This window comes from Roseovarius marisflavi, assembly GCF_900142625.1.
In the GTDB taxonomy this organism is placed as follows: domain Bacteria; phylum Pseudomonadota; class Alphaproteobacteria; order Rhodobacterales; family Rhodobacteraceae; genus Roseovarius; species Roseovarius marisflavi.
Genome location: NZ_FRBN01000002.1, coordinates 1 through 55,485, shown reverse-complemented (window position 1 = coordinate 55,485; position 55,485 = coordinate 1). Strand labels below are relative to the sequence as shown.

Here is a 55,485-nt window from a genome sequence, read left to right as displayed (position 1 = left end):
AAGCGTTCTGCCGCTCAACGTGCTCAACGATCTGGTGCGCAGCTATACCACCCAGGCCACAAGCGTCGTGCCCGAATTTCTGGCTGCCAGCTTTGAGATGCTGCGCGATGGTCAATCCAAGATTTTGGACAACATGACCAAGGCAAGCCCGATTGGCGCCATGCCAGGAATGGAGGCCATGCGCGCCCAGCAAGAGGCCTTTATGAAGGCCATGACCGGTGGCATCACAGGCCTTGGAAAAATGCCCGGCCAATCCGCGTCCAGGGATGACGAGCCGGAAGACGACAACCTTGGCGACATCAAGAAACAGCTGGCCGAATTACAGGAAAAGCTGTCGAAGCTTGGCAAGTAACCACGGATGGTTGAAAGCCCCGGTCGGATAACCCTTTGGGGGATCGAGGTGTTCATGGCCGCAGCCGATGAACGCTCGATTTCCGCCGCGGCGCGCCGCCTTGGGGCAAGCCCCTCGGCCGTCAGCCAGCAGCTCACCAATCTTGAAGGCGCGGTCGGGGCCACGTTGCTGCAACGCAATGCCCGCCCGATCAGGCTTACCCCTGCGGGCGAAATCATGCATCGCCGCGCGCAGGCGATCTTGAACGAGGCCGCACAGGCGCGCGCGGAGCTTGCGATGTCGCAGCTCTCGACCCTGACCCGCTTTCGTCTTGGCATGATCGAAGACCTTGAGGCCGATGTCACGCCCCAGCTTCTGACCCATATGGCCGGTGAATTGACCCGCTGTCAGTTCCTGTTGGAAACCGGCGCCAGTCATCACCTTTATGACCAGCTTGACGCGCGCGCCCTTGATATGATCGTCGCCGCCGAATTTGGCGCCGAAACCGATTGGGTCGAGGTTCACCCGATCCTGCGCGAAGGTTTTGCCGTGGCCGCGCCCAAAGGGGTGATCGACAAGGACGGCGACGTCTTGCGACAGCTCAAGCGCCTGCCGCTGATCCAATATACACAGCGACATTACATGGGGCGGCTAATCTCGTCGCATCTGGCGCGCCAAAACCTGACGCTGCCGCACCGGTTCGAACTTGATAGCTATCACGCCATTCTGGCGCTGGTCGGGCAGGGCACCGGCTGGAGCATCATGACGCCGCTGGCCCTGATGCGCGCGCGCCGCTTTGCCGATCAGATCGACGTTCTGGAATTGCCGATGGCACCGCTGACCCGCACCATCAGCGTGACCGCCCGCAAGGGGATATTACAGGATATGCCAGCAACCCTGGCCGAGACATTAAAGCCGATCCTGCGTCAGGCAGTGGTTGATCCGGCGATTGCGCGCCACCCGTTTCTGGCGGATGCGCTGACGATCCTCTAGCACTCAGGCGTGCGCCGCTCCTGAAAAAAGGCTTTCAGCATCTCTTCCGCCTCGCGCGCGGCAATCCCGTCATAAACCTCTGGCACATGGTGACATTGCGGATGGGTGAACACACGCGCGCCCTGCGCGACACCGCCGGATTTCGGATCACTCGCCCCATAATACAGCCGCGCAATCCGCGCCCCGGCAATCGCGCTGGCGCACATCGCGCAGGGCTCCAGCGTGACATAAAGATCATGCCCCACCAGCCGCTCGCTGCCCTTGGCCGCGCAGGCGGCGCGCAGCGCGAGGATCTCGGCATGGGCCGTGGGGTCGTTCAGTTCGCGCGTGCGATTGCCCGCCTTTGCCACGACCTGACCGTTTGGGTCAACCACCACGGCCCCCACCGGCACCTCGCCGCGCAGGGCCGCGGCGCGCGCCTCCTCCAGCGCAGTCATCATATGGCTTTTGAACGTCATGGGGCGTCTTTGCCCCGCCATCACCACTTTCGCAAGTCCCGCGAATAGGCTAAGCGATGACACATGAGCACCAAACCCCCAGAAGGCGACCGGATCGCCAAGGTCATCGCGCGCGCCGGCATCGCCAGCCGCCGCGAGGCCGAGCGCCTGATCGAGGCCGGCCGCGTGACCGTCAATGGCGTCAAGATCACCCGCGCCGCATTGAATGTGACCCCCGCCGACAAGGTCGTGGTGGATGGCCGCGCATTGGATGCGCCCGAACCGGCGCGGCTCTGGCTTTATCACAAGCCCACCGGTCTTGTGACCACCAACCGCGACGAACAGGGGCGCGCGACGATCTATGATGATCTGCCCGAAGACCTGCCTCGGGTGATGAGCGTCGGACGGCTTGACCTGAATTCCGAAGGGCTGCTTTTGCTGACCAATGACGGCGGCCTCAAGCGCAAACTCGAACTGCCCTCAACCGGCTGGCTGCGCCGCTACCGCGTGCGCGTCAATGGCCGTCCGACCGATGCCACGTTTGAGCCGCTGCGCAAGGGCCTCACGGTCGATGGCGAACGGTTTCAGGGCATGATGGTGACGCTGGATCGCCAGCAGGGCGCCAATGCCTGGATCACGGTGTCGATCCGCGAAGGCAAGAACCGCGAAATCCGCCGCGCGATGGAGGCGGTCGGCCTCTCGGTGAACCGGCTGATCCGGGTGTCTTACGGGCCGTTTCAACTGGGTCAGCTCAAACCCGGCGAAGTCGAGGAAATCCGCCCGCGCGTGCTGCGCGATCAGCTTGGCATGCCTCAAGAGCCCGAGGTAGAAAAACCCAGCAAACCCGCAAGCCCGCAACGCCCCAAACCACAGCGCCGCCGTCGCACCACCTGATCCTTTTCATTTTTCCAGAAATACGCCGGGGGGCCCAAGAAAATTCGCCGAATTTTCCTGGGCGGGGGCAGCGCCCCCATGCCCCGATTGCCGCACTGTCAGAGCGTGATCGGCTCCATCACCTGCGGCTCGATCACATCGACGCCGGGCAGAGCCGTGACCAACTCTTCGGCCGATTGCTCTAAAATCGGGAAGGTGCGGTAATGGCAGGGGATCACGGTTTTGAAGTCAAAGAACTTTTTCGCCGCATAGCCCGCGCGCCGCATATCCATGGTGAAATGCCCGCCCGCGCACAGGATTCCGACATCGGGCTGGTGCAGGTCGTGAAACACGCCCATGTCGGCCATCACATCGGTGTCGCCAGAGACATAGATCACGTGACCCTCGCCCGCGATCATGTAACCACATTCGGTGCCGGGCACCTGCGGACCGGCATCCGTGCCAAAGCTGGTTGAATGGGTGGCATGTACCATCGTCACCTTGACCCCGCCAAGATCGACCGTGCCGCCCTTGTTGAACCCGATAACCTCGATCTTTTCCTGCGCCTCCCAATGCGCCATCAGGTCATATTGCCCGACCACGGTCAGGCCCTGTTTGCGCGCCAGTGGCAGAACATCGGCGACGTGATCGAAATGCGCGTGGGTCAACAGGATATGAGTTGCGCCTTCGGTCGCGGCGTCGTGGCTGTCCTCGGGCAACATCGGGTTGCCGTTGAGCCAGGGATCGACCAACAAAATCAGTTCTGCGATCTCGATCCGAAACGATGAATGCCCAAGCCATGTGATCTTCATTCTGCCACTCCCTTTTTCCAGTTTTGCAAAGACTAGCAAGACTTGCGCCATAGGAAAGGGCCAAGCGGCGTATTTCTGGGCGATCCTTATCCGCGAGCGGGGTTTTGGCGCGCTCAGATGCTTGCGCCCAATGGTCTCGGGCGCTAAACGCTTGGGCAACAGGATTACCGGAGAGACCCATGTCGATCGACCGAGAGACCGCCGCCAAAGTGGCCAAGCTGGCCCGCATCCGTGTGACTGAGGACGCGCTGCCCGCGCTTGCCGAGGAGTTCAACACCATCCTTGGTTTCATTGAACAGCTCAACGAAGTCGACGTGGAGGGCATCGAGCCGATGACCAGCGTCACGCCGATGCGCCTGAAACGCCGCGAGGATGTGGTTACAGATGGCAATCAACAAGCCAAGATTCTGTCGAACGCGCCCGATGCGCGCGAGGGCTTTTTTGCGGTGCCGAAGGTGGTGGAATAATGGCTGATCTGAACACACTCACGATTGCAGAGGCCCGCGATGCCCTGCGCAAGGGCGATGTCACCGCGCTTGAGCTGACCGAGGCCTGCCTGAGCCAGATCGAAGGCGCCGGGGCGCTCAATGCCTTTGTGCATCACACCCCTGATATCGCCCGCGAACAGGCGCGCGCCGCCGATACCCGGATCAAGGCGGGCGATGCCCCGGCGATGTGCGGTATCCCGCTCGGGATCAAGGACCTGTTTTGCACCAAGGGCGTGCCAAGCCAGGCCGCCAGCCGCATCCTTGAAGGCTTCAAGCCGGAATACGAATCGACCGTCACCCAGAACCTGTTCGATGCGGGCGCGATTATGCTGGGCAAGCTCAACATGGACGAATTCGCCATGGGCTCGTCCAATGAAACATCGGTTTATGGCAATGCCGTTAACCCCTGGCGGCGCGGAAATGATGACGCGGCTTTGACTCCCGGCGGCTCGTCTGGCGGATCGGCTTCGGCCGTTGCGGCGGATCTTTGCCTTGCCGCGACCGGCACCGACACCGGCGGCTCGATCCGCCAGCCGGCCGCCTTTACCGGCATCACCGGGATCAAGCCGACCTATGGGCGCTGTTCCCGCTGGGGCGTGGTGGCCTTTGCTTCCTCGCTCGATCAGGCCGGGCCGATGACCAAATCGGTGCGCGATGCGGCGATCATGCTAAGCGCCATGTGCAGCCACGACCCCAAGGATTCGACCAGTGCCGATTTCCCGGTGCCCGACTTCGAGGCCGCCTTGACCGGTGATATCAAAGGCAAAGTGATCGGCATTCCGAAAGAATACCGGATGGAGGGCATGCCCGCCGAGATCGAACAGCTTTGGGCCGATGGTACTGCGATGCTCAAGGCCGCAGGCGCCGAAATCCGTGATATCAGCCTGCCGCATACCAAATACGCGCTGCCGGCCTATTACGTGATTGCCCCGGCCGAGGCGTCAAGCAATCTCGCGCGCTATGACGGGGTGCGCTATGGCCACCGCGCCAAGCTGGCGCAGGGCGATGGCATCACCGAGATGTACGAGAAAACCCGCGCCGAGGGCTTTGGTCACGAGGTTCAGCGCCGCGTGATGGTGGGCACCTATGTTCTCTCGGCGGGCTTTTACGACGCCTATTACAACCGCGCCCGCAGGGTGCGCGCGCTGATCAAGCGCGACTTTGATCAGGCCTTTGACGCAGGCGTCGATGCGATCCTGACCCCGGCCACGCCAAGCGCGGCCTTTGGCCTTGGCGAGATGAAAGACGCCGATCCGGTGCAGATGTATCTCAACGATGTCTTTACCGTCACCGTCAACCTTGCCGGTCTGCCGGGCATTTCCGTGCCCGCCGGGATCGACACGCAGGGGCTGCCGCTTGGGTTGCAACTGATCGGGCGGCCCTGGGAAGAAGGTGATCTGCTCAACACCGCCTATGCGTTGGAAACTGCGGCGGGATTTGTGGCCAAACCCGGAAAATGGTGGTAAAACGGCCCGCAAAACAGCTTATGGCAGGAAATAGCAGATGCGTTTGATCCTTGGCTCGGTCGCCCTTGCGGCCCTAACGGCCTGTGCGCCCGCCGTACCCGATAGCGGGGCGGGTGTCGGTTTTCAGGACTATAGCCAATACCAGCGTGAAAAGGCCGCGCGTGACGCCGCCTTGGCGGGCAATGCCCTGCCGGCCCCCAACGCGGTCTCATCGGAGCCTCTGGGCGCCATCCCGCCCGGTGCCACCTCGGCACAGCCGGGCGCGGATGTTGCCGCCGATGCGCGCGCCGCGCTTGAGGCCACCGCCGCCAATTCCGGTCAGCCGATCCTTCAGGCGAGCCCGTCCAATCCGGCACCGGAGGGCGTGATGAATTCAGCCGGGATTTCGCGTGAGAACAGTTTCGAGGCCGTCGGCGAGCAGCGCTCGATCGAAGATGATGCCTCGCGGATCGCGCAAAACCGTGCGCAATATCAGGTGGTTGCCCCCGAGGCCGTCGGTAATCGTCCCGGCGATGTGGGCCCCAATATCGTGGCCTATGCGCTTGCCACCAAGCATCCCGTAGGCACGTTGGTCTATCGCCGTGTTGGTCTCAACAAGACCGGCAAGTTCGAGCGCAACTGCGCCGAATATGCCTCGCCCGATCTGGCGCAGGTCGAGTTTCTCAAGCGCGGCGGCCCCGAGCGTGACCGCCTTGGGCTTGACCCGGATGGTGATGGCTATGCCTGTGGCTGGAACCCGGTCCCCTTCCGCAAGGCGGTTGGCAGGTAAAGGGGCGCGGCGTGGGTTTCACCCACCCTACATGTGCTTGGCAGGTCTCGCCCAATTTCGGCGCGCGGCGCTTAGGTGCGCTGCCCGATATGATCGTGCTGCATTACACCGCGATGCAAAGCGCCGAGGCGGCGCTCGCGCGGTTGTGTGACCCGGGCGCAGAGGTTTCGGCGCATTACCTGATCTCGGAGCGCGGCGAAATCTGGCAGATGGTCGAGGAAGAACAGCGCGCCTGGCATGCCGGTGCGGGGCAATGGGGCGCGGTTGTGGACGTCAATTCACGCTCGATCGGGATCGAGTTGGCCAATACCGGCGCGCATCCGTTCCCCGAGCCGCAGATGCATGCGCTTGAGGGGCTAATGAGCGCGATCATGACCCGCTGGCCCATCCCGCCCGAGCGGGTGATTGCCCATTCCGACATGGCCCCGGCGCGCAAGTTTGACCCCGGCGCGCGGTTTGACTGGCGCCGCTTGGCGCGTGCTGGCCTGTCGGTCTGGCCCGAGCCGGGCAGGGCGGACACCGGTCCTGAAACCGGGGCAGGGGCGTTTCTCGCGGCGGCCGAACGATTTGGCTATCCTTCAAGCGGCGCGGAGGATCTCGAGACCATTCTTGCCGCTTTTCGCCTGCGCTTTCGCCCCAGTGCCAGGGGACCGCTTGAGGCGGCTGATTGCGCCGCCCTTCAGGACCTTGCCGCACGCTTCCCGGTTGACCGCGCCCGTCCGAGCGCCTAAGTCAATCTCGCGCGGAGGGCCGGATGGCCGCGGGACCTGCAAGGGTTTCGAGGAAAGTCCGGACTCCACAAGACAACGGTGCCGGGTAACGCCCGGCTGGGGTAACCCAAGGGAAAGCGCCACAGAAATGAAACCGCCCGTCGCACCTGCGGTTCGCCAAGGGAGACTGCGTACGGGTAAGGGTGAAACGGTGGGGTAAGAGCCCACCGCGGGACGGGCAACCGAACCGGCACGGCAAGCCCCACCGGGAGCAATGCCAAATAGGGACCGCGCGCGCGGCAGGTCGGGCAACCGATACCGCCCGCAGGCACGTCTTGGCCCAGTGGTCCGGGTTGGCAGCTAGAGGGGCGTTGGCAACAGCGTCTCAAGATGAATGGTCATCCAAGGGGGGCAACCCCCGGGACAAAATCCGGCTTACAGGCCCTCCGCGCAAATTGTGATTTTGGTGGTTTTCAGGAATTGAGCGCCTGCGGCGCGCTTGTTTTTTTGGATGAGGGGCTTTGCGCCTCAAACTCCCCAGAATATTTTAGGCAAGAAGAAAACGGGGTTAGGCCTGATCCGGCGAAATGGCGCCACAGGGTTTGCCAAGGTGTCTGACGGATTGCGCAGTCATTGCACACGCCCTCTTTTCAAACGCGACGCATGGGCTAGAAACAAGGCATGCCTTATGAATGGACATCATCGCAGGACGACCCACAGACCCGGCTGACGCTTTGGCCGCACCGGTCCTTGCCGCGGCGTGGCTTTGCGGCCTTTGTGCTGGCGACCTTCACGCTGATCACCGTGCCGCTTTATCCGCTGCTTGGCACGGTCGTGCTCTGGGGGCTGTTGCCGTTTCTGATGTTGGCGCTGGCCGGGGTCTGGTGGGGGCTTGAGCATTCGTATCGCAGCGCCAATATCACCGAGGTGCTCGAAATCGGGCCAGAGATGATCCATCTGGTGCGCACCAATCCGCGCGGCGATGTGCAGGACTGGGAGTGTAACCGCTATTGGGCCAAGGCGAGCCTGCACCCCACCGGCGGGCCGGTCGCGCATTACATCACGCTCAAGGGCAAGGGCCGCGAGGTCGAGATCGGGGCGTTTTTGTCCGAGGGCGAGCGCAGGGTGCTTTACGGCGAGTTGACCGATGCCCTGCGCCCGCCGACGCCAATGGCGGGTTAAGACGCGAGGCGGTCCTTGACCTGCGGGCCGACGGTGCCGAAATCCATCTGACCGGCGTGGCGCTCCTTGAGCTTGCCCATGATCTTGCCCATGTCGCGGATCGTGGTGGCACCAACGTCGCTTATGGCCTTGTCGATGGCGGCGGCGACTTCGTCGTCGTCAAGCTGGCGCGGCAGGAATTCCTCGATCACGGTGATCTCGCTCAGTTCGCGTTCGGCCAGATCAAGGCGGCCGCCTTCTTCGTAGGCACGCGCGCTTTCGTTGCGCTGTTTGGTCATTTTGGCCAGAATCGCCATGATTTCAGGGTCGCCGACACAGGGCGCCCCATCGACGCCACGCCCGGCGATTTCCTGATCCTTGATTGCCGCGCTGATCAGCCGCAGCGTTGCAAGGCGCGCCGCGTCCTTGTCTTTCATCGCCTGTTTAAGGGCCTGAGTGATGCGGTCCCGCAATTCCATTTCGTTCCATCCCAATGGTTTGTCACAAGTGCCGGAGACTATCCAAATCACGCGGAAGAGGCAACTGTTGTCGGGCGGTCGCGGGGGGCTGGTATTCGCCTGCAAACTGGGCCATCTAGTGCCTTGACCCGGCCCGGACCCCCCCTTAGGTTCGCGCCAATTTGCACAGATCCGGAGAATCCCTGCCATGGCCCACGCGCCCCAGACCCGCCCGACCGCCTGCCTGGCCCTTGCGGATGGGACGCTGTTTTACGGCCATGGGTTTGGCGCCACTGGCGACACCACGGCAGAGCTGTGTTTCAACACCGCCATGACCGGCTATCAGGAGATCATGACCGACCCGTCCTATGCCGGGCAGATCGTGACCTTTACCTTTCCTCATATCGGCAATACCGGGGTGACCCCCGAGGATGACGAAACCGCCGATCCGGTGGCCGAGGGCATGGTCGTGAAGTGGGACCCGACCCAGCCCAGCAACTGGCGCGCGCAAGAGCATCTGGCCGAGTGGCTGGCGCGGCGCGGGCGCATCGCCATCGGCGGGATTGATACCCGGCGCCTGACACGTGCGATCCGCCAGCAGGGTGCGCCGCATGCCGCCCTTGCACATGATCCCGAGGGCAATTTCGACACCGCCGCTCTGGTCGCGAAAGCACGGGCCTTTGCCGGGCTGGAGGGCATGGACCTTGCCAAGACGGTTACCTGTGCACAGTCTTACCGCTGGGATGAAATGCGGTGGGCCTGGCCCGAAGGGTACAAGCGTCAGACCGATGCCCGCCACAAGGTTGTGGCGATTGATTACGGCGCCAAGCGCAATATCCTGCGCTGTCTGGCAAGTGCCGGTTGTGAGGTGACGGTCATGCCCGCCACCGTCACCGCCGAAGAAGTTCTGGCGCATGGTCCCGATGGCGTGTTCCTGTCCAACGGCCCCGGTGATCCGGCGGCCACGGGGGCCTATGCGGTGCCGATGATCCGCGGCGTTCTTGACTCTGGCCTGCCGGTGTTCGGGATCTGCCTTGGGCATCAGATGCTTGCGCTCGCACTCGGGGCGCAGACCGTCAAGATGAACCACGGCCATCACGGCGCCAACCATCCGGTCAAGGATATTGAGACCGGCAAGGTCGAGATCACCTCGATGAACCACGGCTTTGCCGTCGATAGCCAGACCTTGCCCGCCGGGGTGCTTGAGACACATGTGTCGCTGTTTGACGGCTCCAACTGCGGTATCCGCATGCAGGATCGTCCGGTATTCTCGGTGCAGCATCACCCGGAAGCGAGTCCCGGACCGCAAGACAGCTTTTACCTGTTCGAGCGATTTGCGGCGTCAATGGCCGGTTAATTACTGTTTAGAAACAGTTCATTTTAACCCGTTGTTAACCTGTTATTAAAGCCTCGTTAACCATCCGTGCGCTAGCGTCATCCCCAGAAGACGGGGAAGGACACAGGCATGGGTATCTCAGAATTGAGGCACGTCAATGTGCAGGGCTGGGCAAGCCCGGCGCGGATGAATCCTCTGTCACGCGAATTGGTGCGCGCCGGTAAACTTACCAAATCGGACGCGGCCCTTGCAGAAATGGTCGGTCGGCACTGCGATACCTCGATGGCGCGCATTCTTGAGGCCGAAGGGCTGGCCTGTGAAGACGACCTGTTGCGCGCGCATGCCCGGCGCCTTTCCACACAGCGCCTGTCGGCGGATGAGGTTACCCGGGCCAAGGCGATCGAAACCGGGCTTGACCCACGGGTCTTGCTGAAACATGGCGCGATGGTTCTTGAGGGGCAAGGCGCCAAGCCGGTCATGGCCTCCGGCTCTCCGGACAGCCTTGAGGCGCTGCGCCAGATCATGCCGAACGGGTTGCGCCGGGCGCATGCGGTCGTTGCGCCGCGCCGCGCGCTGCAGGACCGGGTCGCGAACGAGCATCGTGACCATCTGCGCCTGATGGCGGAAACCCGCGTACCCGAGACCGAAAGCTGTCGTACATGGGGCGGCAGCATTGGTCGGCGTCTGCGGTTCACGCTGGCGATGATCGCGACCGTCGCGGCCCTTGCCCTTGCCTTTCCGGTGGCGGTGTTCGGGGTGTTTGCCCTTTGGGCCTGTTTCACGCTTCTGGTCTCGGCGGGGATGAAAACGGCCGCCTTTGTCGCCCATATGGCCCATGACACCGACCGAGAGGAGGTGCCGCAAAACCCCAAGGCGCCACTGCCCAAGGTGTCGATCCTTGTGCCGCTGTTCCGTGAGACCGAAATCGCCCATGCCCTGATTGCGCGGCTGAGCCGCCTGACATACCCCAAATGCCTGTTGGATGTCATTCTGGTGCTGGAAGAAGAGGACGAGCTGACGCAACAAATGCTGGCAGAGATCGATCTTCCGCCCTGGGTGCGGCCGGTGGTCGTGCCCGATGGCAAACCCCGCACCAAACCGCGCGCGATGAACTATGCGCTGGATTTCTGCGAAGGCGACATCATCGGTATTTTCGACGCCGAAGATGCCCCCGACCCTGATCAGATCACGGTGGTGGCCCGCAAATTTCAACAGGTGCCAGACGATGTGGCCTGCCTTCAGGGGGTGCTGGATTACTATAACCCGCGGCAAAACTGGCTGGCGCGGTGTTTTACCATCGAATACGCCACCTGGTTTCGGGTAATGCTTCCGGGCATGGCGCGGCTTGGTCTGGCCATCCCGCTTGGCGGAACGACGCTCTATTTCCGGCGCAACGTGCTTGAGAGTATCGGCGGCTGGGATGCTCATAACGTGACCGAGGACGCCGATCTTGGCTTTCGCCTTGCGCGCCATGGCTATCGCACGGAAATGGTGAATACGGTGACCGAAGAAGAGGCCAACTGTCGCCCCTGGCCCTGGATCAAACAGCGGTCTCGCTGGCTCAAGGGCTATATGACCACTTATCTGGTCCATATGCGCCGACCAAGGCTGCTTTACCGGCAATTGGGCCCTCGGAAATTCTGGGGGTTTCAGGCGCATTTTGTCTCGGCGCTCTCGCAATTCGTGCTGGCCCCGTTTCTATGGTCGTTCTGGCTTGTGCTCTTGGGCCTGCCGCATCCGCTTGATCCGGTGTTGAGCCGGGCCACTCTTGGCGCAATCGGCAGCCTGTTCCTGATGGTCGAGGCGCTCAACATCACGGTGCATATGATTGCGGTGTCGGGACGCAAGCACAGACATCTCATGGCCTGGGCGCCGAGCATGCATTTCTATGCGCCGTTCGGGGCGATTGCCGCCTATAAGGCGCTCTACGAACTGGTGTTCAAGCCGTTCTACTGGGACAAGACGACCCATGGCCTCTCGATCACCGCGGGCGGCAAACGCACCTCAGACGGTGGATTTGACCTCGCCGGAGTCAAGCTTGAGCCGAGTCACGAAGGCCTTTGAAATATGGGCGCGCAGGGCCTCGCTTGCGGCCTCGCCGTCGCGTGCCTCGATGGCGCTGACGATCGCATCATGCTCTTTCAACGCATCCTCGTCGCGCCCCTCGGCGGCAAGCGAGGTGGTTGCCAGCAAGGCCATGGAGCGGTGCACAAGATCCAGTTGCTGCACAAGAAAGCGGTTGTGCGATGACAGGTGAATCTGCTTGTGAAACCGCCGGTTGGCGCGGGCCAGCTCTGACGGCTTACCCAGAAGGGCGCGATCATCTTCGACCATGTCGCGCAGAACGCGTACCTCTTCAGCACTTGCATGGCGCGCCGCAAGACTGGCCGCCAGCCCCTCAAGTTCGGCGCGCACGACGTAAAGCTCTGCAAGCTGGTTATAATCCAGCGATGACACGATAAGGCTGCGCCCGTCACGTGTCAGCATGGATTGCGTTTCCAGCCGTTGCAGCGCCTCGCGGATCGGCGTGCGCGATACCCCGAAGCGGTCGGCCAGATCGCTTTCTACAAGCCGGTCGCCGGGCTTGAAAATGCCCACATCGATCGCCTCTAAAATAAGCGAATAGGCATCGGTCGGCTGGGGTTTCATCGGCATGTCCGTTTCGGTCTGTTGTGTGGTGTGAAACCTTACGCGCGCTTTACCCGCAGGATCAAGCCTTGGCAGATTGCGCCCTTTGTCGCGCCACCCTATGGTGCGCCCATGCCAAAGCCGCTTTTCAGTCATGTCACCACTTGGGTCTTTGATCTCGACAACACCCTTTATCCGCCCGCCGCGCGTCTGTTTGACCAGATCGAGGCGCGGATGACCCAATATGTGATGGACACCCTGCGCGTGCCCCGCGCCGAGGCCGACCATCTGCGCCATCAGTATTGGCGCGATCATGGCACCACTCTGGCCGGGCTCATGCGGCTGCATGATATCGATCCGGGGCCTTATCTTGAACAGGTGCACGATATATCGCTCGATCACCTTGATCCTGACGCCGATCTTGCGGCCTGCATTCGCGCGCTTCCGGGGCGCAAGATCGTCTATACCAATGGCTGCGGCCCCTACGCCGAGCGGGTGATTGACCGGCGCGGGCTAAGCGGGGTGTTTGATGCGGTTTACGGCGTCGAGCATGCCGGATTTCGCCCCAAACCCGAGGCCGAGGCCTTTACCGCCATTTTCGCGCTTGATGGGGTCGTGCCCGAAACCGCCGCCATGTTCGAGGATGAAGAGCGCAACCTTGCTGCGCCCCATGCCATGGGGATGCGCACCGTCCATGTCGCCCCCGCCCCCCACGCGGCGGCGCATATTCACCATCATACCGATGACCTTGGCGGCTTTCTTGCGCGTCTGATCTAGGCGGGCTTGCTGCGGCGAAATGTGCCTTTGCCATCTGTGACCTGCGCCATATCTGCATATGGAATATGATGCGCAAAGGACGGATATGACCCAAACTTCAAAACCCACCGCCGGTGGAACCCCGCGTGATTCCGATGCCGCCCTGGTGGTGCCGATCCTTCTGGGCGTGGTGGTTTTTCTCGCCCTTTGGGGCACCAGCATTGCGCTTTGGGGCGTTCCGGGTCTTTATATCCCGGCGGTGATCATGGTGCCGGTGATCTGGGTCGGCTTGCTGCTGATTTCACGCGGCTAGGACCGGCGGCCACCAAGGAAAGGGCGCGCAGATGCAAGAGGTTGATATCGTCGTTTCGGGCGGGGGCGTGGCGGGGCTGACGGCTGCGGCTGTCTTTGGAAACGCCGGGTTTTCGGTGCTTTGCGTTGATCCCAGCCCGCCGGTTACCGCGCGCGAAGCCCCCGGCTCTGATCTGCGCACCACCGCCTTTTTGCAACCCGCTCAGGCGCTGTTGGAGCGCGCAGGGTTGTGGGCACGGCTTGCTCCCTTCGCCTCGGAGCTTGAGGTGATGCGGATCGTCGATGCCGGCGGCGAGACGCCGGAACCGCGCATCACCAAGGAATTCAACGCTTCCGATATCTCGGATCAGCCGTTTGGCTGGAACCTGCCCAACTGGCTTTTGCGGCGCGAGATGGTGGCGCATCTGACAAGCCTCGCAAACGTCACCTTTCGCCCCGGCACCGGCACAACGACGCTGTTCACCCGAGAGGCCGAGGCGCGCGTTGGCCTGAGCGACGGCAGCCGCGTGCGCGCCCGGCTTGTGATCGCCGCCGACGGGCGCAATTCACCCATTCGCCAGGCCTCGGGGATTGACGTGAAAACAACGCGTTACGGGCAGAAAGCACTGGCCTTTGCGGTGACGCATCCGATTCCGCATGGCAATGTGTCGACCGAAATCCACCGCTCGGGCGGGCCGTTCACCCTGGTGCCCTTGCCCGATCACGAGGGGCGGCCGTCCTCGGCCGTGGTGTGGATGGAAGAGGGGCCCGAGGTGGCGCGCCTTGCCGCCTTGCCCGAGGCCGAATTCGAGGCCGCGATGAACACCCGGTCCTGCCACCTTTTCGGGCCTCTGACGTTGGCGTCGCGGCGCACGGTCTGGCCGATCATCAGCCAGATCGCCGAGCGGCTTTACGGCGAGCGGGTGGCGCTTGTGGCCGAGGCGGCGCATGTGGTGCCGCCCATCGGCGCGCAGGGGCTTAACATGTCGCTGGGGGATATGCGGGTGCTGCTCGAGCTGGCGGAGGCCGCGCCAGAGCGGCTTGGGGATCGGGCGATGCTCGAGACCTATCACCGCCGTCGTCACATGGAGATCAAGGCACGGGTGACGGGGATCGACCTTTTGAACCGTGCCTCGATGATGCGCGCCCGTCCCCTGCGGGACGCGCGCGCCATGGGGCTGAACGCGATCTATTCGCTGGCCCCGGTGCGCAAGTCGCTGATGCAACTTGGTCTTGGCGCGCGCGGTTAAAGCACCTTGTCCATGACGGTTTGCAAGCGCCCAAGCGCTGCGGGCACATCGTAAAGCTTATCAAGCCCGAACAGGCCAAGGCGGAAGGTTCTGAAGCCCTCGGGCTCGTTGCACTGAAGCGGCACCCCGGCGGCGATCTGCATGCCCTCGGCGGCGAATTTCTTGCCGTTCTGAATGTCGGGGTCGTCGGTATAGCTCACGACCACGCCCGGCGCGCCAAAGCCTTCGGCGGCGACCGATTTCACGCCCTTGTCGGCCAGCATCGCGCGCACGCCATTGCCAAGCTCCCATTGCGCGGCGCGCAGTTTTTCAAAGCCATACTCGCGGGTTTCCAGCATGGTGTCGCGGAACGCGCGCAGTGCATCGGTCGGCATGGTGGCGTGATAGGCGTGACCGCCATTCTCATAGGCCTGCATGATGACATGCCATTTCTTGAGATCGAGTGCAAAGCTGTCTGATGTCGTATCTGCCATCCGCTCGACCGCGCGCTCCGACATCATCACAAGACCAGCCGACGGCGAGGCCGACCAGCCCTTTTGCGGCGCCGAGATCAGCACATCAACGCCGGTCGCCTTCATATCCACCCATGCGCAACCGCTGGCGATGCAATCAAGCACCAAAAGCGCGCCAACCTCATGTGCGGCACTGGCGAGCGCAGTGATATAATCCTCCGGAAGGATCACCCCGGCCGAGGTTTCCACATGCGGCGCAAACACCACATCGGGCCTGGCCTTGCGGATTTTCGCGGTGACCTCGTCAATCGGGGCGGGGGCAAAGGGGGCGACGGCGCCATTGCCGGTCTGGCGCGCCATGCACACGGTGGTGTCGGCGGCAAAACCGCCCGCGTCGAAAATCTGGGTCCAGCGAAACGAGAACCAGCCATTGCGCACGATCAAAGCATGCGCATCACGACCAAACTGGCGGGCCACAGATTCCATCCCGTAAGAGCCGCCACCGGGCACAAGCGCCACCGCATCGGCGTTGTACACCTCTTTGAGCATGGATGAGATATCGCGCATTACATGCTGAAAAGACGCGGACATATGGTTGAGGGAGCGATCCGTGAAGACCACGGAATATTCCAAAAGGCCATCGGGATCGATCGTGTCGAGTAGGGCGGTCATCAAGGTATCTCCTGTTCGTTCGGCTAAGGGCTAACCTGCCTCCTTGGGTTGGGCAAGTCTACTCTATCCTGAGCGAGAGGCGGCCTTATTTGCGCCACATTTCCGCCTTATTGAGGAAAGGCAGATTGTAAAATTTGAATAAATTCGGGCGCAAGACCTGAATACTTGAGGCAGATAAGGGTAGATATGGCCGATACAACGCTGTTGTTGAACGGTTTCAGCATCATTGGCGACCCACAGACCAACACGAACGCCAGCAATGGCGGCGAGTTGATGATCCATGACGGCACGGCCGTGTTTGACGGGGATGACATCATTGTCTTTCACGTCGAAGGTGCAACCGCGGATGGTGTTTTGACCGGGGATTCTGTGATTGTCGGGGTGACCGTCTATGATACGGCCTCTGATTATTTCAATGATATTTCAAAATATGAATATACAGCGCCGCCGGGAGGCGGAGCCAATATCGACGTGGGCCGCAACACAATGGGCGACCGCTATCTTGAGTTTGACGCCTCATCCCTGACCTCGACAGACCCGGATGCGCCAAGCCTTGATCAACTGGCTTTGGTGTCCGGTGTTGATGTTCTGGGGGCATTGGGCGCCGCGAGCGGTCCGTTTCGGGTGCCGACCAACGAAGATATCGACCTGAATGGCGATGGCGTTATTACGCCTGACGAAGCCGCAGACGGCAGCTTTTCAAGTGATCTCAACATTCTGACCGAAAACGTTATCGTCTGTTTCGCGGCGGGCACTCTGATCGAGACGGCCACAGGGCCGCAGGCGGTCGAGACCCTGCGCAGCGGTGATTTGGTGAATACGCTTGATGACGGGCCACAGCCGATCCGCTGGATCGGGGGCACGACGGTCTCGGGCCTGGGCGCCAATGCCCCGATCCTTATCCGGCGCGGGGCGATCGGTAATCTGCGCGACCTTTGGGTGTCACAGAACCACCGGATTTTGGTCACCGGTGCCAAGGCAGAGCTTTTGTTCGGTGAGTCTCAGGTTCTGGTCGCGGCGAAACATCTGGTCAACGACAGCACGATCCGTATCGTACCCAGCGAAACGGTGTCTTACTGGCATTTCCTCTGTGACAGCCATCAGATCGTCTTTGCCGAGGGCTCGCCGGTCGAGAGCCTCTATCCCGGACAGCAATCGCTCAAGGCGGTGACCCCGGTTGAGCGCGATGAAATCATTGCGCTGTTTCCTGATCTGGGCGCGCAGGACTGCGACTATGACATGTCGCGCTACACGCTCAAGCGGTTCGAGGCAGAGGCGCTGCGGCTTATGGCCTAACCGATCGGGCCGGGGCGGCGTTCTTCGCTTAAAAGAACGTTCGCTTCGACATCACCGACGCCCGGCAACATCATGATTCTGCGGCGCAAAACCCGCTCAAAATCTGAGATATCACGGGCCACCACCCGCAGGCGGTAATCATAAAGCCCGAGGATATGCTCGACCGTCTGCACCTCGGGGATGGCCGAAACCGCGCGCTCGAAATCCTCAAGGCTGACCCGGCCCTTTGTGGCAAGTTTGACCCCAAGAAAGACGGTCACGCCAAAGCCCAGCTTTTCGTGATCGAGATCCAGCCGCTGGCCCTTGATCACCCCGCTGTCGTAAAGCCGCCGGATGCGCCGCCATGCGGCGGGTTGCGACAGGCCAAGCGTGCGACCGAGGGCACTGGCGCTGATCGTGGCGTCTTGCGTGAGGGCGCGCAGGATAAGGCGGTCGGTGGTATCAAGCTCGATCATAGCGGCAGGGCCTCATCCGATTTGATCCGCGCCACATGCATGAGCGCCTCGATATCGGCGATATGGGGCAGGGTCAGGATCGCACTGCGATAGATCTGTTGATAATGCGCCATGTCGCGCGCAATCACCGAAAGCCGCAGGTCGACACGGCCAAGAAAGGTTTGAATTTCAACCACATCCGGCACTTTCCTCGCGTCTTGCATGAATTCATCAAAGGCGCGCGGTTGGGTTTTATCAAGCGTTATGCGCAACGACACCTCAACCTCGTAGCCAAGCGCGCGCCAGTCGATCACCGCGCGATTGGCGCGGATCACGCCAGAGGCCTGCATCTTGTCCAGACGGCGCGCGCAGGTGGCCGGCGTGACCCCGGCCAGCTCTGCCAGGTCAGCAGGGCCAAGCTTGGGGTCGTGTTGATAGTGGCGCAGAATGCGACGATCCGTGTCATCAAGCATGAAATTTTACCAAAATTGATATAATGCGAATGAATACCACGAAAATAACGGGAAAGTAATGACTTTTGTCCGAAATTTTGGGGCCCGGCGTCTATGCTGCGCCCAGACCAACCCAAAAGGAGAACGCCATGCGCGTCTATTATGATCGTGACTGCGATATCAACCTGATCAAAGACAAGAAAGTCGCCATTCTCGGCTATGGTAGCCAGGGTCACGCCCATGCGCTGAACCTGCGGGATTCGGGCGCGAAAAACCTTGTCGTCGCCCTGCGCGAAGGCTCGAAGAGCGCCAAGAAGGCCGAAGGCGAAGGCCTGACCGTTATGGGCATCGCCGAAGCAGCGGCCTGGTGTGACGTGATCATGTTCACCATGCCCGACGAACTTCAGGCCGAGACCTACAAGAAATACGTCCATGAGAACATCAAGCCCGGCGCAGCGATTGCATTCGCCCACGGCCTGAACGTGCATTTCGGCCTGATCGAGCCGAAAGAAGGCGTCGACGTCATCATGATGGCGCCCAAGGGCCCCGGCCACACCGTGCGCGGCGAATATGCCAAAGGCGGCGGCGTGCCCTGCCTTGTTGCCGTCGACAAGGACGCCTCCGGCAAAGCGCTTGAAATCGGCCTGAGCTATTGCTCGGCGATCGGTGGCGGCCGCTCGGGTATCATCGAGACCAACTTCCGCGAGGAATGCGAAACCGACCTGTTCGGCGAACAGGCGGTTCTCTGTGGTGGCCTCGTAGAGCTGATCCGCATGGGCTTTGAGACCCTTGTCGAGGCCGGTTATGCCCCGGAAATGGCCTATTTCGAGTGCCTGCATGAAGTGAAGCTGATCGTCGACCTGATCTATGAAGGCGGCATCGCCAACATGAACTACTCGATCTCGAACACTGCGGAATATGGCGAATACGTCAGCGGCCCACGCATCCTGCCTTATGACGAGACCAAGGCGAAGATGAAGGCGGTTCTGACCGACATTCAAAATGGCAAATTCGTGCGTGACTTCATGCTTGAAAACGTTGTCGGCCAGCCGTCGTTCAAGGCGACCCGTCGTATCAATGACGAGCACCAGATCGAAGCCACCGGCGCCAAGCTGCGCGGCATGATGCCGTGGATTTCGGCCGGCAAACTGGTAGATCAGGAAAAGAACTAAGCGGGCGTGGGTTTCACCCACCCTACGCAGGGTCGACCTGTCGTGACGTGAATTGGATTGACCCCGGCCCATCGCCGGGGTCTTTTCGTTTCAGCCCCAAGGAAGGTCGTGCAAATGCCTGAGATCACCGGAAAAAGCTGGGCCATGGTGGGCACACTCGGGTTCGTCTGGGGCGGAACGTTCCTTGTGATGTCACTCGCGCTTGAGGGCATCACGCCGTTCTGGCTCGCGGCGGCGCGCATTACGTTTGCAACCGTGTTGATGATTGCAATCTGGGGTTTGCGCGGCTTCAGGTTGTTCGAGGAACCGCTTGGAAACGACAATATTTTCAACCTTCTGGTGATTGGCGCGCTGAGCAGCGCGGTGCCCTTCATGCTGCTAAGCTGGGGGCTGCAATCGGTGACCTCCGGCTTTGCCGGGGTGTCGATGGCGGCGGTGGCGCTTATGGTTTTGCCGCTGGCGCATTTCATGGTGCCGGGCGAGCGTCTTAACCTGCGCAAGAGCGTCGGCTTTGTGATCGGCTTTGTCGGCGTCGTCCTGCTGATCGGCGGGCAGGCCTTTGAAACCACGGGCAACACAATGGAGCCGCTTGGCCGTCTGGCCTGTCTCGGGGCGGCGGCGTGCTATGCGCTAAGTTCGGTTCAGATGCGCGGCCTGCCCAAGGTCGATCCGATCGGGTTGAATGCGGTGACCTTGCTGATCGGGGCGGTGATCGTGATCGCGGCGGCCTTTTGGGTTGAGGGCGCGCCGCCCGCAACCGATCGCAACACCCTTTATATCCTGATCTTTCTCGGCATGGTGCCCACGGCGGGGGCAAGCCTTCTGCGGGTTCTGGTGATCCGCTCGGCGGGGCCGGTGTTCATGTCGCTGGTGAATTACCAGGTACCGGTCTGGTCGGTGGTTCTTGGGGCGCTGATCCTGTCAGAGCCGCTGCCGACAAGCCTTTTGCTGGCGCTGTCGCTGATCCTCTGCGGGGTCGCGCTTAGCCAATATGGCGCGCTCAGGCGGTTATTCGGGCGCGGTTAAAGCGCCATAGGTGGCCGCCTGCCAGAGTTGCAAAGCGGCGCGGGTTTCGGTCACGTCATGCACGCGCAGCATCTGCACGCCCTGCGCCACGCCACAGATCGCCACCGCCAAAGACCCCGGCACGCGGTCGGCGGCAACCGGGGTCTGGCTTAGATCGCCGATAAACCGCTTGCGCGAGGCCCCAAGAAGGATCGGACAGCCAAGCCCGTGAAACAGCGACAGGTTCTGCAAAAGCGCAAGGTTATGCGCCTGCGTCTTGCCAAAGCCGATGCCGGGATCGGTCATGATCATGGCGCGTGCAATGCCGAGGCTTTCAAGCGCGTCGATCCGCGCGGCAAGCCAGTCATAGACGTCGAGCACCACATTGTCATAGTGCGGGTCGCGCTGCATGGTTTCGGGTGTGCCCTGCGCGTGCATGATACAGACGGGCAGGCCGCTGCGCGCGGCGTAGGGCGCGAGATCGGGGTCAAAGGTAAGCCCCGCCACATCATTGATCAGGTCGGCGCCCGCGCCATGGGCCGCGCGCGCGACCGGGGCCTTGCGGGTGTCGATCGAGATTGGCGTGGCGATCTCTGAGCGGATCGCGGCAATCACCGGCGCGGTGCGCGCGATCTCATCCTCGATCTCGACCGGCGCGGCGCCGGGACGGGTTGATTCACCGCCCACGTCGAGCATCGCCGCGCCCTGATCGGCCATGGCACGGGCATGGGCGATGGCGATGGCAGGGTCAAAATGCCGACCGCCGTCAGAGAAACTGTCCGGGGTGACATTGAGGATGCCCATGATCCGCGGCGCGTCAAAGCCGATCCCGGCAAGCGGTGCGCGGGGCGCGGTCAGGCGCTCTAGCGCGTCTTCGGGCAGGTCGGCTGCGGGCATCAGATAAGACGGTGCATCCCGGTGCAAAACCTCGACCGTGTCAAACCAGCACCACCCCCCGGCAAGGCGCAATGCGCCGGAGGGGCGGGCGTGATCGGTGCGCGCTATGGGGCGGACGTAGGGGGAAGTCATGCTCAAAGCCCCGATTGCGCGATATCCTGAAGGTGGACAGTCACAGGGCAGGATACCGGCGCGGCCTCGCCGATGATCAAAAGATCAGAGGCCTCGATATGGCCCGCGAACCAGGCCGCAAGGGCGACCGGATCATCGGTGGCAACGCCCGGCCCGTCGACCGCATCAAGCACGATTTTCGAGGGCGCCCAGACGCTGATCTGGCCGTTCTTCATGGCCCAGTCAAGCTCGGTCCGGGTGGCGACCACGACACAGCGGTCATCGCGCCCGCCCAGCACCCAGGCGTTTTGTTCCATCGCCAGGAGGTCGACCCGACGCTGGGTCATGCGGTGGCCGGTCTGTGGCGCATCAAGGTCGGCGCGACCGACACAGAGGATCACCGGCTCGGCGCGTGCATTGAGCTGATCAAGCCAGGCCGGAAGATTTGGCGAGCGGATCGCCGGGTTGCTCAAAAACACCACATGCGGATGCGGCGTGGTGTCGGCATGCGGGCTGGCAGGTTTGGTCTTGAGGTCATCCACCGAGCGCACGATTTCAACGCCGAGGGCACCGGGGCCGCGGTCAAGCTTTTCGATGCGCACAAAGGTGCGGACGGCCTGTGGCTCGAACAGGATCCGCTCGGCGATCCGCTCGGCCAGGGTTTCGAGCAGGTTAAGGCGCTCTGCGGCCAGCTCTGCGGCGATGGCCTCGGTCACCTTGTCATAGCTCAGGATGCGGTCGACATCATCCTCAAGCGCATCGGTGATCGGGCGGACCTCGACGACGACGCTGAACGAGATGCGTTGGGTGGTGCCGCGTTCGGCCTGAAACGCGCCGATCTCGACTTCGACCGTGTGATCGCGCACAGAGATGCGGTCAAGCGGGCCGTCGGGCGCGGTCGCATGGGCGCGCTCGGACGGGTGTTCAAAGGCGAGGCGGATTTCATGGCTCATAGGGCGCTCCGGGGTCTTCGGGCGGTCTGTGCCCATGGCGGCGGCATAACATGTGCGCGCCTTGGGGTGAATGGGGGAATGCGACGAATAGGCAGGCGACTGCGGCAGGGGCATGGGTAGGGTGGGTGAAACCCACGCTCATCCTCCCGCAACGAAAACAGGCCCCGGATGTCTCCGGGGCCTGTGTCTGTGCATATCTGCCGGGGCCTAGTGGGCCGGGGCCTTGTCCCAGTCTTCGCGCTTGGGAAGCTGCTCGAAGGTATGTTCGGGCGGCGGCGAGGGCAGGGTCCATTCCAGCGTATCGGCGTATTCGTTCCAATAGTTGTTCTCGGTGATCTTGGCGCCACGCATCAGCGTGTAGATCACGAGGCCAAAGAAGAACACGAAGCTGGCGAAGGAGATGAACGCACCGACCGACGACCAGTAGTTCCAGAAGGCAAAGGCCTCGGGATAGTCGATATAGCGGCGCGGCATGCCCTGACGACCAAGGAAGTGCTGCGGGAAGAACGTCAGGTTCGCACCGACGAACATCGCCCAGAAGTGCAATTTGCCCGCCCACTCGGGGATCATCCGGCCAGTCATCTTGCCGAAGTAGAAGTAAATCCCGGCAAAGATGGCGAAGACGGCGCCAAGGCTCATCACATAGTGGAAGTGCGCGATCACGTAATAGGTGTCGTGATAGGCCCGGTCCACAGCCGCCTGGCTAAGGACAATGCCGGTCACGCCGCCAACGGTGAACAGGAACAGGAACCCGAACGCCCAGAGCATCGGCGTCTTGAACTCGATCGAGCCGCCCCACATGGTCGCGATCCAGCTGAACACCTTCACGCCTGTTGGCACCGCGATCACCATCGTCGCCAGCATGAAGTAAGACTGCTGGGTCAGCGACATGCCGACAGTATACATGTGGTGCGCCCAGACGACGAAGCCGAGAACACCGATCGCGATCAGGGCCCAGACCATCGGCAGATAGCCAAAGATCGGCTTGCGCGAGAAGGTTGCGATCACGTGGCTGATAATACCAAAGCCCGGAAGGATGATGATATAAACCTCGGGGTGACCGAAGAACCACAGGATGTGCTGATAGAGGATCGGGTCGCCACCGCCTGCGGGGTCAAAGAAGGTGGTGCCAAAGTTACGGTCGGTCAGAAGCATGGTGATCGCGCCCGCCAGAACCGGCAGCGACAGCAGGATCAGCCAGGCTGTGACGAAGATCGACCATGCAAACAGCGGCACCTTGAACAGGGTCATGCCCGGTGCGCGCATGTTCAGGAAGGTGGTGATCATGTTGATCGCGCCCAGAATCGAGCTTGCGCCCGACACGTGCACGGCAAAAATCGCCAGGTCCATCGACATGCCTGCCTCAGTAGTCGACAGCGGCGGGTACAGAACCCAGCCCACGCCCGAGCCAAGCTGACCGTTGCCGCCCGGCGCCAGAAGCGAGGCCACACCAAGCGAGGTGCCCGCAACATAAAGCCAGAACGACAGGTTGTTCATCCGCGGGAAAGCCATATCCGGCGCGCCGATTTGCAGCGGCATGAAATAGTTGCCGAAGCCCCCGAAAAGCGCAGGAATAACAACGAAGAACATCATCAAAACACCATGATAGGTGATCATGACGTTCCAGAGGTGACCGTTGGGCGTACAATCTGCCGTGGCCTGAGCGATGAAACGTGCGCCTTCAAGGCACATGTATTGAACGCCCGGCTCCATAAGTTCCATCCGCATGTAAACGGTGAAAAGAACCGAAATCAGGCCGACGATTGCCGAAACGATCAGGTAAAGGATACCGATATCCTTGTGGTTCGTGGACATGAACCAACGGGTGAAAAACCCGCGCTGATCTTCGTGCTCGTGGCCGTGAATGGCTGCATCTGCCATTGTTTGCCTCCTGCTGGTGTGTTGCTGGGCGCGAGGTGAGAGCCAGTCTCACACGCCTGTGATCCTTATTGGTTTTAGAGCGGATGCCCGGGCGCGGCAATGCGCGAATTTGATCCACATCAAAGAATTTTGTCGCACCCCCTTGCGGATTGACGCCACAGGCCACTGCAAAGGGGGCAGAGGTGGTCTGGCAAATGTCGATTATGGGCGCCGTCAGGTGAATCGCCGGTTAAAATCGAAAAGATTGCCTTTGAACTCGCGACTCGGCCGGCAGTGACACAGCCCGCCGGGCTGCAGTTCCATAGTCAGCTTTGCTGATCGTCAGAATGCAAAAGTGCTGCGTAAAGCAGGTTTGCGCAGCACTTCATAGCCCTTGTCGTAGAGCAACTTATTCCGAGAAGGTCGCCAGATAGGCCGCCACATCTTCGGCGCCCTTGCGAAGCTTGAAGGACATTTTTGAACGGCTTCCAAGGTAACCGCTGGGGTCGGTGATGAACGCGGCAAGCTCGTCCTCATCCCAGACAAGCCCTTCTTCGCCCTTGGCGGCCAGACCGTCAGAATACTTGAAGTCCTCGGCGGAGCCTATCGTGCGGCCAATCACACCGTAAAGATTCGGGCCGGTCTTGCCGCCCTTCACGATCGTTTCGCTGTCGGATGCGATCATGTGGCAGGCCTTGCATTTTTTGAAGTCTTTTTCACCTTTATCGACGTCGCCCTCGGCCAGTGCGGGAAGGCTCAGCGCGATAAGCGTGGCGGAAGCTGCAAGAATTGTCTTCATAAGATACCTCTTTAGCGGTTTGGTCTGTCCCTCTCAGAACAACCATAGCCCGACAACACGGTCTTGCAACCGTCAAGTTTGCATTAGGCGGCGCGCCGCCCCGTCAAAAGGTCTTAACAAAGCAGCGCTGCAAGGCGACATCCAGATCGTCCATCCCCACCGGCAGGCCGAGATCGACAAGGCTTGTGACGCCATGTTCGGTGATGCCGCAGGGCACGATGCCGGTGAAATGATCAAGGTCGGGTTCGACGTTGATCGAGATGCCGTGAAAGCTGATCCACTTGCGCAGGCGGATGCCGATGGCGGCGATCTTGTCTTCGGCGCGCTGTCCGGTGACGGTCAGCGGCTTGTCATCCCGCGCGACCCAGACGCCGACCCGGCCCTCGCGGATTTCGCCGGTCACGTTGAATTCACCAAGCGTCGCGATCACCCATTCCTCGAGGTCTTGCACAAAGCGGCGCACATCGCGCCCGCGCTTGCCCACATCGAGCATCACGTAAACCACACGCTGGCCGGGGCCGTGATAGGTATATTGCCCGCCACGCTTGGACGGATAGACCGGAAAGCGGTCCGGGTCGGTCAGATCGGCGGGTTTGGCCGAGGTGCCGGCGGTGTAAAGAGGTGGGTGTTCCAGCAGCCAGATCGCCTCTGGGGCCTCGCCCGCTGCGATTCGCTCGGCGCGCGCCTCCATCGCGGCAACCGCCGTCAGATAGGGCACAAACCCCTCGGAGCGGTGCCATTCAACGCCGTTTTTATCAATTGCGATGGGGTTCTTAAGGGGCAAGGCGAGACTCTGCTCAGGGCCTGAGGGAAAGCTGTGCTATGATCGAAGGCGGTTTTACTGAGTCTGACTAAAGGAAATGAGAAATGTTTACAAAGCGATTTGTAATGAGCGCGGTGGCGGCCAGCATGGTTGCGATGCCCGGAACGCGCGCCGCTGCGGATTTCGCCGATGGTCTTGTGGGCGGTCTTGTTGGCGGTGCCGTGAGCGGGGTCATCGTGAACGAGAGCGCGAAGGCGCGTGAGCGTAACCGCGCGACCAGAAGTACACCGCGCCAAACCTATCGGGCCCCGGTCAATTCGGTGGCGCGCCAGCAAGTGCGTGAAGAACAGACATCACTCAATTACTTCGGCTTTCCGGCGGGCACGCCGGATGGCGTGCGTGGGCGCAACACGCGCAACGCCGTTTCGCAATTTCAGGCGCATATGGGCTATCCGGTCACCGGTTATCTGGCCGATTACGAGCGACAGTTTCTGATCAGTTCTTATTACCGCGCTCAAAGCAGTGGCGCCGCCACCACGCAGCTAATTGCGCAACGCGGTCAGGGCACACGCGGGCTTTTGCATGCCTATCGTGACGAGGCGGTCGGCGTGCCGCAGACCTATGCGGCGGCTCCGGCGCCTGTTCCAGCGGCGCAAGCCCCTGTAATGGCCGCGATTCCGCAAGAGGCACAGGTGCCACAGCCCGATCTCGGGCTGGCGGCGTTGCCCAATCTGATGGCGTCGGGCGGGGATGGTCCATCACTGGCCTCGCATTGCAATCAAATCAGTTTGCTGACCAATTCGAACGGCGGATTTGTGACTGCGGCCTCTCTGACCGATGCGCGTTTTGCGCTGAATGAACAGTTCTGTCTCGCCCGGACGTATGCGATTGCCGAAGGTGAGACCATGGCAGCGAGCCTTAAAGGCGTGTCGCCTGCGCAACTGGAGGAGCAATGCCGCGCCTTTGGTCCGGCGATGCGCGATCACGTGGCGGCCCTGTCGCTCAGCCCCAAGGACGAGGTGGTGCGTGACGTGCGCGGATTCGTTTTGCAATCCGGCCAATCACCGGCTCAACTTTCGGGAACGGCCAAGATTTGTCTGTCAGTGGGATACCGCATCGACAACATGAATGTGGCGCTCGGCTCGGCACTGTTGCTGACGGCGCTCGGCGAAGAGGTTTACGCGGAATTGATGGGCCATCATCTGAATGAGGGCTTTGGCACGACGCGGCGCCCTGATCTGGCACTGGCATGGTATCAGGGATCGGTAGAGGCCTTGGAGCGTGGTGCAGAGTCGGCATTTGCCCCCGGAGATGCAGGGCGGACGGCCCTTATTCGCAAGGCGGCGTTCCCCTCTGACGGGGCAAATAACACGGGCGGTTCACAGGCGGTCCAACCGGCTTCGACGCTACCGACCTTTACCTTGGAATGAGGCAAATACCTCTGGCATAAAAAACCGGAGGGGCAATGTGTTTTGCCCCTTCACAAGCCCGGACAGTTTGCTTATACGGCGCGAAACTACCTGATCACGTGCGGTCGTGGCGGAATGGTAGACGCGCAGCGTTGAGGTCGCTGTGGGGTAACACCCGTGAGAGTTCGAGTCTCTCCGACCGCACCATTTCAGTCGGCCTCTCGCGTATGGCGAGATCCGGGCGGGTAGGCCTCAGGGCAATCACAGCACCTAAACCCCTGAAGCAGCGGAATTTCGTTAACCGCTCCTTAGGCGGTCACTGCGTGATGCTGATGATCCTCAAGCACCATCTGCGAGAGCTTTTCACCGATCATGATCGCGGGGGCGTTGGTATTGCCCGACACGATTTCCGGCATGATCGAGCAATCGGCCACCCGCAATCCGGTGATGCCGTGCACGCGCAGGCGCTCGTCGACCACCGCGTCCGGGCCCTGACCCATCTTGCAGGTGCCGGTCGGGTGATAGATCGTCGTCGAGAAGTTGCGCGCCCAGTCAAGCGTGCCTGCGTCATCGTCGATATCAAGGCTCGCGTCGGGGCGGAACTCGGATGAGATCATCGCGTTGAGCGGCGCATGTCTGGCGATCCGGCGGGCGATCTTGATGCCCTCGACCACGGTGCGACAATCGGTGTCGGTCGCAAGGTAGTTGGGGTGGATCTTGGGGTAGGTCACAGGATCAGCCGAGGCAAGCCGGATCTGGCCACGGCTTTCGGGGCGCAGCTGACAGACCGACATGGTAAACGCCGAAAACGGATGCACGCCCTCGCCGGGGCTGTCGGCGGACCAGGGCTGAACGTGGAACTGGATGTCGGGCGTGTCCACATGATCGCCGGTGCGCATGAACCCGGTCGCAAGGCTTGCCGCCATCGCCATCGGCCCCGAGCGCGACACCGCGTATTTCAGCGCGATCCGCGCCTTGTTGACCAGGCTGCGCACCTCGTCATTCAGGGTTGCCTGGTTGCATTTGAATACAAGGCGCGCCTGTAGATGATCCTGGAGGTTCTGGCCGACACCGGGAAGATCGCGGCGCACCTCTATGCCATGATCGGCAAGGTGATCCGCAGGCCCAAGCCCCGACACCATCAGGATTTGCGGCGAGTTGATCGCGCCGGCCGATAGAATCACCTCGCGCGCCGCGCTGAGCGTATGCTCGCTGCCGGCGCGGTCGCGGTAGACAAGCCCGGTCACGCGGTTGCCCTCAAAGGTGAGCGTCCTGACCTGCGCATGGGTCAGAATCGTAAGGTTCTTGCGCTCACGCGCCGGATTCAGAAACGCCACCGCCGAGGAACAGCGAAACCCCTTGCGGGTGGTGAGCTGAAAATAGCCGACACCCTCTTGGCTCGCACCGTTGTAATCGGGGTTGAACGGATAGCCGGCCGCCTCTGCCGCCTTGACCCAGGCATCACAGATCGGGCGGCTGATTCGCATGTTCGACACCGACAGGTTGCCGCCGGTGCCGTGAAACTCATCCGCGCCGCGCTCCTGATCTTCGGAGCGTTTGAACAGCGGCAGAACATCATCCCAGCCCCAGCCGCGATTGCCCATCTGCTGCCAGCGGTCGTAATCCTGCGGCTGTCCTCGCACGTAAAGCAAGCCGTTCAGAGAGGACGAGCCGCCAAGCACCTTGCCGCGCGGCCAGTCAAGGCGGCGCCCGTTCAGGCCGGTATCGGCCTCGGTCTTGTAGCACCAGTCAAGTTTCGGGTCGTGCATGGTCTTGAAATACCCGACCGGGATGTGGATCCACGGATTGAGATCACGCCCGCCAGCCTCGACCAGAATGACCCGCACCTTGGGGTCGGCGCTCAGCCGGTTGGCAATGACACAGCCCGACGATCCGGCCCCGACGACGATATAATCCGCTTGCAAAACGCGCCCTCCTGCAGGTTGTTGAAAAAAAGTCTATGCAGATTGCCAGAACTATACTAGCCTTTTTTGATACTGAGAGTCTCAAAAATGGAATTCAGGGAGGAATGACAATGGGAATCAATCATAAAATGGGCCAGATTTCGCGGCGGGACCTGTTCCGTCTCGCGGGGCGTTACGGCATGAGCTCGACCTTGCTTGCCGCCGGCAGCTTTGGTGGCGCGATGAGCCTTGCCAATCTGGCAACAGCCGCCGAATCGACCTATGAGCGGCGCTTTTCCAAGCCCGCCAAGCATACACTGAAATTCGGCGCGGCCGGCTTTAATGCCCGTAACCTTCTTATCGAGCGGGCAGGCGCCCTTGAATTCGCGCGCGACCTTGAATCGCGTACAGACGGCGAAATCCGCATCGAATTTATCGGCGACAACCAGATTTGCGGCCAGCTCTCCTGCGTTGAGAAAACCCAGCAGGGCATTGTCGACATCTACGCGGCCTCGACCCAGAACTCGGCCGGTGGCGCGCCCTATCTCAACGTGCTCGATTACGCCTTCATGTTCCCCGGCCGCGCGTCGCAGTATCATTTCATGTATCACCCCAAGAGCCAGGAAGTCCTGCGTGACCCGCTTGAAAAGCGTCACGGGCTGAAATTCCTCTTCAGCCACTGCGAATTGCGCGGTATTCAGCTCGGCCTGAGCTGGGAAAACAAGCCGACCGTCACCAAGCTTGAAGAGCTGTTTGGCACCAAGAACCGCGTCACCGGCACACAGCTTGGCCGCATCGCGATGCAGGCGCTGAACCTCAACCCGGTGCCGGTGGCCTGGGAAGAAACCCTTGATGGTCTCAAGCAGGGCCTGATTGATGGCGCCGAAACATGGGCCTCGGCCGTGGCCTATGCCAACATGTCCCCGGTGGTCAGCCAGTGCGTCGATCTCAAGTTCTTCTGCGGCACCGAGCATACCTCGATGAACGCTTCGGTGTTCGACGGGCTTGAGGGCTATCTTCAGGACGCGGTGATGGAATCGGCCTATTGGGCACAGGTTCACGTGCAGGCGGCCAACGAGGCGGCGCTTGTCAAAACCGTCGGCTTTAGCGATCCGCAACTGCCCGGCACGATCTTTGCGCAGAACAACGTGCGCAACGCCTTCCTCGCCGACGATCAGATCAAGATGGCCGAGGAAATGTGTAGCCCCGAGTTCCAGCCCCAGCTCTGGACCGAATGGCGCGATCGCCTCAACAAATGGTCGGGTGGTCTTGATACCTATCAGGAAATCTATGACGTCGCGCGCGAAGTGCCCGCCGACATGCTGCCCGAGAATGTCGAGCCGCGCCGGTGGTGGAAAGGCTAAGCCACGCCCGATACTGTCAACAAGGGCTGGTGCGGGAGACCCGCGCCGGCCCAGATGCACGGCCATAAGCACCACAGCCAAAAGGAACATAGCGGATGTCCATTCTGTCCGAAGCCTGGGCCATCATTCCGGCCTTTGCCAGTAACGACTCTTGGGAAATCAATCAGGCCCTGCGCACCCAAGGGGCCTGGGTGTTCGGCAGTATCCTGCTTTTGCTGGGCTCGATGTTTGTGCTCTGGCTCTACAAGCGTGTGCCGCTTCTGGACAAGCATCTGGAACGCACGATCATGGTCTATAGCTATCTTCTGATTGCCGCGATCATCTTTGTCGAAGTGTTCCGCCGCTTTGCCATGAACCAACAGGTGCCCTGGTCGACCACGGTGCCGCCGCTCTTGTTCATGATCATGGCCTGGTATGGCTGTGCCTATAACGTGCGTCTTCGCACCCACCTTAGCTTTGCCGAGTTCCGCACGATGATGCCCCGTCTGGGCCAGATGATTACCCTCGCCCTTGATGCGGTGTTGTGGTTCGGGTTCTGCGTCATCGTCTTTACGGCCACGATGCGGGTGACCGCGCTTTCGGCCACCAATTTCCAGATCGTGAGCGGCACCGACAATGTCATGCTGTGGTGGTTCCTGGTGACCATTCCGGTGGCCTTCGTGCTGATGAGTGCGCGGGTGCTTGAAAACCTGCTGGAAGATATCGCCAGATACAAATCAGGTGAGCCGCTGATCAAGCAGGCCATCATCGGGGAGGAGCCGGCATGACCGACGGTACATGGGTCACGTTGATCTCGCTTGGGGTCACTTTCTTTTTCATGATGGGCGTGCCGGTTTTCCTGGTGATTGCCTATTGGGTCATCGGCTGTTCCTTTGTTCTGGGGCTGACGCTTGATAATATGGGGGCCGAATTGCTGAACGTGTTCAGCAAGGGCTTTGCGCTTCTGGCGATGCCGCTTTTCATTCTGACGGGCGATCTGATCAACAAATCGGGGATCGCGCGGCGGTTGTCGGATTTTGCCTATGCCTGTCTTGGCTGGATGCGCGGCGGGCTTGCGATGGCGGCGCTTGGCGCCTGCGGGCTTTTCGCTGCGATCTCGGGCTCCAACAGCGCCACAACGGCGACGATTGGCTCAATGCTGCATCCTGAAATGGTCAAGGGCGGCTATGACGAACGCTTTTCCGCGGCCACCGCGGCGGCGGGCGGCACGGTCGGGATCATCATCCCGCCCTCGATCATCTTCATCGTTTACGGGTTCCTGATGAACCTGCCGATTTCCGAGCTGTTCGTGGCCGGTATCCTTCCGGGCGCGATGATGGTCATCGGCATGCAGTTCGCCTGTTGGGTGATCTGCCGGATGAACGGCTGGGGCCACCTTATCCCGCTGCAACTCAACCGGGTTCTCAAGACCGCCTTTGGCGCATGGCTTGGCTTTTTCGCCATCGGCCTTGTCCTTTGGGGCATCTACACCGGCAAGTTTTCCCCCACCGAGGCGGCCGGCGTGACCGTTGGTTTTTGCGTCATCGCCGGGCTGGTCAGCTATCCGCTCAACAAGTTGATGCGCGGTCAGCGCGATCTGCCTGCGGTCGAGCGGTCCTATGCCGCGATGCTGGTGGTTGACGGCTTCCGCCTGCGTGATATCCCTTCGATTGTCGTGCGCTCGGCCCAGATCTCGGGCATCCTCGCGCCGCTGATCGCGATTTCCGTGGTGATGCAGCAAATCCTGTCGCTGCTTGGCGCACAGGCGGTGATCGGCGATTTCGTGACCTCGATGGGCGGCTATCACGCGGTGTTGTTCACCTCGATGGTGATCGTGTTCTTTTCCGGCATGGTGCTTGAAAGCCTGCCGGTGACCATCATCCTTGCCCCTATTCTGGCGCCGATTGCGGCCTCGGTCGGGATTGATCCGATCCACTTTTCGGTGATCTTCCTTGTCGGCGCGTCGATCGGGTTCATCACCCCGCCTTACGGGTTGAACCTTTATGTCGCATCCGGGGTGACCGGCGTTCCCTATTTCAGATTGCTGCGCTATACGGTGCCCTATCTTATCGTATTGATAGCCGTGTGGATTTTGGTGGCTCTGGTGCCGTTCTTCTCGACCGTGCTATTGCCACAACATTGATGGAAGACGGGGCATGGACGGGGACAAACACGATACCATCCCGACGAACCTGAGACTGTTGACAGTGATCGAAGAGATGGCGCGCGCAGGCGTGCCGGTGACCCCGACCGAGGTGAATGCAAAGCTTGGCCTGCCCAAGCCGACCATTCACCGCCTCTTCATGACGCTTGAGGAAGAAGGCTTTGTGCAGCGTGACCTTGACGGGCGAAGCTATTCGCCGGGCCCGCGGCTGCGCACGATGGCGGGAGGAATCCTGTCGTCGCTCAGGATCAGAACCGCCCGTCAGGCGATCCTGAAAAAGCTGAGCCGCGAGGTGGGGGAGACCTGTAATATCGCGCTGCCGGATCGCGATGCGATGATCTATGTCGAGCGGGTCGAGACCGAATGGCCCCTGCGCATCCAGCTTCAGGTTGGCACGCGGGTGCCGTTCTATTGCACCGCCAGCGGCAAGATGTACCTGAGCTCGCTGGTGCCCTCGCATCTTAAGCGGTATCTGGCGGCGACCGATCTTGTCGCCAGAACGCCCAACACGATCACCGATATCGACCGGCTTCTGGCCGAGATCGAAACCATCAGGGAGCAGGGCTATTCGCTCGACCGCGAGGAATTCCTGACCGATATGATCGCACTTGCGGTGCCGCTTTGGGATATCAACAACCGGCTGATGGCCACGTTGTCGTTTCACGCGCCGACGCAACGCTTTGATATCGCGCGCGCGCTTGAATACCGCGAGGCGATGTATGCCACCGGCAAAGAGCTGTCGGCGCTGATCGCCTAGGCATTTTGCTTAAAAGTGGCAACCGGTTTTGAGCGTCTCGAACGTGCCAAGTCAATAAGTCCAGGATATCTCGGGAAAGCTTTCCCAGATCAGACGCCCGGTCTCGTCAAGCTTGTCGGGCGAGCAAAACAGCGAAATCGTCATCCTTGCCTGCCAATCGCGCCCGCCCACGCGAACCAATTGACCGCTGGCCAATTCCTGTGTGACCGAGCTTTCGGGCAGCCACGCCACCCCGCTGCCGCCCATGGCGCGTCGCTTGAGCGCCTCGGCAAGCGCATCCCGGTAGCGTTGCACAAGCGAGGTGGTCCGATCACCGATGATCTGATCAACGACGGTGCCCAGAAAGGTGTTGGGGTCATAGGACAGATAGGGAATGTCCTGCCCGGTCTTGCCCGGCAGATACCAGCCCTTGCGCGTCGCGACGCTGGCCTCGGCCACCGGCAACAATGTCTCGCGGCCGATATCCTTGCGCACGAATTGGGTCTCGTCCATCACCGGCGCCACGTCCTGATGGCGGTAATACATCAGGAATTCGCAAGACCCCTCGGCGAGCAACTGGCAACAGGTCGAGAGGCTGTCGGAAATCACCCGCGTGCGCAGATCTGGATGCGCCGCCTCAAGCGCGCCAAGGCGCGGCGACAGGAAATTGAGAGAGATCGCATGCAGTACCGCAAAGCGCTGAAACCGGGCGTCGGCACTGGCGGTCTGGCGGATCGCCTGTCGCGCCTCGGTCAGCTGAGCGATGGTATCCTGGGCAATCGGCAAGAACGCCTCGCCGCCGGGTGACAGGCGCACCGGATAGGTCGCGCGATCAATCAAAGGCTCGCCAAGCCAGTTTTCCAGCGACTTGATGCGACGGCTAAACGCCGATTGGGTGATGTTTCTCTCTTCCGCCGCGCGGGTGAAATTGAGTGTGCGCCCAAGGCAGACAAAGTCGCGTAACCAGTTGATATCCATCACCCATCCCCTCGCGTATCGCGATCAGAATGCGGTGATCTTACGCGTTATGCAAGATCGGAATGGTTTCAGACTATGTTTGAATTGGCATTTTTACGCCGCTCTTGCCTAGGCTTGAAACATCAAAATAAGGCCGATCAACGGTCAAACCCCAATTGCGCAACACCAACAGGAGAAAGTTATGACACTTACAAGCAAAGCGCTGGCCCCGATGATCGCCGCCGCCGCAATCGCAACCACCGCCCTTCCGGCAACGGCCGAAACCGTGATCCGCCTGTCGACCTATGTGAACGAGGCCGATATCCGCTATGACGGTTTCGTGCATTTTGCCGAGCTGGTCAGCGAAAAGACCGGCGGCAGCGTCAAGGTTGAAATCTTCCCCTCGTCCACGCTGCATGGCTGGTCCGAGGGTGTGGATGCGGTTCAGGGCGGCGTCTCTGACATGAGCTGGATTCCCGCCGACGAGCGTCTGCCCTGCTATCGCGTGACCTCGCTTTACCCGGTGGCGATTGACCTTGAAAACCAGGTCGAGCTTGACGCGGGCTATGCCGCTCTGGTCAAGGACGAGGCGGCCAAGGTCAATCTGATGCCGGTGTTCAATTCGAACTATTCCTACGACCAGGAATGGTGGTTCGAGGATGGGATCGAGGATCTGGGCAAGCTCGATGGCAAGCTTGTGCGCTCGATCGGGCCGCTGGTCAGCCTGATGATCGAAACCTGGGGCGGTCAGCCGGTTTTCGTGGCCCCCAAAGAGGTGTTCCAATCCGCCGAGCGTGGCGTGGTTGACGGCATCAACATGGGCGTTGCCACCTATTCAAGCTGGAAGCTCTGGAGCGTGATGCCCTATATGGTCAACGCCAACCTGTTTTACGGCAACGTCAATTACATGATGAACATGGACAAGTTCAACGGCATGACCGCCGATGAACAGGCCGCCGTTCTGGCCGCGGCGAGCGAGACCGAAACCTGGCTCAAGCCGCGCTATGAAGACTGGGTTGATCAGCGCGTCGGCAATGCGGTGATGAAGGGTGGCGGCGCCGCCGTTTCCATTCCGCAGGAACAGCGCATGGCCCTGATCGACAGCGTGCAGGGCACCTGGGACAAAGAGGTCGATGCGGCCTGTGGCGCGGAACTTGCCGGCAATATCCGCGCGCTTTTCGCCTCGCACGCACCTTAAGTCGCGCCAAGTCGGCCCGCCCCTCGCAATGCCGGGGCGGGCCTGTTCCGCAAAAACGGAGGCAGTCGCATGTCCCTCTCTCGTATGATCGCGCTGTTTGAACGCGTGGTGATCTTTATGGCCGCTCTCGGGGGCGTCATCGTCCTGATACAGATGGTCTGGATCAGCTATGGCGTTTTCACCCGCTATGCGATGAACGCACCCGACCGGATGGTCACCGAGGCAACCGCGCTTTTGCTGTTTCCTGTGGCCTTTGCCGGGCTCGCCTATGCGCTGCGCGAGGATGCCTATCCGCGCGTCACGATGCTGACCGACCGGTTTCGGCCAGCGGTGCGCAAGGGCTTTGCTCTTCTCAATATGGGGCTGATGCTGGCGGTGGGGCTGTTTTTCTCGCTCGCGGCGATCAAGGCCACCACGGGGGCGTTCAAATCCGGCGCCTCATCGGAAATCCTGCTCTGGCCGCGCTATGCGTTCTGGGCGCCGGGGACTGCGGCGCTGATCCTGTTTTCCATCTACGCGGCCTTGCGGTTGGCACGGCTGGTGGTGACACCGGCCAGCGACCTGAAATCGGAGATCTGACATGGAATGGTATGAAGTCGGCCTTGGCCTTTTGGGTCTGTTGATGTTGCTGATCGCCATCGGCTTGCCGATCCCTTTCGCACTGGCGGCGGCGTCCTTGCCGTTCCTCTGGCAAATCCAGAGCTTTGAGACATCGCTTGTCTCGTCACAGCTTAAACTCTGGGGGGTATGGATCGACTATATCCTTCTGGCGGTGCCGCTTTTCGTGTTCCTTGGCGAGCTGATCGGCAAGTCGAGCATCGGCCCGAACCTTTACCAATTCCTGCATCAGGGCGTGCGCATTCGCGGCTCTGCTGCTTACGGCTCCATCGGGGCCTGCGCCGGGTTTGGCGCGGTTTGCGGCTCGTCCATGGTGGGCGCCCTGACGATTGGCGGCGTGGCCTTGCCGGAAATGCTTCGGCTTGGCTATGGCAAACGCCTGTCGGCGGGGGTTCTGGCGGCGGGGGGCACGCTTTCGGTGCTGATCCCGCCCAGCCTGATCCTGTTGTTCTACGGCATTGTCACCGACCAGAGCATTGGCGACCTGTTCATCGCGGGTGTCATTCCGGGGCTGGTGCTTGTCTCGGCCTTCGTTCTTGTGGTGCTGGTCTGGGGCATCCTGCGTCCGCAGGACATCCCCAACAGCGAAGATGCGATGCGCATGCCGTTGATGCAGATTTTAGCCACCGTCGGCCCGATCCTGTTGATCGGTCTGGTGATCACCGTCGCGATTTACGCCGGTATCGCCACCCCGACCGAGGCCGCCGCCGTTGCCGCCCTGTTGACCGTCGCCCTTGCCTTCGGGGTGGGCGGGCTCACCTGGCAGGGCTTTAAAGAGGCGCTTTTTGCGACCATGCGGACTATGGGCTATCTTGGCCTCTTGTTGTCGGCGGGGGTGCTGTTCGGCTTTGTTCTGACCTATTATCGCGTGCCGCAGCAATTCACCGAACTCTTCCTGAGCTTTGATCTCTCGCCCTATGTGGTGCTGATGATCGTGCTGGCCTTCTACATCGTCTTGGGGATGTTCCTCGAGCCGGTCTCGATGACCTTCATCACTCTGCCGACGATCTATCCGCTGATGTCGGCGGCGGGGTTTGATCTGATTTGGTTCGGGGTGGTCTATACCATCACCATGGAGATCGCGGTGCTGACGCCGCCTGTGGGGCTCAACCTTTATGTCATTCAGGGCATCGGGCGCGGGCAGGTCACCATCGGCGATGTCATCATGGGCTGCCTTCCGTTCATCGGCGCGCTTGTGGCGTTGATTGCCCTTCTTATCCTCTTGCCGGAGACCGCCCTATGGCTGCCCGATCAGATGCGCTGAGCGACCTGCCGATTTCCGTGCCGCAGAGCTATCGGCGTGCCGGGTCGGGCTCGCCGCTGGTCTTGGTGCATGGCTATCTTGGCGGGGCCGATCAATGGCAGGACATGATCGCGCATTTCGCGCCGGGCTTTGATGTGATTGCGCCCGATCTGCCGGGCTGTGGTGGGAACGCGGGGCTGCAAGGCCCGGATCGGATAGGTGATTTTGCGCATGCTGTTCTGGCCCTGCTGGATGAGCTTGGCGTGACCGAGTTCACCCTTCTGGGCCACTCGATGGGGGGCATGATCGTACAGGAAATGGCCCGGCTCGTGCCGGAGCGGGTCACGCGGCTTGTGCTTTATGGCACTGGCCCGCTTGGCATGATGCCGAACCGTTTCGAGCCGATCGAGACCTCCCGCGAGCGCCTGCGCGTTGATGGGGTGGAAAAGACCATCGCCCGGATTGGCGCCACCTGGTTTCGCGAGGGCGCGGCGGGGCAGGGCTTTGATCTGGTGGCCGCCCTTGGCCGTCAGGCCAGCACCGCCACCGCTTTGGCGGCGCTGGATGCGATGGCGCATTGGGACGGGCGCGCGGCCTTGGCCGAACTGGGCATGCCCGCGCTTGTGATCTGGGGCGATGGCGACCGGTCCTATCGCTGGCCTCAGGTTCAGGCGCTATGGGAGGGGCTGCCGGATGTGCGCCTTGCGGTGGTGCCGGGCACGGCCCATGCCGCCCACCTTGAAAAACCCGCGCTGTTCAACATGCTTCTGGCGGATTTTCTGAGCGAGGCCTAAGCCGGGGGCGTGCCGCCCAGCTTTTGCGTAAGCTCGCGCGCGGCGTCGGCGACCTGTTTGCCGATCGCATCAAGGCGCGACTCCGGCAGGCGCGCCGCCAGCCCCGAGACCGAGATCGCACAGGCCGCTTCACCCTGCGCCGACCAGACCACCGCCGCAAGACAGCGCAGGCCGGTCACATGCTCTTCGTCATCAAGCGCATAACCCTGCGCGCGGATGCGCTTGATATCAACCATCGCCGTGGTCAGGTTGCGGTGCGAGCGTTTGGTCATCGGGTGAAACCCGGTGCGCGCCACGAAAGCGGCGATATCGGCGTCCTGCCAGGTGGCCAGGATCGCCTTGCCCATGCCCGAACAAAATGTCGGCACGCGCCCGCCCGGCGGCGAGATGGCGCGCATGATCTCGCGGCTTTCCACCTGGCTTATGGTCACAAGCTCGTCATGATCCAGGATGCCAAGATTGGCGGTCTCGCGCGTCAGATCCCGCAACCGGCGCAGATAAGGCAGTGCAGGGGCCACGAAATTATGCCTCCGCCCAAAGGCAGAGCCGACCGCAAAGGCCTCTCTCCCCACATGCCAGAGCGCGCGATCCGGCTCGAACTGGCTGAAATTCTGAAGCTCCAGCGTGGTCAGCAGCCGATGCGTGGTCGATACCGCAAGCCCGGCCTGACGGGCAATGTCGCTCACCCGCAGGCCTTCGTCATTCTGGCTCAGGATTTTCAGAAGCCTGAGCGCGCGCGCAACGGATTGAACGCCTTCTGTCTTTGGGTTAATCACTTCGGTATACCTTTCCATACAATGGAAAACATTTTTCCTTTCCTTACATGTTCCGCGATCCCGCGTTACCCCCCGAGCCAAATAAAAGGAGACCGGATATGACCACTTATGTTGAGCGCCACGGCCTGTCAGTTGCCGAACCTCTTGCCGCGCTGATCGAGAACGACATCCTGCTGAATGTCACGGCGGATCAGTTCTGGTCAGGTTACGCCGCAATGCTGCGCGAGCTGGGGCCTGTCAATGCCGCCCTGCTGCAAAAGCGCGAGGATTTACAGGCAAAGATCGACGCCTGGCACATCGCGCGGCGCGGTCAGCAGCTTGACGGCGAGGCCTATCGCGCATTCCTGAGCGAAATCGGCTATCTCGTGCCCGAGCCCGACCCGTTTTCCGTGAGCACGCAGAATGTCGATGCCGAGATCGCCACCATCGCCGGGCCCCAGCTTGTTGTGCCGGTGATGAACGCGCGCTTTGCCCTGAATGCCGCCAATGCCCGCTGGGGCAGCCTTTATGATGCGCTTTATGGCACCGACGCAATTGAGGGTAAGCCAGAGGGCAAAGGCTTTGATCCCGCGCGCGGGGCAAAGGTTATCGCTTGGGCGCGCGCGCATCTTGATAAGGTTGCCCCGCTGGCGGCCGGATCATGGGCCGATGTCACGGCGCTTGAGGTTGCAGGCGGCGCGCTTTCCATCAGCACCGGCGGCGCGGCCACCGGTCTTGCCGATGCGGGCCAATTCGCGGGCTACAAAGAGAACGGCAACGTCTTTTTGCGGGTGCATGACCTCTTGATCGAGATCGTCATCGACCACACATCGCCGATCGGAAAGAACGATCCGGCCGGCATTTCGGATCTCCGTCTGGAAAGCGCGATGACCGCGATCCAGGATTGCGAAGATTCGGTTGCCGCCGTGGATGCCGAGGATAAGTGCCTGGTGTACGCCAACTGGCTTGGCCTGATGCGCGGAGATCTGAGCGAAGAGGTCGAGAAGGGTGGCAAGGTGATCACCCGCCGCCTGAACCCCGATGTCGACTACCTTGACCCGGCGGGCAATCCGGTGACCCATCCGGGCCGTGCGCTTCTTCTGGTGCGTAATGTGGGGGATTTGATGACCACGGATGCGGTGCTTCTGGATGGGCAGGAAACCCCCGAGGTCATGCTGGATGCCGCCGTAACCGTGGCCGCCGCGATGCATGATCTGGCCCGTACCGGAACGCGCAATTCGCGCGCGGGCTCGGTCTATGTGGTCAAGCCCAAGATGCACGGCCCCGAAGAGGTTGCCTTTGCCGACACGCTTTATGGTCGGGTCGAGGATATCCTCGGCCTTGCGCGCAATACCGTCAAGCTTGGCGTGATGGACGAGGAGCGCCGCACCTCGGCCAATCTTCTGGCCTGTATCAAGGCGGTGAAAGACCGCTGCGTCTTTATCAACACCGGTTTCCTTGATCGCACCGGCGATGAAATCCACACCTCAATGCAGGCCGGGCCGGTCATCCCCAAAGGCGAGATGCAAGGCGCGATCTGGCTGGCCGCCTATGAGGCCGGCAATGTCGATGCCGGGCTTGCCGCCGGGATGTCCGGCAAGGGACAGATCGGCAAGGGCATGTGGGCCAAGCCCGATGACATGGCCGAAATGCTCAAGGTCAAGATCGGCCATCCGCTTGCGGGCGCCAATACGGCATGGGTGCCTTCGCCGACGGCGGCCACGCTGCATGCCACGCACTACCACCAGGTCGATGTGCTTGCGCTTCAGCAAGAGTTGAAGGGTCGTGAAAAGGCCTCGCGCAGCGACCTTCTGACGCCGCCGCTGATGATCGGGCGCAACCTTTCTGGCGAAGAGGTTCAGCGCGAGCTCGACAATTCCTGTCAGTCGATCCTTGGCTATGTGGTGCGGTGGGTCGATCAGGGGATCGGTTGTTCCAAGGTGCCCGACATCAATGATGTGGCCCTGATGGAAGACCGCGCAACCCTGCGGATTTCGGCGCAACATCTCGCCAACTGGCTTGTGCATGGGATCTGTACGCCCGAAGAGGTCGACGCCTCGCTGCGCCGGATGGCGCCCAAGGTCGACAGCCAGAACGCGGGCGATCCGGCCTATGTGGCGATGGCGCCGGGCTTTGACGGGGTTGCCTTCAACGCCGCCCGCGACCTTATTTTCAAGGGTGTGGAACAGCCCTCGGGCTATACCGAGCCGCTGTTGCATGCCGCACGCCGTGTGGCCAAGGCCGCCTGAGGAGAGACCGATATGATGACGATCAAAAGACTGGATCTTGGCGATGCGGGTGTTCTGCTTGCGGGCGCGCGCGCCCGCGCGGCAGAGATCGGCGTGCCGATGTGCATCGCGATCACCGACGAGGGCGGCAATCTTGTGGCCTTCGAACGGATGGATGGCGGCAAGGTGACCTCGATCACCATTGCCATCGACAAAAGCTTTACTGCCTCGGGCGCCAAGAAGGCGACCCACGAATATGGCGAGGTCAGCCAGCCCGGCGAGCCGGTTTACGGCATCGCCTCGGCGATTGGCGGGCGCTTGATGGTGGTTGGCGGTGGCCTTCCGGTGGTGGTTGATGGCGATGTTGTCGGCGGTATCGGCGTCAGCTCTGGCACACCGGCGCAGGATCGCGATGTCGCTCAGGCCGGGATCGACGCGTTTCTGGCGGCGCAGGCCTAGGCAGGACTCCAAGATTTAAAACGCGGTCTCGCCCGAAACTCCGGGCGGGGCCGATTGGCGTTTATAGGCCGAGGTCAGTGCCCCTGAACCGCCGACCAGATGCCGAAAACCCCGACGCAGACAAGGCTGAGCGCCCAGACCAGATCGAGGTTGAACCAGCCCCGCGACAGAAACTTGAGGCCAAGCCAGAAATAGATCACCGTCGCGATCACCCCGCCCGCGAGCGTCATCGCAAGCGTATGCACCCCCGCCACGAGCAAGGCCGTCCTTAGCGTGCCGGTCATCAGGCTTTGTGCCGCCACATGGCCGGTCTCGCCGCCATTGGCCGTGCAAATCCCCAGAAAGATCGGCAAGAGCATCAACCCCGCCCCATGCGCCATCGCCGCAAGGAACGACCACAGCGCAAGCCGCGCCGGATGGATGCGCGCGAGAATTCTCGGGTGGCGTCGGTTGATCAGAAGATAGCCCCCCATCGCGATCACGATGAGACCGGCACCGATGCGGATGCTGGTCTGCCATTCCAGCAAGACCACCATCATCGAGAACGGCAACAGGATTGCCAGCATCGCAAGGAAATGCCCAAGCGCCAAAAGCGCGAGCGCCGAGGCAAGCGCCCCATGGCGTCGCTCCATCAGGGCGGCCGAAACCGCCAGCGGCCAGCCCATGCCCGGATTGATGCCATGATAGACGCCCGCAAAGACGACGGCCCCCCAGAGGGCCGTCACCGAGGACGGATCAGGGATCATTTAAACCGACGGGTAGCAGAAGCTGTCGGTCGAGCAATCGCCGCCCTCAAGGCGGATCTGATGCGCGCGCAGGCCCTTGGGGAAGTCGATGTAGAAATCCTTATCGAGCGTCAGACCGCCGTTTTCCCCGACATGCGCCATTACCATCTGGCCGCCTTCGTCATTGGGATAAAACTGATCATCCCAGGTGGAATAGAGCGAATTGGTCCAATAGACCCGTTTGCCATCGCGGCTTATCTCGACCATCTGCGGGCCAAAGGCGAAATCGCCGCCGTTGGGGTGCTTGTGATGGGCAACGATGCCGCCAAGCTCGACCTTGCCGGCAAGGACCGGGTTCATCGGGTCGCTGACATCGTATTGATGCATCTCGCCAAGGCCCCAGCAGGCGACATAGAGGTATTTGTCGTCCAAACTCAGGTCGATATCCGTGACCAGCGGCGGCACCGCGCCAAATCCCTTAAGCAGGTCGGGAAGATCATCGGCATCGGCGGGAACGGGATCAATCGTGATCGTCTTTTTCGACTGCCAGACGCCGTCATCATCCCGCCACCAGGTAAAGATCGCGCCCTGAAGGTTGGTGGTATCCACCACCACGCCACAAAAGCCATAGGATTTGGTCGGATCATGCGCCGGGCGGATTTCAAGTGCCATCTGGTGATTGTCGCCAAGGTCCATGGTCTGGATATTCTTGCGCGCCCGCAAATCCCAGAAGTGGATCGAATGACCGTATTTGTTGCTCAGAAGATCCTCGGGCACGATGCCATTCTCGAATTGCGGCGGCAGGCCCCATTCCGAGCTGACCATGTAATCCTGCGGCAGGTTCCACCAGAAATCGTAATGCTTGTCCTGCTTGCCGCGATCCATCTCGTAACGACCGATGATCTCGAAGGTTTCGCAATCCATGATGAAGATGCCCGGAGGGCCGTCGGTGCCGTCGGGGCCACCGCCACCAAGGGTCGAGACATAAATGCCCTCTGGCCCGCAATGGATCGTGTGGGGGCGTGAATAGCCCGTCTTTTCAAAGAGTTCCTCTGGCTCAATAGTCTTGTGGATATGCGCCTTGAGGGGGTCTTTCACGTCGATGATATAAATCCGCGAGGACCGGATGCCGGGCACGATCAGATAGCGGCGCTCAAGAAACGCGTGGCCCGAAAGCGGCGACAGGGACGATGAACAGGCGTTCCAGCCAAAGTGGTGAAACTCGTCGCCCTTGTTGGGCACGATCACCTGATGCACGATCTGCCCATAGGTCTCGGAACCGGGTTTGAGATCGACAACCGCGATCCCGTCGGATTGCGAGCCATCCGGGCTCAGCATCACCGTAAAGGCGTAATTCTCGACCGGGGCCTGCATCGCAAGCTTGGCGGATGCGTGAAAGGTGGGGTCTGGTCTCAGGGTCATCTCTCTACCTCCCAATAGAAATCTGCCCTCCATCCGGAGGAACTTGTTTTGACCGAAAAGAGCCAGCCCTGCGCAAGAGCGCCAAGCTGACTCGCTCTGCGTGTTTTTTGTAGCACAGGTTTGCGTTTTGCGCGTAACGCTTTTCAGGGCCGCGCTTTTGGGCTGGCGCGGGGCGCGGTCGCGGTCGGTAACCGATGCCCCAGATTGGACCAAAGCAATTCTTATTCAAGACACATTCGATTTTTAGTCTGGTGTCGTGAATGAATGAAAAGGCGAAGCCGATGCTTGTTTCCGTGGTTGTTCCCTGCATGAACGAAGAAGAGTCGATCCCTCATCTGGTGGCACGGCTTGAAAAGGTCGTCGCGCCCTATGGAAAACGGGCCGAAATCCTTTTGGTTGACGATGGATCAACCGACGGCACCTGGGCCGAGATCGAAGCAGCGCGCAAAACCTGCAGCCAGCTGCGCGGCCTGCGGCTTTCGGCCAATCGCGGCCATCAGGTTGCCCTGACCGCCGGGCTAGAGGCCGCACAGGGCGAACGTATTTTCATGCTGGATGCCGACCTTCAGGACCCGCCCGAGCTTTTGGGCGATATGATGGGAATGATGGATCGCGGTTATGACGTGGTCTATGGCCGTCGCAGCGAACGTCAGGGCGAAACCATCTTCAAACGCGCAACCGCCTGGGTGTTTTATCGCGCGCTCAACGCGATGTCCGATGTTGATATCCCGCGCGATACCGGCGATTTTCGCCTCGTCAGCCGCAAGGCGCTTGACGCTGTCCTGTCGATGCCCGAGCGCGCCCGTTTCGTGCGTGGCATGTTTGCCTGGGCCGGGTTCCGCCAGATCGGTATCGAATACTGTCGTGCGCCCCGTGCCATGGGCGAAACCAAATACCCCCTGCGCAAGATGATCCGCTTTGCCACCGATGCAATGACCGCGTTTTCGACGCGCCCGCTCAAGTTTGCGACGCGGATGTCCTTCGCCAGCCTTGGCTTTTCCGCTTTGATGATGATCTACGTGCTGCGCTCGCTGATCCTCTATCAGACCGCGCCTGGCTGGGCGTCGGTTGTGCTGGCGATCAGCCTGTTTTCCGGGGTTCAATTGCTGACCCTCGGGATTTTGGGGGAATATATCGGCCGCCTTTATATCGAGGCCAAGAACCGCCCGCTTTACTTTGTTTCCGAAGACACCCGTGGCGCCGAAACCGTGCCGCTGCGCAAGCTGGCCTGAGCATGCGCCGCAAGGGTGTCATACTGCGCTTTGGCGTTATCGGCGTTGCGGTGGCGGGCGTCTATGTTCTGCTTTACCTGGCGCTTCAGGGGCTCGGCCTGCCACAGGCCGGTGCAAACGCCCTGGCTTTTGGTATTGCCGTCCTGGTTCAATATGCAGGTCAGGCGCGGTTCACCTTTGGGCGGCGCATGGCCGACACTGCGCAGATCGTCCGCTTTGGCGTGATGATCGCCCTTGGCTTTGTCACATCGGCCGTGATCACCGGGGTGATCGCGCCGCAGATGGGGCTGGCAGACTGGCTTGCCGCCGTGACGGTGACAGTCATCCTGCCTGTTCAGAATTTCGTGCTTATGACCCTTTGGGTCTTTTCCGGTCAGCATTTCCAAGGAAACAACGCATCATGACACATATCTATTCCGATACCTTCTTTGATTACATCGACCAGGGCGCGCGCCGGTCTGCGCAGGCGTTGCTGGGCCGTCTTGGGCCATGGTTGCAACCGCAATCGGTGCTGGATCTCGGCAGTGGCAGGGGGGTCTGGCTTGACGAATGGCGCAAGACCGGCGTGCGCGATGTGCTTGCCGTTGACGGCGATTATGTCAACCGCGCACAGCTTGCCGTGCCCGAAGACAGCTTCATGGCCGCCGACCTGACAGCGCCGGTTGTTACGGATCGCCGCTTTGACCTCGCGCAGAGCCTTGAGGTCGGGGAACACTTGCCCAAGGCCGCATCCAAAACCCTGGTCGAGAGCCTGACGCGCGCCTCGGACCGGGTTCTGTTTTCGGCGGCGGTGGTGGGGCAGGGCGGTGAATTTCACGTCAATGAACAACCGCTGTCCTATTGGCAGGACCTTTTTGCCGAGCGCGGCTATCACGCCTATGATTGTCTGCGCCCGCATCTGAAGAATGATCGTTCTATCGAGCCCTGGTATCGCTATAACGCGATCCTCTATGTCAATGACGCCGGGCGCAAAGGCCTGCCCGGTGACGTGCTTGACCATGCAGTCGCACAGGGCACGCCGGTGCCAAACGGTGGCGACGTCCTATGGCGCTTGCGCCGTGGTGTCGTGTCGAACCTGCCGCAGGGCACCGTCACGCGCATCGCGCAGGTCCGTGCCGCGATCATCGCAGCCCGTGCAGGTGGCAAAGCGACCGCGGCATGACTGCCGCCGCGATCCAGTCCACCGCAACCGCAAACCCGATGCCGCAAAGCGCGGCGCTTCCGCTTTTGCCGATCACTATCGTCGCCCTGCTTGGTGTTCTGGTCATCTCGCTCCCGAACCTTCTTGACCCGATGATACGCCACGATGACTATCCGGCATTTTTTGCCGAGCCGGAATGGTTCTGGAACAAGACCCTGCATGAAGGGCGCTGGCTCAATTATCTCTGGCACCTGCGCGAAATCGTGACCCCCGCGTGGTTTAACTTTGCGGTCTATCAAATCCTTTGGGCTGTCGTGGCCGCAGCCCTTGCCGTGGCCGCGATGGGGCAGAACGCGAACCGCTGGTTCTCGGGCGTGCTTGCGCTGTTCATTCTGGTTTCAATTCCGGCGACAATGATTTCGCTCTGGTTCAATACGTTGATTCCGGGGCTTGCCATTGTGGCGCTTTATGCAGTGCTCAGTTTGCGGATGCCGCGCGCGGCGCACAGGGCGCTGCTGCCGCCGTTTGTGATCGCCAGCTTCATGGCCTATACGACCTATCCGATTATCCTGTTGGCCGTTTGCCTGTTTCGTACCGAAAACAGGTCGTTGCGTGATCTGATCGGGCTTTTGGTGCTGTTTGTCGTTAGTTTCGTCACAGCGATTCTGATCACCTATGCGATCAATTGGCAGGTGCATGGCATTTTTGGAATTCCTCTGGCCGACTGGCGCGATGCAACCCCGGCGACCGGCCTCGGGGATATGGCCAGGAACCTGCCGCAGGTGGTGGACACGTTTGAAACACTGATTCAGACGCTGAGCTGGAACACGACGACGATCGTGTATTTTCATCTGGCAACCCTGACAGGCGCCACTCTGGTTCTGATCCGCCTCGCCCCGAAAGAGGCGCTCTATCTGCATGCCGGGCTGTGGCTTGGCATCGCGATTCTGGCATCGCAGAGCCTTAAGCTTGGCGTCCAAGTTCCGGTGCGCAGTTTTACCTTCGTCTGGGTTTTCTATGCGGTCATTGTTGTGCGCGCTGCTGTACTGCTTGGTGACACGCCTGGTTTGCCGGCCCGTTTGGCGCGTGGTCTGACGGTGTTGATTGTCCTGTGGTACATTCTGAAAACGGTGATCGAGACCACCGTCTATCGCGACTGGCAGGCCGAAACCCGCGCCATGGCAACGGCCGTCCAACAGGCCGAAGGCCCTGTTCTGGTGTACGGCGATGTGACGGCGCTGAGCAGCGTTGTAGCGGCCGACATCCATTCAGAGCTGGCCTTGTCGTTTCGGATAAGGCAGCTGTCAGGGCGCAGCATCGTGCTCTGCCACACCGATGCCGAAACCTGCGACGAAATCGAGGCAACAGCCGACCGCCCGACGCCCCTTCGCGTAAGGATCGAAGAGGTGGATGGCAAGACCCGCCTGACCTACCCAACCCGGTGAAATCCTGCGCTCTGGGCCGGTCGGTTCAAACCGCCTGAGCATACGCCAGGCTGCGTGGCCCCGCTGCTTGGTGTCTCCGGAAGGTCGCCATTCGGTCGTCCCCATACAAAGAGCATGCAGCTGATCTGCTGCGCCTGGCCCTTGAGCCGGTGGCGGGCAATAGCCTGGCGCATGCCTTGGTCGAGATCATGGGCACTCCGGTTGCGGGAAATGATTGGGATGGCTTCGGGAAATCCGCGAGGCGTGGGATAATGGCGATCCGCGCATGACTGAGCGCAATCGAACCGTTATTCGTGCGATCTTCTGCAAATGAAGGACAACAAGATGAATGGACCTGTCGAAAATGGAGGCCAGGAAAGTTACGGTAGTCGTCCTGGCTTTGGTCCAAGTGGATGATCTCGCGGCTCGTTTTGAAATAGCTGACTGGATCAGCTTTGGTCATCTTCAGGCGCTACAATTCTGCCCGGCCCGTCTCACGTCGGTTTCCTCTGATAATGCCAGCAAGAAGTCTCAGATCAGTAGCGGGCACAATCCGACCTCTGAACATACAGATCAACGCCCCAAGGCCACCCCTAGCGCGCCCGCCATACGCGAGATGGCTGCAGGCTGCGGCGCCGTGCGGCTCAGGTAATCCGAAGCTGAATACCCCCACCAGTCCCAGCACCCCTTCGGATTTCCCGCGAACCAATTATACCAAGGTGATGGAGTTTTTACCGCCTGTGGATAGAGAACAACGATGTTGTTCGCTTCAGCCCAGCCGTTATAGCCAGTAAGCCGTGCGTAATCCTCGCCCATGGTCTCGCGACCCTGGTTACATCCATGCAGCGCAATATGCAGACGACAGACTTCGCCTTCTGTACAGGCGACAGGCACATAGACGAAGGCTTTGCTATCCATGCCCGCGACGTCCTCGGTATAGAGCGACTGATCGAATGTGAGCAACCCCAAGTCGCGCGGCGCGATCGGCTGTGACAGCTCACCATAGAGCCAGTTCAGAATGTCCCCCGCTTGGTCAATATCGCAATCGATCAGGAAATCAGGCTGGGTCTTTGCGCAGGCGGTCAGCGCCTGTTCGGTGACGAAACCATGCCCTGCATCGACCGATACCGTATAATTGATGGCCATTTCCGGTATGCCCAGTGACAGATAGGTTTCCTTCAGGGCGTCCATCGTCGCGCGCGCCACGGTGTGGTCGGATTTGCCGTGGAACAGATAGATTCGATCAGGGTCGATGTCATCGAGAGGGTCGATTTTGCCCTGTTCAGCCAACGTCCGCATGCTGGCAATCGCCTCAGCCGGATCGGGACCGTCCCAAAACGGGTTCATGCACACATAGAGCGCCCGCCAGACTGATTTATCGGCACAATTGAATGGCCCGCCTGCAACAATGCCCACCCCGCTGATTGCTGATGAGAATGCAACTTGCAACTGCACCGCCATGAAGGCGCCACTGGACAAGCCGGAGACCGTGGTTGCCGCCGGATCAAGGTTCAGCAACGGCAGCGGATCCGCCAAACTGGCGCCAGGCCAGAGAACGCAACCCAGAGCAACCATCCGAACTCTCTCCAGGAGCATCGTCGCAGGAGACTTTGTTGCGATTTTTCCTGCCGGGCAGTCACGGCGAGTGTCCCCAAAGCTTTTGAAAATGTTCATTCCTGGTCAACCTCTCGACCTAAAGCCAAAAACCTCGGGCTGAGTGACACCAGGCTCGGCGCGAGCAGGTGTATGCCGCCCTGGAGTAGTTTCCGTGATCAGACGGACCTGACCTTCGGGTTCTTTGGACAGTCCTAGCAGACCGGCGCATGCGGGCAAGGAAAAGCGGCCAGGCTCTGGACCTGTAAACGCGTCACGACGTCAACAGCAGCGTCCCCCCTTTGACCTGAAGCAACGGATCAACGCGGAGCATTTTCGTTCTGTGCCAGGGTCGGAGGCCTTTGTTGCAAGGATAGCCGGTCTCGCAGGGATTCGCAGGGCGTATGTTCACTGGGGCGCCATGTGCCCATTGCCATTTGAGCCAGCGTTTCAACACTCGCGGATGACATCGCCGGACCAATCACCCACACACCTTGCCCCCTGTCGTCAGACGGAGCATTCTAGCGTGAACACAATCGAAAGGCATTTCAAATGAAAGTTGTCGTTATGGGGGCGGGCGTCATCGGCGTTACCACCGCGTATTATCTGGCCAAACAGGGCGCAGACGTCGTGGTCATAGATCGTCAGGTCGGGCCAGGGTTGGAAACCAGCTATGCGAACGCGGGAGAGTTGAGCTATGGCATGACCTCGCCTTGGGCAGCGCCGGGGATACCCATCAAGGCAATCAAATGGCTGTTCATGAAGCGCCGCCCGCTGTTCATCTGGCCGCTGATCAGCCCAACCATGTGGAAATGGTGCGCCCAGATGCTGCGCAATTGCAACGACGACAGTTATCGCATCAACAAGGGGCGCATGGTGCGGGTGTCGAACTATTCGCGCGACGTGATGCCAGAGCTGATTGCCGAGACAGGCATTGAATATGATGGCCGCGCGCAGGGCACCCTGCAGCTTTTCCGCACTGCCAAGCAGATGAAGGGATCAAAGGCGGATCAGGAAATCCTTGCCGAATACGACTCTCCCTACGAGGTGCTCGGCCGGGACGCCTGCATAGAGGTTGAACCGGCCCTGGCCGAGGTGCGTAACAAGTTTGTCGGCGGCCTGCGCCTGACCGCAGATCGCACCGGGGATTGCCGATTGTTCACCATGGCCCTGGCCGATAAATGCGCGGAAATGGGGGTTGAATTCCAATACGGACAGTCGATCAGATCCATCGCAATCGAGAATGGCAAGATAGCGGGCGTGGACACTGAAATCGCCGGGCGAATTACGGGGGATGCTTATGTTTGTGCCATGGGCAGCTATGCGGTGAACGTGCTGAATCCCATAGGGGTCAAACTGCCGGTCTATCCGGTCAAGGGGTATTCCGTCACGCTGCCTGTCACCGACGACGCGTTTGCACCACAATCCACAATCATGGACGAAACCCATAAGGTCGCCATCACCCGCCTCGGCGATCGCATCCGCGTTGCTGGCACGGCGGAAATTGCGGGCTATTCGAACCGTCTCGGCCCGCATGCCACCGATACGGTGAAACATGTGATCGGCGATCTCTTTCCCAAGGGCGGCGACATCTCGCGCGCCGAAGGATGGACCGGTCTGCGCCCGATGACACCAGATGGCACGCCTGTTTTGGGGCCGACGCAATATGACAACCTGTTCGTGAATACCGGCCACGGAACGCTGGGGTGGACGATGGCCTGCGGGTCGGGCAGGGCGGTGGCCGATGTGGTCCTGGGCAAAGAACCGGAGATTTCATTTGAAGGGCTGACGGCGGCGCGATACTTGCGCTGACAGAACGTGGCCTGGCTGCAGTCGATCCCTTTGATGTTTTGGAGTAACCGTGTCTGTCCTGCGGCACATTGTGATGGAGACACTCATATAGCTGGGCGCGAGGTGTCGTGATGTCCTCAAATGTGGTCGCCCGAAGGCTGTCATTTTGCACTTCGCTCTCGCGCATGCCCACAAAACGCCTTGCGGTCGTCGTTTCTACATTTGGAATGCCCCGGCGTCACAGCAGTTAGCCGCGCCGCCGTTCAGCATGGTGTTTTTGTGTCGAGTCCAAATGAAAGCTGAAGCCGCAGCTATTGTGGCTAAGGACCGTTTGTGGCCAACGACCGTTTTGTCCGTGGTCAGGCCGTTCCCACAGAATTCAGTTTAGCACTCTGGAAACGGCCTCAATCAGTTCGAGGACCTCGCGTGTTTCATTGTCGACGCGGATCAAGCTGTCACCAACGCGGTAGTAGCTTTGTCCGCGGGGTAGCCTGGGCAAGTTGTATCGCCGCCGATCATAATCGCTCAGATAGTCGTTTCGGTCGTATCTGTCGCCGATCCGATAGATCTTCTTGGCTTGGCCGGGAGGCACGCAAGGCGGGTTTTTCTTGGCCAGCCCCGGTGGGCAATCGCCAATCTTGGATTTCGGCTGCGCCGCAGCTTGTCCGACGGGGGAAAAGGCCATCAACGCTATCAACATAACAGAACAGTATTTCATCCTACCCTCCAAATTGTCTGCTTGATCTGAGCGGACCATGAGCGGCTTCGAAGTGTTATTCAATATCAATCCGTGAAAACCGCAGAGGTCACATACGATCCAGGCAACCTTGACCGGCCAATGGCAGGACGATCTGGTGCCGGTGCTGAGGCGCGGCTATGGCGGCCACCCAAACTTTGGTAAGTTCTGATCCTCGGGCGAGGAATGGCTAAGCACCTCGTCCCGCAGAGTGGTCAATGGATGGACTTGGGAGAATTGCGGCTTCGAGCCAAAAGTGAACGCGTTCGGGTACCAGAAGCTCATCGCATACGCAGATGCAGCCGTGCAGCTTTCAAAGTGCCGCCATTCCTTTAGCGCCCCGAAATTCGGGGCCCGGCATTGACGGTGTCGCGACTTTCCGACATGCGCCTTTGTTCCGCAGTTCCGCTATTTCAGGCGTTTGATCGTCCGCTCAATCAGGTCATTTACCTGCATCGGCGACTCGATGGACGACGAATGGCCCGTGTGCCTGAAAACGACCAGTTCCGATCCCTTGATCGCCGCATGCATGCGTTCTGATTTACTGGGCTCCGTGGCGACGTCCTCGTCTCCGACCCCAATGCCGGTTGGAATCCTGATCTCGTTCAGAAGATCGCTGCAGCCGTCACGGTCGATCACACCCGTTACAGCCCGCGTGATGCCAATGCGGTGATTGCCGGAAATTGCCTTACGCCACCGCTTCTGCTCATTCATGCGAGCCGCGTCCTTCAGGAAAGTCTGCCCAAACAAAATTGGCATCACACGGCCAACAACGGCCCACAGCCCTACCCAACGGGCCACAAGGTTGAGTATCCGGTATTTCGGTCCGGTTTCTATCGCCTCAGGGTCGGCAGACGTATTGAGCAGGGTCAGCGTTTTCAACAAGCCCGGGTTCCGAGCGGCCAGCCGAATACCGACAAATCCGCCCATGCTTAGCCCGACAAAGTGACACGGAGCGACATCAAGGTGCTCGATGAGCGCCGCCGCATCTGCCGCCAGCGTCTCCATATCGTATCCATCGTCGGTCACTCCACTCTGTCCCTGACCACGGTGATCGAACGCGATGCAACGGTAGCGACCTCGGAAATGGGCGACCTGCTTGTCAAACATGGCCGCATTCATCAAGAGGCCATGTGAAAATACGATCGCCTCTCCTGAGCCGCCTGTGTCAGTGAAGTGAATATGCGCTCCGTTCAGGTCAACATGTGGCAATTTTCTTTCCCCTTTGCAGTGGCTTTCTGCCATTGAAGCCTAACATAGCATCAACGGGGCGTGTCCGGCAGACCCGCCGGTTCAAGAGAAAAAATCCACCGGTTGCTTGATCAAGCCCTTCTCCGCGTATGCATGGGGGCGTGATGTTTTCGCCGGGTCTTTTCTGGTCGTTGTTGGCGGTGCAGAGTTGTTCACCGGAAACGCTCTGATGGTCATGGCAGATGTTGACCGAAAGATATCTGCTCGCCAATTGCTACGAAGCTGGGGAATTGTGTATCCGGGAAACCTGGCAGGCGCGGCGGGACTTGCTGTGGCCTTCGGGTTTTCCGGCATTTTGCATGGACCTTTTTGGGGCGTCAGGGCGCGCGCTATGCGGTGTGCGCTGCTGACGTTCGATTTTCCGTGTCGTCGCAGCCAGCAAGCGCCCTGGCCATCTGAAGGTGCGCTCGATGCAGTGGGCGAGCGGAGCTTGCCCATCGAAATCTCCGCTCCCGGCCCGTTGCAACCGTTCTCCGGGACGTCAGCCCAATTCCTGGGCCCGAACGATCAGAGTGTTATGACAGTCGATCCCGTTGTTTGGCGGCTCTCGAGTGCGCGATGCGCATCGACGATTTGTTCAAGCGGATATGTCTGGCCGATCTTGACCTTGATGGCGCCACTTTCGACTTTGGAAAAAAGATGCTTTGCCATATCCTGACAGCGCGCATGATCCGCCAAAAAGGTAAAGAGCGTGGTGCGCGTCAGCTTCAGCGAACCCTTGCTTGCAAGGGTGAGAAGGCTGACCGGATCAACCGGTCCTGATGCGTTGCCAAAGGAGATCATCATGCCGAGTGGCTGGATGCAGTCGAGCGAGCCGCCGAACGTGTCCTTGCCCACTCCATCCATTGCGACGCTGACACCTGCGCCGCCGGTCAGCTTTTTTACTTCTGGCACAAAATCATGTTCCCGATAGTTGATGCAATGTGCCGCGCCGTACTCCAGCGCAAGCTTGCACTTTTCATCCGTCCCGGCCGTGCCGATCAGCTCGATGCCCTCGGATTTTGCCCATTGGCATGCCAGAAGTCCGACGCCGCCGGCTGCCGCCTGGAACAAGACCTTGTCGCCCGCTTCGAGCGGCCAGACCCTGTGAAAGAGATACTCCACCGTCATGCCTTGAAGCATTATGGCGGCGCCTTCCTCGAAAGAGATGCTGTCGGGCAGGGGGCAGACCTGAGCGGCAGGCATGACGCGTGCGTCGCAATAGGCGCCCGGTGGCATGGACGCATAGGCGGCCCGGTCCCCGGGCTTGAGGTGAGTTACCCCATCGCCTACGGCCTCGACGATCCCCGCCGCCTCCATCCCCAGGGCATGCGGCAGGTCAAGCGGGTAGAGACCGGTGCGCTGATAGACGTCAATGAAGTTGAGCCCGCAGGCCTTGTGTCGGATTCTGATTTCGCCAGCCCCCGGATCACCAACCTCGCGATCGACGATTTTCATATTCTCCGGACCGCCAAATTCTTCGATGATAACGCTACGTGCCATCTGCGCTTGTTCCCTGTTCCAGAAGAGGTGTTCAAATGGAAATGAACATCCCTGTCCGACTTTGTCCAGATACCAACGATTGGATGCAAAGGAATATAAAGGAATATAACGACGTGTTCTGGCTTGTGACCCTTGAAGCGCAAATGGGCATGGAAAGTCTTGCGATTGCGTTGGACATGACAATTTTTACAGGCAAGGGTCAAGCAGACAAGGGGCAAGGGGGCAGAGTCAGAATGGGGTTTGATAAAATGAAATTTCTAAGGCTTTTTTCTGATGATGACGGCGAAAGCCACTGGGAAGATGTCGAAGTAACTTTGGACGAACGCAGCTTTGCGCCGCCTGCTCAGAATATCGAAATCTCCGACCCGGAACCGGTGAAACAGACGATGTTCCTGAGACTGAGGTCAGGATGGAACGAGCCAATTCATCCAACGCCGGTTGCTCAAAAGCTCATTTGTCTCTCGGGCACAGTAAGGGTGACCGCCAGTGACGGTGACTTCCGCGACATTGGCCCGGGCGATGTATGGCACATGGAAGACAGACACGGGAAAGGTCATCATACGAAGGTAATAAGCAAAGAAAACTTTGAATCCGTAATCATTCAATACGAGTGACCCACATACAGGGATAGCCTGAACCGCAGCAAAGTCTGCAGACCTGCCATTCCTTCATTGCGGCCTCAGTCCTGCCTTCATCTTGTCCTTGTGAAACATGACATCCTCCTTTGCTGGCTTGGCTGCCTTTCATAGCCGCTAAAGGCCTTTGGCCGTCTTGAAAGGGCCATAGGACGACCAAACGGCCTGAACATCGAGGCCCCACGCAGTGGTCGAGGTATGAGCGCAAGCGATTTCAAATACAAACAGACCCAAACTTCCGGACGACTGTGTCAGCCAAGTTGGTCAAATCTCCCTAAATGCCAAGCCGCAGCCAAGAGCAATTCAAGGCCCTGTCGCGACCTGGCTCTGGAAAGCCCGCATCGGGTGTTCCAGTTTAATGGTCTTGTCACGCTTGCGGTCCGGTTTCTCAACTCACTCAGGCGGCCTTTCGTTCGAAGGCCAAGGGGCTTTTGCCTCCCGGCGATGAATGCCGCCGCCGTGGATTGTAGAACCCGTTGACATACTGGAATGTCGCGCCCTCTGCCTGGCGACGTATGTCCCGGCGGGTGCGCCGGATCAGCTCTGCCGTGATGGATTTGAAGACCGTCTCAACCATGGAATTGTCGTAACAATTTCCCTTGCCGCTCATGGATATTCTG

54 protein-coding genes, 1 tRNA gene, 1 other RNA gene and 2 pseudogenes (1 of these 58 only partly in view) are annotated in these 55,485 nt (G+C 60.6%); 36 read left to right on the top strand and 22 right to left on the bottom strand.

The genetic code is table 11. The features are described 5' to 3' along the window. On the top strand, positions 1-352 hold the 3' portion of the coding sequence (phaR, locus tag BUB78_RS02565) for a polyhydroxyalkanoate synthesis repressor PhaR (RefSeq protein WP_073194768.1). 209 nt of this gene lie to the left of the window's left edge; only the last 352 of its 561 coding nucleotides appear in the window; its start codon lies beyond the left edge, outside the window; the stop codon is at positions 350-352. Positions 353-358: 6 nt separating this feature from the next. After that, positions 359-1,324, top strand: a complete 966-nt coding sequence (locus BUB78_RS02560) for a LysR family transcriptional regulator (RefSeq protein WP_073194765.1) — start codon at positions 359-361, stop codon at positions 1,322-1,324. Here the strand turns inward: BUB78_RS02560 and BUB78_RS02555 are convergent. After that, a complete protein-coding gene (locus BUB78_RS02555; protein WP_073194762.1) occupies positions 1,321-1,782 on the bottom strand; it encodes a nucleoside deaminase in 462 nt (153 codons plus the stop codon). The two genes, BUB78_RS02560 and BUB78_RS02555, sit on opposite strands and share 4 nt — an antisense overlap. A 63-nt stretch (positions 1,783-1,845) precedes the next feature. On the opposite strand from BUB78_RS02555, the gene BUB78_RS02550 reads away from it, so the two are divergent. Further along, positions 1,846-2,655 (top strand): pseudouridine synthase, encoded by an 810-nt coding sequence (locus BUB78_RS02550; RefSeq protein ID WP_073194760.1) that lies wholly within the window; start codon positions 1,846-1,848, stop codon positions 2,653-2,655. A gap of 98 nt (positions 2,656-2,753) precedes the next feature. Here the strand turns inward: BUB78_RS02550 and BUB78_RS02545 are convergent, their stop codons facing one another. Beyond that, positions 2,754-3,446, bottom strand: a complete 693-nt coding sequence (locus tag BUB78_RS02545) for a metal-dependent hydrolase (RefSeq protein ID WP_073194758.1) — start codon at positions 3,444-3,446, stop codon at positions 2,754-2,756. 179 nt (positions 3,447-3,625) lie between these two features. On the opposite strand from BUB78_RS02545, the gene gatC reads away from it, so the two are divergent. The 6 genes from gatC (at position 3,626) to BUB78_RS02515 (ending at position 8,061) form a co-directional block, all read left to right on the top strand. Next, positions 3,626-3,913 carry an Asp-tRNA(Asn)/Glu-tRNA(Gln) amidotransferase subunit GatC gene (gene gatC / locus BUB78_RS02540; RefSeq protein WP_073194755.1) on the top strand — a complete coding sequence of 96 codons (288 nt, stop codon included), beginning with the start codon at positions 3,626-3,628 and terminating at the stop codon, positions 3,911-3,913. Continuing rightward, on the top strand, positions 3,913-5,400 hold the full coding sequence (gene gatA / locus BUB78_RS02535; protein WP_073194753.1) for an Asp-tRNA(Asn)/Glu-tRNA(Gln) amidotransferase subunit GatA: 1,488 nt from the start codon (positions 3,913-3,915) through the stop codon (positions 5,398-5,400). The genes gatC and gatA overlap by 1 nt, the downstream gene beginning before the upstream one ends. A gap of 37 nt (positions 5,401-5,437) precedes the next feature. Then, positions 5,438-6,169: a hypothetical protein gene (locus tag BUB78_RS02530; RefSeq protein ID WP_073194751.1), complete on the top strand. Its 732-nt coding sequence runs from the start codon at positions 5,438-5,440 to the stop codon at positions 6,167-6,169. 89 nt (positions 6,170-6,258) lie between these two features. Further along, entirely contained in the window at positions 6,259-6,900 is a 642-nt protein-coding gene (locus BUB78_RS02525) for an N-acetylmuramoyl-L-alanine amidase (protein WP_073194749.1), read from the top strand. 11 nt (positions 6,901-6,911) lie between these two features. Then, an RNA gene (rnpB, locus tag BUB78_RS02520) (RNase P RNA component class A) lies at positions 6,912-7,333 on the top strand. Positions 7,334-7,560: 227 nt separating this feature from the next. Continuing rightward, positions 7,561-8,061 carry a DUF2244 domain-containing protein gene (locus BUB78_RS02515; RefSeq protein WP_073194746.1) on the top strand — a complete coding sequence of 167 codons (501 nt, stop codon included), beginning with the start codon at positions 7,561-7,563 and terminating at the stop codon, positions 8,059-8,061. Here BUB78_RS02515 and BUB78_RS02510 read toward each other — a convergent pair. After that, the gene (locus tag BUB78_RS02510) at positions 8,058-8,519 is read right to left on the bottom strand and encodes a GatB/YqeY domain-containing protein (protein WP_073194745.1); all 462 of its coding nucleotides are present in this window, start codon (positions 8,517-8,519) and stop codon (positions 8,058-8,060) included. The genes BUB78_RS02515 and BUB78_RS02510 overlap by 4 nt on opposite strands. A gap of 187 nt (positions 8,520-8,706) precedes the next feature. Between BUB78_RS02510 and carA the strand changes: the two genes are divergently transcribed. After that, positions 8,707-9,855, top strand: a complete 1,149-nt coding sequence (gene carA / locus BUB78_RS02505) for a glutamine-hydrolyzing carbamoyl-phosphate synthase small subunit (RefSeq protein WP_073194743.1) — start codon at positions 8,707-8,709, stop codon at positions 9,853-9,855. 108 nt (positions 9,856-9,963) lie between these two features. Further along, complete coding sequence (locus tag BUB78_RS02500; protein ID WP_073194740.1) at positions 9,964-11,898, top strand: glycosyltransferase; 1,935 nt, start codon at positions 9,964-9,966, stop codon at positions 11,896-11,898. Here the strand turns inward: BUB78_RS02500 and BUB78_RS02495 are convergent. Further along, a complete protein-coding gene (locus tag BUB78_RS02495) occupies positions 11,839-12,489 on the bottom strand; it encodes a GntR family transcriptional regulator (RefSeq protein ID WP_073194737.1) in 651 nt (216 codons plus the stop codon). The two genes, BUB78_RS02500 and BUB78_RS02495, sit on opposite strands and share 60 nt — an antisense overlap. Positions 12,490-12,594: 105 nt before the next feature. Between BUB78_RS02495 and BUB78_RS02490 the strand changes: the two genes are divergently transcribed. The 3 genes from BUB78_RS02490 to BUB78_RS02480 all read left to right on the top strand — a co-directional run bounded on the left by BUB78_RS02490 (position 12,595) and on the right by BUB78_RS02480 (position 14,759). Next, a complete protein-coding gene (locus BUB78_RS02490) occupies positions 12,595-13,239 on the top strand; it encodes a pyrimidine 5'-nucleotidase (RefSeq protein ID WP_073195201.1) in 645 nt (214 codons plus the stop codon). Between the two features lie 85 nt (positions 13,240-13,324). After that, positions 13,325-13,531 carry a hypothetical protein gene (locus tag BUB78_RS02485; protein ID WP_073195200.1) on the top strand — a complete coding sequence of 69 codons (207 nt, stop codon included), beginning with the start codon at positions 13,325-13,327 and terminating at the stop codon, positions 13,529-13,531. A gap of 31 nt (positions 13,532-13,562) precedes the next feature. Beyond that, positions 13,563-14,759: a UbiH/UbiF family hydroxylase gene (locus tag BUB78_RS02480; protein WP_073194736.1), complete on the top strand. Its 1,197-nt coding sequence runs from the start codon at positions 13,563-13,565 to the stop codon at positions 14,757-14,759. On the opposite strand, the gene BUB78_RS02475 is transcribed toward BUB78_RS02480, so the two are convergent. Next, the gene (locus BUB78_RS02475; protein WP_073194734.1) at positions 14,756-15,883 is read right to left on the bottom strand and encodes an aminotransferase class V-fold PLP-dependent enzyme; all 1,128 of its coding nucleotides are present in this window, start codon (positions 15,881-15,883) and stop codon (positions 14,756-14,758) included. The genes BUB78_RS02480 and BUB78_RS02475 overlap by 4 nt on opposite strands. A 186-nt stretch (positions 15,884-16,069) precedes the next feature. Here BUB78_RS02475 and BUB78_RS02470 point away from each other — a divergent pair, with 186 nt between their 5' ends. Further along, positions 16,070-17,179, top strand: coding sequence for a Hint domain-containing protein (locus BUB78_RS02470; RefSeq protein ID WP_073194732.1), 1,110 nt, complete (start codon positions 16,070-16,072; stop codon positions 17,177-17,179). Here the strand turns inward: BUB78_RS02470 and BUB78_RS02465 are convergent. Further along, positions 17,176-17,634, bottom strand: a complete 459-nt coding sequence (locus BUB78_RS02465; RefSeq protein ID WP_073194730.1) for an Lrp/AsnC family transcriptional regulator — start codon at positions 17,632-17,634, stop codon at positions 17,176-17,178. The two genes, BUB78_RS02470 and BUB78_RS02465, sit on opposite strands and share 4 nt — an antisense overlap. Continuing rightward, positions 17,631-18,086, bottom strand: coding sequence for an Lrp/AsnC family transcriptional regulator (locus BUB78_RS02460; RefSeq protein WP_073194728.1), 456 nt, complete (start codon positions 18,084-18,086; stop codon positions 17,631-17,633). Before BUB78_RS02460 ends, BUB78_RS02465 begins: the two co-directional genes overlap by 4 nt. Positions 18,087-18,214: 128 nt before the next feature. Between BUB78_RS02460 and ilvC the strand changes: the two genes are divergently transcribed. Beyond that, positions 18,215-19,237: a ketol-acid reductoisomerase gene (gene ilvC, locus BUB78_RS02455; RefSeq protein WP_073194727.1), complete on the top strand. Its 1,023-nt coding sequence runs from the start codon at positions 18,215-18,217 to the stop codon at positions 19,235-19,237. A gap of 114 nt (positions 19,238-19,351) precedes the next feature. Continuing rightward, positions 19,352-20,263, top strand: coding sequence for a DMT family transporter (locus tag BUB78_RS02450; protein WP_073194725.1), 912 nt, complete (start codon positions 19,352-19,354; stop codon positions 20,261-20,263). On the opposite strand, the gene folP is transcribed toward BUB78_RS02450, so the two are convergent. The 5 genes from folP to lipB all read right to left on the bottom strand — a co-directional run bounded on the left by folP (position 20,246) and on the right by lipB (position 25,622). Then, positions 20,246-21,271: a dihydropteroate synthase gene (gene folP, locus BUB78_RS02445; RefSeq protein WP_073194723.1), complete on the bottom strand. Its 1,026-nt coding sequence runs from the start codon at positions 21,269-21,271 to the stop codon at positions 20,246-20,248. The two genes, BUB78_RS02450 and folP, sit on opposite strands and share 18 nt — an antisense overlap. 2 nt (positions 21,272-21,273) lie before the next feature. Beyond that, positions 21,274-22,203: a dihydroneopterin aldolase gene (locus BUB78_RS02440; RefSeq protein WP_073195199.1), complete on the bottom strand. Its 930-nt coding sequence runs from the start codon at positions 22,201-22,203 to the stop codon at positions 21,274-21,276. 207 nt (positions 22,204-22,410) lie between these two features. Further along, complete coding sequence (gene ctaD / locus BUB78_RS02435; RefSeq protein ID WP_073194721.1) at positions 22,411-24,084, bottom strand: cytochrome c oxidase subunit I; 1,674 nt, start codon at positions 24,082-24,084, stop codon at positions 22,411-22,413. Positions 24,085-24,472: 388 nt separating this feature from the next. Then, positions 24,473-24,862, bottom strand: a complete 390-nt coding sequence (locus tag BUB78_RS02430) for a c-type cytochrome (RefSeq protein ID WP_073194719.1) — start codon at positions 24,860-24,862, stop codon at positions 24,473-24,475. Between the two features lie 103 nt (positions 24,863-24,965). Next, complete coding sequence (gene lipB, locus BUB78_RS02425) at positions 24,966-25,622, bottom strand: lipoyl(octanoyl) transferase LipB (protein ID WP_425442126.1); 657 nt, start codon at positions 25,620-25,622, stop codon at positions 24,966-24,968. A 107-nt stretch (positions 25,623-25,729) separates the two neighbouring features. Between lipB and BUB78_RS02420 the strand changes: the two genes are divergently transcribed. Together BUB78_RS02420 and BUB78_RS02415 are read left to right on the top strand one after the other, a co-directional pair. Next, complete coding sequence (locus BUB78_RS02420; protein WP_073194715.1) at positions 25,730-27,055, top strand: peptidoglycan-binding domain-containing protein; 1,326 nt, start codon at positions 25,730-25,732, stop codon at positions 27,053-27,055. Between the two features lie 100 nt (positions 27,056-27,155). Next, positions 27,156-27,241 (top strand) — tRNA-Leu (locus tag BUB78_RS02415). Between the two features lie 101 nt (positions 27,242-27,342). Here the strand turns inward: BUB78_RS02415 and BUB78_RS02410 are convergent. Continuing rightward, entirely contained in the window at positions 27,343-28,959 is a 1,617-nt protein-coding gene (locus BUB78_RS02410) for a GMC family oxidoreductase (protein WP_073194712.1), read from the bottom strand. 110 nt (positions 28,960-29,069) lie between these two features. On the opposite strand from BUB78_RS02410, the gene BUB78_RS02405 reads away from it, so the two are divergent. The 4 genes from BUB78_RS02405 to BUB78_RS02390 all read left to right on the top strand — a co-directional run bounded on the left by BUB78_RS02405 (position 29,070) and on the right by BUB78_RS02390 (position 33,202). Then, positions 29,070-30,302 carry a TRAP transporter substrate-binding protein gene (locus BUB78_RS02405; protein ID WP_073194710.1) on the top strand — a complete coding sequence of 411 codons (1,233 nt, stop codon included), beginning with the start codon at positions 29,070-29,072 and terminating at the stop codon, positions 30,300-30,302. Between the two features lie 95 nt (positions 30,303-30,397). After that, positions 30,398-31,069: a TRAP transporter small permease gene (locus BUB78_RS02400; RefSeq protein ID WP_073194708.1), complete on the top strand. Its 672-nt coding sequence runs from the start codon at positions 30,398-30,400 to the stop codon at positions 31,067-31,069. Further along, positions 31,066-32,424 carry a TRAP transporter large permease gene (locus tag BUB78_RS02395; RefSeq protein ID WP_073194706.1) on the top strand — a complete coding sequence of 453 codons (1,359 nt, stop codon included), beginning with the start codon at positions 31,066-31,068 and terminating at the stop codon, positions 32,422-32,424. The genes BUB78_RS02400 and BUB78_RS02395 overlap by 4 nt, the downstream gene beginning before the upstream one ends. Before the next feature lie 13 nt (positions 32,425-32,437). Next, positions 32,438-33,202: an IclR family transcriptional regulator gene (locus BUB78_RS02390; protein ID WP_073194704.1), complete on the top strand. Its 765-nt coding sequence runs from the start codon at positions 32,438-32,440 to the stop codon at positions 33,200-33,202. A 51-nt stretch (positions 33,203-33,253) separates the two neighbouring features. Here the strand turns inward: BUB78_RS02390 and BUB78_RS02385 are convergent, their stop codons facing one another. Further along, positions 33,254-34,159: a LysR family transcriptional regulator gene (locus BUB78_RS02385; RefSeq protein WP_073194702.1), complete on the bottom strand. Its 906-nt coding sequence runs from the start codon at positions 34,157-34,159 to the stop codon at positions 33,254-33,256. Between the two features lie 181 nt (positions 34,160-34,340). Between BUB78_RS02385 and BUB78_RS02380 the strand changes: the two genes are divergently transcribed. The 4 genes from BUB78_RS02380 to BUB78_RS02365 all read left to right on the top strand — a co-directional run bounded on the left by BUB78_RS02380 (position 34,341) and on the right by BUB78_RS02365 (position 37,991). Next, positions 34,341-35,336, top strand: coding sequence for a type 2 periplasmic-binding domain-containing protein (locus tag BUB78_RS02380; protein ID WP_084732733.1), 996 nt, complete (start codon positions 34,341-34,343; stop codon positions 35,334-35,336). 69 nt (positions 35,337-35,405) lie between these two features. After that, positions 35,406-35,915, top strand: a complete 510-nt coding sequence (locus tag BUB78_RS02375; protein WP_073194700.1) for a TRAP transporter small permease — start codon at positions 35,406-35,408, stop codon at positions 35,913-35,915. Position 35,916: 1 nt separating this feature from the next. After that, complete coding sequence (locus tag BUB78_RS02370; protein ID WP_073194699.1) at positions 35,917-37,218, top strand: TRAP transporter large permease; 1,302 nt, start codon at positions 35,917-35,919, stop codon at positions 37,216-37,218. Then, positions 37,194-37,991 (top strand): alpha/beta fold hydrolase, encoded by a 798-nt coding sequence (locus BUB78_RS02365; protein WP_073194697.1) that lies wholly within the window; start codon positions 37,194-37,196, stop codon positions 37,989-37,991. Before BUB78_RS02370 ends, BUB78_RS02365 begins: the two co-directional genes overlap by 25 nt. On the opposite strand, the gene BUB78_RS02360 is transcribed toward BUB78_RS02365, so the two are convergent. Beyond that, entirely contained in the window at positions 37,988-38,785 is a 798-nt protein-coding gene (locus BUB78_RS02360) for an IclR family transcriptional regulator (protein ID WP_073194696.1), read from the bottom strand. The genes BUB78_RS02365 and BUB78_RS02360 overlap by 4 nt on opposite strands. Positions 38,786-38,865: 80 nt before the next feature. On the opposite strand from BUB78_RS02360, the gene BUB78_RS02355 reads away from it, so the two are divergent. Both BUB78_RS02355 and BUB78_RS02350 read left to right on the top strand, forming a co-directional pair. Then, positions 38,866-40,995 (top strand): malate synthase G, encoded by a 2,130-nt coding sequence (locus tag BUB78_RS02355; RefSeq protein WP_073194694.1) that lies wholly within the window; start codon positions 38,866-38,868, stop codon positions 40,993-40,995. A 12-nt stretch (positions 40,996-41,007) separates the two neighbouring features. Beyond that, positions 41,008-41,433, top strand: a complete 426-nt coding sequence (locus BUB78_RS02350; RefSeq protein ID WP_073194691.1) for a GlcG/HbpS family heme-binding protein — start codon at positions 41,008-41,010, stop codon at positions 41,431-41,433. 74 nt (positions 41,434-41,507) lie between these two features. Here the strand turns inward: BUB78_RS02350 and BUB78_RS02345 are convergent, their stop codons facing one another. Both BUB78_RS02345 and BUB78_RS02340 read right to left on the bottom strand, forming a co-directional pair. Continuing rightward, entirely contained in the window at positions 41,508-42,179 is a 672-nt protein-coding gene (locus BUB78_RS02345) for a hypothetical protein (protein WP_073194689.1), read from the bottom strand. Next, positions 42,180-43,580, bottom strand: coding sequence for a selenium-binding protein SBP56-related protein (locus BUB78_RS02340; RefSeq protein ID WP_073194687.1), 1,401 nt, complete (start codon positions 43,578-43,580; stop codon positions 42,180-42,182). Between the two features lie 281 nt (positions 43,581-43,861). Here BUB78_RS02340 and BUB78_RS02335 point away from each other — a divergent pair, with 281 nt between their 5' ends. From BUB78_RS02335 to BUB78_RS02320, 4 genes are read left to right on the top strand one after another with little or no spacing between them, the layout of a single operon-like run. After that, complete coding sequence (locus tag BUB78_RS02335; protein ID WP_073195197.1) at positions 43,862-44,812, top strand: glycosyltransferase family 2 protein; 951 nt, start codon at positions 43,862-43,864, stop codon at positions 44,810-44,812. Between the two features lie 2 nt (positions 44,813-44,814). Then, positions 44,815-45,216, top strand: a complete 402-nt coding sequence (locus tag BUB78_RS02330) for a GtrA family protein (RefSeq protein ID WP_073194685.1) — start codon at positions 44,815-44,817, stop codon at positions 45,214-45,216. Beyond that, complete coding sequence (locus BUB78_RS02325; protein ID WP_073194684.1) at positions 45,213-45,974, top strand: methyltransferase domain-containing protein; 762 nt, start codon at positions 45,213-45,215, stop codon at positions 45,972-45,974. The genes BUB78_RS02330 and BUB78_RS02325 overlap by 4 nt, the downstream gene beginning before the upstream one ends. Further along, positions 45,971-47,398, top strand: a complete 1,428-nt coding sequence (locus BUB78_RS02320; protein ID WP_073194682.1) for a hypothetical protein — start codon at positions 45,971-45,973, stop codon at positions 47,396-47,398. The genes BUB78_RS02325 and BUB78_RS02320 overlap by 4 nt, the downstream gene beginning before the upstream one ends. 552 nt (positions 47,399-47,950) lie before the next feature. On the opposite strand, the gene BUB78_RS02315 is transcribed toward BUB78_RS02320, so the two are convergent. Beyond that, positions 47,951-49,051 (bottom strand): extracellular catalytic domain type 2 short-chain-length polyhydroxyalkanoate depolymerase, encoded by a 1,101-nt coding sequence (locus BUB78_RS02315; RefSeq protein WP_245813334.1) that lies wholly within the window; start codon positions 49,049-49,051, stop codon positions 47,951-47,953. 471 nt (positions 49,052-49,522) lie between these two features. On the opposite strand from BUB78_RS02315, the gene BUB78_RS02310 reads away from it, so the two are divergent. Continuing rightward, a complete protein-coding gene (locus tag BUB78_RS02310) occupies positions 49,523-50,782 on the top strand; it encodes a D-amino acid dehydrogenase (RefSeq protein WP_073194679.1) in 1,260 nt (419 codons plus the stop codon). Positions 50,783-51,140: 358 nt separating this feature from the next. On the opposite strand, the gene BUB78_RS02305 is transcribed toward BUB78_RS02310, so the two are convergent. Both BUB78_RS02305 and BUB78_RS02300 read right to left on the bottom strand, forming a co-directional pair. Then, positions 51,141-51,461, bottom strand: coding sequence for an RcnB family protein (locus BUB78_RS02305; protein ID WP_245813333.1), 321 nt, complete (start codon positions 51,459-51,461; stop codon positions 51,141-51,143). A 444-nt stretch (positions 51,462-51,905) separates the two neighbouring features. Then, positions 51,906-52,742, bottom strand: coding sequence for an alpha/beta fold hydrolase (locus BUB78_RS02300; RefSeq protein WP_220083972.1), 837 nt, complete (start codon positions 52,740-52,742; stop codon positions 51,906-51,908). Positions 52,743-52,917: 175 nt separating this feature from the next. Between BUB78_RS02300 and BUB78_RS21075 the strand changes: the two are divergent. Next, positions 52,918-52,986, top strand: a pseudogene (locus tag BUB78_RS21075) (hypothetical protein); the annotation flags it as partial. 269 nt (positions 52,987-53,255) lie between these two features. Here the strand turns inward: BUB78_RS21075 and BUB78_RS02290 are convergent. Continuing rightward, on the bottom strand, positions 53,256-54,230 hold the full coding sequence (locus tag BUB78_RS02290; protein WP_073194677.1) for a quinone oxidoreductase family protein: 975 nt from the start codon (positions 54,228-54,230) through the stop codon (positions 53,256-53,258). 35 nt (positions 54,231-54,265) lie between these two features. Here BUB78_RS02290 and BUB78_RS21070 point away from each other — a divergent pair, with 35 nt between their 5' ends. Then, complete coding sequence (locus tag BUB78_RS21070) at positions 54,266-54,844, top strand: cupin domain-containing protein (protein WP_245813332.1); 579 nt, start codon at positions 54,266-54,268, stop codon at positions 54,842-54,844. 418 nt (positions 54,845-55,262) lie between these two features. On the opposite strand, the pseudogene BUB78_RS02280 reads toward BUB78_RS21070, so the two are convergent. Continuing rightward, positions 55,263-55,485: pseudogene (locus BUB78_RS02280) on the bottom strand (IS3 family transposase); the annotation flags it as partial.

Bases quoted from the DNA above. Each gene is read 5' to 3' on its own strand.
- BUB78_RS02465 (WP_073194730.1), bottom strand. From the start codon at position 17,634: ATGATCGAGCTTGATACCACCGACCGCCTTATCCTGCGCGCCCTCACG.
- BUB78_RS02365 (WP_073194697.1), top strand. From the start codon at position 37,194: ATGGCTGCCCGATCAGATGCGCTGAGCGACCTGCCGATTTCCGTGCCG.
- BUB78_RS02420 (WP_073194715.1), top strand. From the start codon at position 25,730: ATGTTTACAAAGCGATTTGTAATGAGCGCGGTGGCGGCCAGCATGGTT.
- BUB78_RS02360 (WP_073194696.1), bottom strand. From the start codon at position 38,785: ATGGAAAGGTATACCGAAGTGATTAACCCAAAGACAGAAGGCGTTCAA.
- ctaD (WP_073194721.1), bottom strand. From the start codon at position 24,084: ATGGCAGATGCAGCCATTCACGGCCACGAGCACGAAGATCAGCGCGGG.
- BUB78_RS02340 (WP_073194687.1), bottom strand. From the start codon at position 43,580: ATGACCCTGAGACCAGACCCCACCTTTCACGCATCCGCCAAGCTTGCG.
- BUB78_RS02500 (WP_073194740.1), top strand. From the start codon at position 9,964: ATGGGTATCTCAGAATTGAGGCACGTCAATGTGCAGGGCTGGGCAAGC.
- BUB78_RS02375 (WP_073194700.1), top strand. From the start codon at position 35,406: ATGTCCCTCTCTCGTATGATCGCGCTGTTTGAACGCGTGGTGATCTTT.
- BUB78_RS02525 (WP_073194749.1), top strand. From the start codon at position 6,259: ATGATCGTGCTGCATTACACCGCGATGCAAAGCGCCGAGGCGGCGCTC.
- BUB78_RS02310 (WP_073194679.1), top strand. From the start codon at position 49,523: ATGAAAGTTGTCGTTATGGGGGCGGGCGTCATCGGCGTTACCACCGCG.
- BUB78_RS02290 (WP_073194677.1), bottom strand. From the start codon at position 54,230: ATGGCACGTAGCGTTATCATCGAAGAATTTGGCGGTCCGGAGAATATG.
- gatA (WP_073194753.1), top strand. From the start codon at position 3,913: ATGGCTGATCTGAACACACTCACGATTGCAGAGGCCCGCGATGCCCTG.
- BUB78_RS02440 (WP_073195199.1), bottom strand. From the start codon at position 22,203: ATGAGCCATGAAATCCGCCTCGCCTTTGAACACCCGTCCGAGCGCGCC.
- BUB78_RS02460 (WP_073194728.1), bottom strand. From the start codon at position 18,086: ATGCTTGATGACACGGATCGTCGCATTCTGCGCCACTATCAACACGAC.
- BUB78_RS02330 (WP_073194685.1), top strand. From the start codon at position 44,815: ATGCGCCGCAAGGGTGTCATACTGCGCTTTGGCGTTATCGGCGTTGCG.
- BUB78_RS02400 (WP_073194708.1), top strand. From the start codon at position 30,398: ATGTCCATTCTGTCCGAAGCCTGGGCCATCATTCCGGCCTTTGCCAGT.
- BUB78_RS02405 (WP_073194710.1), top strand. From the start codon at position 29,070: ATGGGAATCAATCATAAAATGGGCCAGATTTCGCGGCGGGACCTGTTC.
- BUB78_RS02370 (WP_073194699.1), top strand. From the start codon at position 35,917: ATGGAATGGTATGAAGTCGGCCTTGGCCTTTTGGGTCTGTTGATGTTG.
- BUB78_RS02380 (WP_084732733.1), top strand. From the start codon at position 34,341: ATGACACTTACAAGCAAAGCGCTGGCCCCGATGATCGCCGCCGCCGCA.
- BUB78_RS02320 (WP_073194682.1), top strand. From the start codon at position 45,971: ATGACTGCCGCCGCGATCCAGTCCACCGCAACCGCAAACCCGATGCCG.
- BUB78_RS02530 (WP_073194751.1), top strand. From the start codon at position 5,438: ATGCGTTTGATCCTTGGCTCGGTCGCCCTTGCGGCCCTAACGGCCTGT.
- BUB78_RS21070 (WP_245813332.1), top strand. From the start codon at position 54,266: ATGGAAATGAACATCCCTGTCCGACTTTGTCCAGATACCAACGATTGG.
- ilvC (WP_073194727.1), top strand. From the start codon at position 18,215: ATGCGCGTCTATTATGATCGTGACTGCGATATCAACCTGATCAAAGAC.
- BUB78_RS02355 (WP_073194694.1), top strand. From the start codon at position 38,866: ATGACCACTTATGTTGAGCGCCACGGCCTGTCAGTTGCCGAACCTCTT.
- BUB78_RS02315 (WP_245813334.1), bottom strand. From the start codon at position 49,051: ATGAACATTTTCAAAAGCTTTGGGGACACTCGCCGTGACTGCCCGGCA.
- BUB78_RS02515 (WP_073194746.1), top strand. From the start codon at position 7,561: ATGCCTTATGAATGGACATCATCGCAGGACGACCCACAGACCCGGCTG.
- BUB78_RS02480 (WP_073194736.1), top strand. From the start codon at position 13,563: ATGCAAGAGGTTGATATCGTCGTTTCGGGCGGGGGCGTGGCGGGGCTG.
- BUB78_RS02390 (WP_073194704.1), top strand. From the start codon at position 32,438: ATGGACGGGGACAAACACGATACCATCCCGACGAACCTGAGACTGTTG.
- BUB78_RS02470 (WP_073194732.1), top strand. From the start codon at position 16,070: ATGGCCGATACAACGCTGTTGTTGAACGGTTTCAGCATCATTGGCGAC.
- BUB78_RS02560 (WP_073194765.1), top strand. From the start codon at position 359: ATGGTTGAAAGCCCCGGTCGGATAACCCTTTGGGGGATCGAGGTGTTC.
- BUB78_RS02485 (WP_073195200.1), top strand. From the start codon at position 13,325: ATGACCCAAACTTCAAAACCCACCGCCGGTGGAACCCCGCGTGATTCC.
- BUB78_RS02430 (WP_073194719.1), bottom strand. From the start codon at position 24,862: ATGAAGACAATTCTTGCAGCTTCCGCCACGCTTATCGCGCTGAGCCTT.
- BUB78_RS02345 (WP_073194689.1), bottom strand. From the start codon at position 42,179: ATGATCCCTGATCCGTCCTCGGTGACGGCCCTCTGGGGGGCCGTCGTC.
- BUB78_RS02335 (WP_073195197.1), top strand. From the start codon at position 43,862: ATGCTTGTTTCCGTGGTTGTTCCCTGCATGAACGAAGAAGAGTCGATC.
- BUB78_RS02350 (WP_073194691.1), top strand. From the start codon at position 41,008: ATGATGACGATCAAAAGACTGGATCTTGGCGATGCGGGTGTTCTGCTT.
- BUB78_RS02300 (WP_220083972.1), bottom strand. From the start codon at position 52,742: ATGGCAGAAAGCCACTGCAAAGGGGAAAGAAAATTGCCACATGTTGAC.
- BUB78_RS02450 (WP_073194725.1), top strand. From the start codon at position 19,352: ATGCCTGAGATCACCGGAAAAAGCTGGGCCATGGTGGGCACACTCGGG.
- BUB78_RS02495 (WP_073194737.1), bottom strand. From the start codon at position 12,489: ATGCCGATGAAACCCCAGCCGACCGATGCCTATTCGCTTATTTTAGAG.
- BUB78_RS02555 (WP_073194762.1), bottom strand. From the start codon at position 1,782: ATGACGTTCAAAAGCCATATGATGACTGCGCTGGAGGAGGCGCGCGCC.
- BUB78_RS02550 (WP_073194760.1), top strand. From the start codon at position 1,846: ATGAGCACCAAACCCCCAGAAGGCGACCGGATCGCCAAGGTCATCGCG.
- BUB78_RS02510 (WP_073194745.1), bottom strand. From the start codon at position 8,519: ATGGAATTGCGGGACCGCATCACTCAGGCCCTTAAACAGGCGATGAAA.
- BUB78_RS02325 (WP_073194684.1), top strand. From the start codon at position 45,213: ATGACACATATCTATTCCGATACCTTCTTTGATTACATCGACCAGGGC.
- carA (WP_073194743.1), top strand. From the start codon at position 8,707: ATGGCCCACGCGCCCCAGACCCGCCCGACCGCCTGCCTGGCCCTTGCG.
- BUB78_RS02395 (WP_073194706.1), top strand. From the start codon at position 31,066: ATGACCGACGGTACATGGGTCACGTTGATCTCGCTTGGGGTCACTTTC.
- folP (WP_073194723.1), bottom strand. From the start codon at position 21,271: ATGACTTCCCCCTACGTCCGCCCCATAGCGCGCACCGATCACGCCCGC.
- gatC (WP_073194755.1), top strand. From the start codon at position 3,626: ATGTCGATCGACCGAGAGACCGCCGCCAAAGTGGCCAAGCTGGCCCGC.
- BUB78_RS02475 (WP_073194734.1), bottom strand. From the start codon at position 15,883: ATGACCGCCCTACTCGACACGATCGATCCCGATGGCCTTTTGGAATAT.
- BUB78_RS02385 (WP_073194702.1), bottom strand. From the start codon at position 34,159: ATGGATATCAACTGGTTACGCGACTTTGTCTGCCTTGGGCGCACACTC.
- BUB78_RS02490 (WP_073195201.1), top strand. From the start codon at position 12,595: ATGCCAAAGCCGCTTTTCAGTCATGTCACCACTTGGGTCTTTGATCTC.
- BUB78_RS02305 (WP_245813333.1), bottom strand. From the start codon at position 51,461: ATGTTGATAGCGTTGATGGCCTTTTCCCCCGTCGGACAAGCTGCGGCG.
- BUB78_RS02545 (WP_073194758.1), bottom strand. From the start codon at position 3,446: ATGAAGATCACATGGCTTGGGCATTCATCGTTTCGGATCGAGATCGCA.